General features: G+C 44.3%; 50 protein-coding genes, 1 tRNA gene and 1 pseudogene (1 of these 52 running past the window's edge). 25 read left to right on the top strand and 27 right to left on the bottom strand.

Translation table 11 applies throughout. The features are described from left to right. Both AB5Z01_RS08260 and AB5Z01_RS08255 read right to left on the bottom strand, forming a co-directional pair. Positions 1-705, bottom strand: the 5' portion of a protein-coding gene (locus AB5Z01_RS08260; RefSeq protein WP_022287902.1) for a type III pantothenate kinase. 63 nt of this gene lie to the left of the window's left edge; only the first 705 of its 768 coding nucleotides appear in the window; it begins with the start codon at positions 703-705; its stop codon lies beyond the left edge, outside the window. A gap of 24 nt (positions 706-729) precedes the next feature. Then, a complete protein-coding gene (locus AB5Z01_RS08255) occupies positions 730-1,353 on the bottom strand; it encodes an ECF transporter S component (RefSeq protein WP_038672095.1) in 624 nt (207 codons plus the stop codon). Between the two features lie 467 nt (positions 1,354-1,820). Between AB5Z01_RS08255 and AB5Z01_RS08250 the strand changes: the two genes are divergently transcribed. Next, positions 1,821-3,035, top strand: coding sequence for an iron-containing alcohol dehydrogenase (locus AB5Z01_RS08250; RefSeq protein ID WP_038672093.1), 1,215 nt, complete (start codon positions 1,821-1,823; stop codon positions 3,033-3,035). A gap of 170 nt (positions 3,036-3,205) precedes the next feature. Further along, positions 3,206-3,772, top strand: a complete 567-nt coding sequence (locus tag AB5Z01_RS08245; RefSeq protein WP_302343015.1) for a GNAT family N-acetyltransferase — start codon at positions 3,206-3,208, stop codon at positions 3,770-3,772. 65 nt (positions 3,773-3,837) lie between these two features. On the opposite strand, the gene radA is transcribed toward AB5Z01_RS08245, so the two are convergent. The 6 genes from radA to AB5Z01_RS08215 all read right to left on the bottom strand — a co-directional run bounded on the left by radA (position 3,838) and on the right by AB5Z01_RS08215 (position 9,306). Further along, the gene (radA, locus tag AB5Z01_RS08240) at positions 3,838-5,211 is read right to left on the bottom strand and encodes a DNA repair protein RadA (protein WP_287215964.1); all 1,374 of its coding nucleotides are present in this window, start codon (positions 5,209-5,211) and stop codon (positions 3,838-3,840) included. Between the two features lie 132 nt (positions 5,212-5,343). Continuing rightward, positions 5,344-6,207 carry a stage 0 sporulation family protein gene (locus AB5Z01_RS08235; protein WP_117876576.1) on the bottom strand — a complete coding sequence of 288 codons (864 nt, stop codon included), beginning with the start codon at positions 6,205-6,207 and terminating at the stop codon, positions 5,344-5,346. A gap of 41 nt (positions 6,208-6,248) precedes the next feature. After that, the gene (locus AB5Z01_RS08230) at positions 6,249-7,244 is read right to left on the bottom strand and encodes a hypothetical protein (protein WP_256320734.1); all 996 of its coding nucleotides are present in this window, start codon (positions 7,242-7,244) and stop codon (positions 6,249-6,251) included. A 34-nt stretch (positions 7,245-7,278) separates the two neighbouring features. After that, positions 7,279-7,602 (bottom strand): cyclic-di-AMP receptor, encoded by a 324-nt coding sequence (locus tag AB5Z01_RS08225; RefSeq protein WP_022287895.1) that lies wholly within the window; start codon positions 7,600-7,602, stop codon positions 7,279-7,281. A 55-nt stretch (positions 7,603-7,657) separates the two neighbouring features. Continuing rightward, positions 7,658-8,989: an aminotransferase class I/II-fold pyridoxal phosphate-dependent enzyme gene (locus tag AB5Z01_RS08220; protein WP_256320735.1), complete on the bottom strand. Its 1,332-nt coding sequence runs from the start codon at positions 8,987-8,989 to the stop codon at positions 7,658-7,660. A gap of 2 nt (positions 8,990-8,991) precedes the next feature. Further along, positions 8,992-9,306, bottom strand: a complete 315-nt coding sequence (locus AB5Z01_RS08215) for a sigma factor-like helix-turn-helix DNA-binding protein (RefSeq protein ID WP_117938688.1) — start codon at positions 9,304-9,306, stop codon at positions 8,992-8,994. A gap of 366 nt (positions 9,307-9,672) precedes the next feature. On the opposite strand from AB5Z01_RS08215, the gene AB5Z01_RS08210 reads away from it, so the two are divergent. The 7 genes from AB5Z01_RS08210 to AB5Z01_RS08180 all read left to right on the top strand — a co-directional run bounded on the left by AB5Z01_RS08210 (position 9,673) and on the right by AB5Z01_RS08180 (position 17,392). Then, positions 9,673-9,900 carry a DUF896 domain-containing protein gene (locus tag AB5Z01_RS08210; protein ID WP_117864732.1) on the top strand — a complete coding sequence of 76 codons (228 nt, stop codon included), beginning with the start codon at positions 9,673-9,675 and terminating at the stop codon, positions 9,898-9,900. Then, positions 9,897-10,883, top strand: a complete 987-nt coding sequence (locus tag AB5Z01_RS08205; protein WP_022287891.1) for a YafY family protein — start codon at positions 9,897-9,899, stop codon at positions 10,881-10,883. The genes AB5Z01_RS08210 and AB5Z01_RS08205 overlap by 4 nt, the downstream gene beginning before the upstream one ends. Positions 10,884-11,165: 282 nt before the next feature. Continuing rightward, on the top strand, positions 11,166-12,752 hold the full coding sequence (locus AB5Z01_RS08200; protein ID WP_287215977.1) for a potassium/proton antiporter: 1,587 nt from the start codon (positions 11,166-11,168) through the stop codon (positions 12,750-12,752). Positions 12,753-13,328: 576 nt separating this feature from the next. Then, positions 13,329-13,610: a hypothetical protein gene (locus AB5Z01_RS08195; protein WP_287215960.1), complete on the top strand. Its 282-nt coding sequence runs from the start codon at positions 13,329-13,331 to the stop codon at positions 13,608-13,610. An 86-nt stretch (positions 13,611-13,696) separates the two neighbouring features. Next, the gene (locus AB5Z01_RS08190) at positions 13,697-15,187 is read left to right on the top strand and encodes a diguanylate cyclase (RefSeq protein ID WP_287215958.1); all 1,491 of its coding nucleotides are present in this window, start codon (positions 13,697-13,699) and stop codon (positions 15,185-15,187) included. Beyond that, the gene (locus AB5Z01_RS08185) at positions 15,184-16,452 is read left to right on the top strand and encodes an ABC transporter substrate-binding protein (protein ID WP_368365449.1); all 1,269 of its coding nucleotides are present in this window, start codon (positions 15,184-15,186) and stop codon (positions 16,450-16,452) included. The genes AB5Z01_RS08190 and AB5Z01_RS08185 overlap by 4 nt, the downstream gene beginning before the upstream one ends. Positions 16,453-16,894: 442 nt before the next feature. After that, complete coding sequence (locus AB5Z01_RS08180) at positions 16,895-17,392, top strand: type II secretion system protein (RefSeq protein WP_242988985.1); 498 nt, start codon at positions 16,895-16,897, stop codon at positions 17,390-17,392. A 186-nt stretch (positions 17,393-17,578) separates the two neighbouring features. Here the strand turns inward: AB5Z01_RS08180 and AB5Z01_RS08175 are convergent, their stop codons facing one another. After that, a complete protein-coding gene (locus tag AB5Z01_RS08175) occupies positions 17,579-17,983 on the bottom strand; it encodes an ImmA/IrrE family metallo-endopeptidase (RefSeq protein ID WP_117858754.1) in 405 nt (134 codons plus the stop codon). Between the two features lie 3 nt (positions 17,984-17,986). Beyond that, the gene (locus AB5Z01_RS08170; RefSeq protein ID WP_022287876.1) at positions 17,987-18,334 is read right to left on the bottom strand and encodes a helix-turn-helix domain-containing protein; all 348 of its coding nucleotides are present in this window, start codon (positions 18,332-18,334) and stop codon (positions 17,987-17,989) included. Between the two features lie 317 nt (positions 18,335-18,651). Between AB5Z01_RS08170 and AB5Z01_RS08165 the strand changes: the two genes are divergently transcribed. Continuing rightward, positions 18,652-19,128: a hypothetical protein gene (locus tag AB5Z01_RS08165; RefSeq protein ID WP_368365448.1), complete on the top strand. Its 477-nt coding sequence runs from the start codon at positions 18,652-18,654 to the stop codon at positions 19,126-19,128. 60 nt (positions 19,129-19,188) lie between these two features. On the opposite strand, the pseudogene AB5Z01_RS08160 reads toward AB5Z01_RS08165, so the two are convergent. From AB5Z01_RS08160 to metG, 3 genes and pseudogenes are all read right to left on the bottom strand, one after another. Continuing rightward, positions 19,189-19,806, bottom strand: a pseudogene (locus AB5Z01_RS08160) (flavodoxin family protein). 652 nt (positions 19,807-20,458) lie between these two features. After that, positions 20,459-20,535: transfer RNA gene (locus AB5Z01_RS08155), tRNA-Arg, on the bottom strand. 42 nt (positions 20,536-20,577) lie between these two features. Then, on the bottom strand, positions 20,578-22,530 hold the full coding sequence (metG, locus tag AB5Z01_RS08150) for a methionine--tRNA ligase (RefSeq protein ID WP_117923936.1): 1,953 nt from the start codon (positions 22,528-22,530) through the stop codon (positions 20,578-20,580). 651 nt (positions 22,531-23,181) lie between these two features. On the opposite strand from metG, the gene AB5Z01_RS08145 reads away from it, so the two are divergent. The 4 genes from AB5Z01_RS08145 (at position 23,182) to AB5Z01_RS08130 (ending at position 29,185) form a co-directional block, all read left to right on the top strand. Further along, entirely contained in the window at positions 23,182-24,540 is a 1,359-nt protein-coding gene (locus tag AB5Z01_RS08145) for an MATE family efflux transporter (protein ID WP_287216100.1), read from the top strand. Between the two features lie 15 nt (positions 24,541-24,555). After that, the gene (locus tag AB5Z01_RS08140) at positions 24,556-25,263 is read left to right on the top strand and encodes a histidine phosphatase family protein (protein WP_287216098.1); all 708 of its coding nucleotides are present in this window, start codon (positions 24,556-24,558) and stop codon (positions 25,261-25,263) included. 382 nt (positions 25,264-25,645) lie between these two features. Further along, positions 25,646-27,409 carry an ABC transporter ATP-binding protein gene (locus AB5Z01_RS08135; protein ID WP_287216096.1) on the top strand — a complete coding sequence of 588 codons (1,764 nt, stop codon included), beginning with the start codon at positions 25,646-25,648 and terminating at the stop codon, positions 27,407-27,409. Beyond that, complete coding sequence (locus AB5Z01_RS08130) at positions 27,410-29,185, top strand: ABC transporter ATP-binding protein (RefSeq protein ID WP_195221008.1); 1,776 nt, start codon at positions 27,410-27,412, stop codon at positions 29,183-29,185. A 118-nt stretch (positions 29,186-29,303) separates the two neighbouring features. Here AB5Z01_RS08130 and AB5Z01_RS08125 read toward each other — a convergent pair whose 3' ends face one another. Then, positions 29,304-30,014: an NAD-dependent protein deacylase gene (locus AB5Z01_RS08125; RefSeq protein WP_278460646.1), complete on the bottom strand. Its 711-nt coding sequence runs from the start codon at positions 30,012-30,014 to the stop codon at positions 29,304-29,306. A 65-nt stretch (positions 30,015-30,079) separates the two neighbouring features. Further along, on the bottom strand, positions 30,080-31,150 hold the full coding sequence (locus AB5Z01_RS08120) for a branched-chain amino acid aminotransferase (RefSeq protein WP_022287915.1): 1,071 nt from the start codon (positions 31,148-31,150) through the stop codon (positions 30,080-30,082). Positions 31,151-31,463: 313 nt separating this feature from the next. On the opposite strand from AB5Z01_RS08120, the gene AB5Z01_RS08115 reads away from it, so the two are divergent. The 3 genes from AB5Z01_RS08115 (at position 31,464) to AB5Z01_RS08105 (ending at position 36,461) form a co-directional block, all read left to right on the top strand. Beyond that, positions 31,464-33,260 (top strand): L,D-transpeptidase family protein, encoded by a 1,797-nt coding sequence (locus tag AB5Z01_RS08115; protein ID WP_287216093.1) that lies wholly within the window; start codon positions 31,464-31,466, stop codon positions 33,258-33,260. Positions 33,261-33,327: 67 nt separating this feature from the next. After that, positions 33,328-35,169: an excinuclease ABC subunit UvrC gene (gene uvrC, locus AB5Z01_RS08110; protein WP_287216090.1), complete on the top strand. Its 1,842-nt coding sequence runs from the start codon at positions 33,328-33,330 to the stop codon at positions 35,167-35,169. An 8-nt stretch (positions 35,170-35,177) separates the two neighbouring features. Next, complete coding sequence (locus tag AB5Z01_RS08105; RefSeq protein ID WP_287216089.1) at positions 35,178-36,461, top strand: folylpolyglutamate synthase/dihydrofolate synthase family protein; 1,284 nt, start codon at positions 35,178-35,180, stop codon at positions 36,459-36,461. Positions 36,462-36,504: 43 nt separating this feature from the next. On the opposite strand, the gene glpK is transcribed toward AB5Z01_RS08105, so the two are convergent. Continuing rightward, positions 36,505-37,986: a glycerol kinase GlpK gene (gene glpK, locus AB5Z01_RS08100; protein WP_287216087.1), complete on the bottom strand. Its 1,482-nt coding sequence runs from the start codon at positions 37,984-37,986 to the stop codon at positions 36,505-36,507. Between the two features lie 201 nt (positions 37,987-38,187). Next, on the bottom strand, positions 38,188-40,059 hold the full coding sequence (locus tag AB5Z01_RS08095; protein ID WP_287216085.1) for a hypothetical protein: 1,872 nt from the start codon (positions 40,057-40,059) through the stop codon (positions 38,188-38,190). 399 nt (positions 40,060-40,458) lie between these two features. On the opposite strand from AB5Z01_RS08095, the gene AB5Z01_RS08090 reads away from it, so the two are divergent. The 4 genes from AB5Z01_RS08090 (at position 40,459) to AB5Z01_RS08075 (ending at position 43,526) form a co-directional block, all read left to right on the top strand. Continuing rightward, the gene (locus tag AB5Z01_RS08090; RefSeq protein WP_022287921.1) at positions 40,459-41,163 is read left to right on the top strand and encodes a hypothetical protein; all 705 of its coding nucleotides are present in this window, start codon (positions 40,459-40,461) and stop codon (positions 41,161-41,163) included. Between the two features lie 59 nt (positions 41,164-41,222). Continuing rightward, positions 41,223-41,732 (top strand): hypothetical protein, encoded by a 510-nt coding sequence (locus AB5Z01_RS08085; RefSeq protein WP_287216083.1) that lies wholly within the window; start codon positions 41,223-41,225, stop codon positions 41,730-41,732. 35 nt (positions 41,733-41,767) lie between these two features. Next, positions 41,768-42,244: a peptidylprolyl isomerase gene (locus AB5Z01_RS08080; RefSeq protein ID WP_117858725.1), complete on the top strand. Its 477-nt coding sequence runs from the start codon at positions 41,768-41,770 to the stop codon at positions 42,242-42,244. 79 nt (positions 42,245-42,323) lie between these two features. Beyond that, a complete protein-coding gene (locus AB5Z01_RS08075) occupies positions 42,324-43,526 on the top strand; it encodes a hypothetical protein (RefSeq protein WP_287216081.1) in 1,203 nt (400 codons plus the stop codon). Between the two features lie 51 nt (positions 43,527-43,577). Here the strand turns inward: AB5Z01_RS08075 and AB5Z01_RS08070 are convergent, their stop codons facing one another. The 7 genes from AB5Z01_RS08070 to AB5Z01_RS08040 form a co-directional block, all read right to left on the bottom strand. Continuing rightward, on the bottom strand, positions 43,578-44,414 hold the full coding sequence (locus tag AB5Z01_RS08070; protein ID WP_195221000.1) for a prephenate dehydrogenase: 837 nt from the start codon (positions 44,412-44,414) through the stop codon (positions 43,578-43,580). A 96-nt stretch (positions 44,415-44,510) separates the two neighbouring features. Next, entirely contained in the window at positions 44,511-45,800 is a 1,290-nt protein-coding gene (locus tag AB5Z01_RS08065) for a Sapep family Mn(2+)-dependent dipeptidase (protein WP_287216079.1), read from the bottom strand. A gap of 2 nt (positions 45,801-45,802) precedes the next feature. After that, entirely contained in the window at positions 45,803-46,660 is an 858-nt protein-coding gene (locus AB5Z01_RS08060; RefSeq protein WP_287216076.1) for a metallophosphoesterase, read from the bottom strand. Positions 46,661-46,675: 15 nt separating this feature from the next. Further along, entirely contained in the window at positions 46,676-47,524 is an 849-nt protein-coding gene (locus AB5Z01_RS08055; protein ID WP_270764434.1) for a patatin family protein, read from the bottom strand. 115 nt (positions 47,525-47,639) lie between these two features. Continuing rightward, complete coding sequence (locus AB5Z01_RS08050; RefSeq protein ID WP_287216073.1) at positions 47,640-48,158, bottom strand: hypothetical protein; 519 nt, start codon at positions 48,156-48,158, stop codon at positions 47,640-47,642. Positions 48,159-48,172: 14 nt separating this feature from the next. Further along, positions 48,173-48,769: a hypothetical protein gene (locus tag AB5Z01_RS08045; RefSeq protein ID WP_287216070.1), complete on the bottom strand. Its 597-nt coding sequence runs from the start codon at positions 48,767-48,769 to the stop codon at positions 48,173-48,175. Then, a complete protein-coding gene (locus AB5Z01_RS08040) occupies positions 48,766-49,284 on the bottom strand; it encodes a MotA/TolQ/ExbB proton channel family protein (protein WP_287216068.1) in 519 nt (172 codons plus the stop codon). The genes AB5Z01_RS08045 and AB5Z01_RS08040 overlap by 4 nt, the downstream gene beginning before the upstream one ends. A gap of 1,197 nt (positions 49,285-50,481) precedes the next feature. On the opposite strand from AB5Z01_RS08040, the gene sleB reads away from it, so the two are divergent. Next, positions 50,482-51,153: a spore cortex-lytic enzyme gene (gene sleB, locus AB5Z01_RS08035; RefSeq protein ID WP_117891938.1), complete on the top strand. Its 672-nt coding sequence runs from the start codon at positions 50,482-50,484 to the stop codon at positions 51,151-51,153. Between the two features lie 37 nt (positions 51,154-51,190). On the opposite strand, the gene AB5Z01_RS08030 is transcribed toward sleB, so the two are convergent. The 3 genes from AB5Z01_RS08030 to AB5Z01_RS08020 form a co-directional block, all read right to left on the bottom strand. Continuing rightward, a complete protein-coding gene (locus AB5Z01_RS08030) occupies positions 51,191-52,621 on the bottom strand; it encodes a PASTA domain-containing protein (protein WP_332008818.1) in 1,431 nt (476 codons plus the stop codon). Further along, positions 52,572-53,138 carry an RNA polymerase sigma factor gene (locus AB5Z01_RS08025; protein WP_368365447.1) on the bottom strand — a complete coding sequence of 189 codons (567 nt, stop codon included), beginning with the start codon at positions 53,136-53,138 and terminating at the stop codon, positions 52,572-52,574. The genes AB5Z01_RS08030 and AB5Z01_RS08025 overlap by 50 nt, the downstream gene beginning before the upstream one ends. A 229-nt stretch (positions 53,139-53,367) precedes the next feature. Then, entirely contained in the window at positions 53,368-53,490 is a 123-nt protein-coding gene (locus tag AB5Z01_RS08020) for a hypothetical protein (protein ID WP_022287987.1), read from the bottom strand. A 193-nt stretch (positions 53,491-53,683) separates the two neighbouring features. On the opposite strand from AB5Z01_RS08020, the gene AB5Z01_RS08015 reads away from it, so the two are divergent. The 3 genes from AB5Z01_RS08015 to AB5Z01_RS08005 all read left to right on the top strand — a co-directional run bounded on the left by AB5Z01_RS08015 (position 53,684) and on the right by AB5Z01_RS08005 (position 57,378). Further along, the gene (locus AB5Z01_RS08015) at positions 53,684-55,582 is read left to right on the top strand and encodes a lipopolysaccharide biosynthesis protein (protein ID WP_368365446.1); all 1,899 of its coding nucleotides are present in this window, start codon (positions 53,684-53,686) and stop codon (positions 55,580-55,582) included. Positions 55,583-55,644: 62 nt separating this feature from the next. After that, positions 55,645-55,896, top strand: coding sequence for a YdbC family protein (locus AB5Z01_RS08010; protein ID WP_022287989.1), 252 nt, complete (start codon positions 55,645-55,647; stop codon positions 55,894-55,896). A 237-nt stretch (positions 55,897-56,133) separates the two neighbouring features. Then, positions 56,134-57,378, top strand: coding sequence for an ROK family transcriptional regulator (locus tag AB5Z01_RS08005; protein ID WP_117898154.1), 1,245 nt, complete (start codon positions 56,134-56,136; stop codon positions 57,376-57,378). The last annotated feature ends 293 nt before the right edge of the window (positions 57,379-57,671 follow it).

Genomic DNA, 57,671 nt, shown 5'->3' with positions numbered 1-57,671 from the left:
GATGTCACGCTTGCAGTAAGGAACTATTATCTTTGCCACACCGCCTGTGGAAACCACAGTGCATTTTTCACCAAGCTCGTTTTCTATCCTCTCTATAACGCCGTCAATGCTTGCGGCGTTGCTATGGATTATACCGCTCTTCATACAGTCGATAGTATTAGTGCCTATGACCTTTTTAGGCGGCACAAGGCTGATGAAAGGAAGCTGTGAAGCCTTGCCCGAAAGCGAGTCGAGGGAAGTTCTGAGTCCCGGTATTATCATTCCGCCTATGAAATTCTTTTCCTTGTCTATTACTGATATGGTAGTAGCAGTGCCCATATCTATCATTATGATAGGCACAGGGTAGAGGTTTATCGCCGCAACTGCGTCTGCAACTCTGTCGCTTCCAAGCTGTGCGGGATTGTCGAGATTTATCTTAAGACCCGTCTTTATTCCAGGCCCTACCACCATGATACGCTTTTTGATAAGCCTCTCCATTGCCTCTTTCATCGTGAGGGTAACAGACGGCACGACTGATGAGATTATGCCGCCCCTGAAATCTGACATATCTATAGAATGTATCTCAAGAATGTTCTTGAGCATTATGGCATATTCAAGTGCCGTGGACTGCTGATTTGTAGAAAGTCTTTCAACAAAAAGTATCCTGTCGCTTTCAAAACAGCCCATTACTATGTTAGTGTTTCCTATATCGACCGCTAAAACCATTTGTATGTTATCCTTTCGGTGAATTTATGCCTGCGCTTTGTTTTTGCTGGGTATGAACCTTGCCTTATAAAGTGCAGCACCCACTGTACCTGTAACAAATGTACATACAGCCATTTCGACCAGAGCGTTTATGCCTACAAAGGTGCAGATGAATACTATGATATTCTTTCCGCCCATAAGCTCTTTTACATAATCAGTGTTGCCGAAAAGCAAAACAAGCGCACTCATAAAGAACGCAGTGTTCAAAAACGCAGTAAAAAAGCCCGTAACAGCATATGAAACATAATTGTTTGTTACCTTGCTCATGCCTTTTGCAATAAATCCTACGATAATGCCGTCAAGAAGTCTTGGTACAAATCGCTGAACGAAAGCCAGGACCGGATCGATCGCAACAAGTGCTGCACCCATTCCGCTTGGCACGCCTATTCCGAAGCACTGCAAAAAGCTGAGCAGTCCGAAAACTCCTCCAATGACTGCACTTCCCACAGGGCCTACCGTTACAGCCGCTATGGCAATAGGAATTACGTTGAGAGTAATTACCAGCGGTCCGATAGGTATAGAACCGATAGGAGTGAACGAGAAGATCATTGTGAGAGCTGTCATCAATCCCAGTATCACCAATGATTTTGTGTTGACCTTTGTTTTCATATTAAATTTCCTCCTTGTTATTATTCCTCCATCATGGGAGGATACAATACAATACCAATATATTATAGCACATTTTTTCGCATATTTCCATAGCTTAAGCAAATTTTTTATGAATTTTTTTATCTTCATAAACAGGAATATCTCCGCACTTACAAATGTATAATTTATTAACAAAAGAAAACGAAATAAGCACTGCAAAATTCCATATAGTGCAAACAAAATCGTGATTTTTCATGTAATTGTGATATTTTTTTCACCTGTTTTACACATTCATATGTACATTTAGCTGTATGCACATACTTATATATGCTATGTAAAAGTTAATAATTAATAGAGTATTCATAGATTATGTTAGAATAGTTCATTGACATTTTGTATAATTAAAGGCAAGCAAAGAGAGAATTTGTGTGAGATTTACACAAACCTCTTTGAACACATTATTACATTACATATAGGAGGAATTAGAAATGAGATTTACATTACCAAGAGACCTTTATCACGGCAAGGGAGCATTGGAGAACCTTAAAACACTGAAAGGTAAGAAAGCTATCATCGTAGTCGGCGGCGGCTCAATGAAGAGAAACGGTTTTCTCCAGAAAGCAGAAGCTTATCTGAAAGAGGCCGGTATGGAAGTTAAGCTTCTTGAGGGCGTAGAGCCAGACCCTTCTGTAACAACAGTTATGAACGGTGCAAAGGTCATGCTCGAATTTGAGCCTGATTGGATCGTAGCAATGGGCGGCGGCTCACCTATCGATGCTGCAAAGGCTATGTGGATCAAGTATGAGTATCCTGACTGCACATTTGAAGATATGTGTAAGGTATTCGGTATCCCTGAGCTGAGAAAGAAAGCACACTTCTGTGCAATTTCTTCAACATCAGGCACAGCTACTGAGGTAACAGCATTCTCTATCATCACAGATTATGACAAGGGTATCAAGTATCCTATCGCTGACTTTGAGATCACACCAGATGTAGCTATTGTTGACCCTGACCTTGCTGAAACAATGCCACAGAAGCTGACAGCTCATACAGGTATGGACGCTTTGACACACGCTATCGAAGCTTATGTTTCAACAGCAAACTGTGCATATACAGATCCGCTTGCTATCCACGCTATCGAAATGATCCAGAAGGATCTCATTGATTCTTACAACGGCAATATGGGCGCAAGAGATAGAATGCACGACGCTCAGTGTCTTGCAGGTATGGCATTCTCAAACGCTCTGCTTGGTATCGTTCACTCAATGGCTCATAAGACAGGCGCAGCTTTCGCTGACTATGGCGCACACATTATCCACGGTGCAGCTAATGCAATGTATCTGCCAAAGGTAATCGCATTCAATGCTAAGGACGAAACAGCTAAGAAGAGATATGGCGTTATCGCTGATTATATGCACCTGGGTGGTTCAAACGATGACGAGAAGGTAAAGCTCCTCATCGAGTATGTAAGAGGCATGAATGACAAGCTCAACATTCCTCACTGCATCAAGAACTATGGTACAGACAGCTATCCATGTGAGCAGGGATTCGTTCCAGAGAACGTATTCCTTGAAAGACTCCCTGAGATCGCTAAGAACGCTATCGCAGACGCTTGCACAGGTTCTAACCCACGTCAGCCTTCACAGGAAGAAATGGAAAAGCTCCTCAAGTGCTGCTACTACGATACAGAAGTTGATTTCTAATTCTCCAGATTATAGAACAGAGAGCGTCCCGAACTTGTTTCGGGGCGTTTTCTGCTTTTTTGTGTATTTCGCTTAAAAACACTTGATTTTTGCTAGGTTTTATGTTATAATTTTAGTAGACTTGGGAATTTTTATTATATAAGCAGGGGAGAGTGTTTATTTTGCAGGATATGGACTATTATTTTTCTCATTTTCCTGTGCTGGAAACAGAAAGACTCATACTCAGGGCGAAGACCGCTGCTGACGCAGAGGATATGAAAACCTATATGGCTGACGAGAACCTTTACAAATATTGGGGCAGAAACATGACAAGGCAGGAAAGAGAGCCGTCGCTTTTTTTCGGACGCACTCTTAACAACGGCAAAAAGGATCATATAAGCTGGGGGATAGAGCTAAAGAAAAATCATAGGTTGGCAGGGGAGGTAAATCTCTTCAATATCGAGAATGACAGACAGGCAATGATAGGCTATCGTATCTCGGCGGCGTATCAGAACATGGGCTTTGTCACCGAGGCTCTCAGGCGTGTGATCAGATTTTGCTTTGAGGAAACAGGCGTTCAAAGGCTTGAAGCTGAGGTCATGACGGTGAACGTGGCGTCAAACAGAGTAATGGAAAAATGCGGCTTTACCTGTGAGGGAACAAAGCGTCAGGCAAAGTTTGTGAACATCTACACAGACTTCAATATCTATGGGCTTCTCAGAAGCGATATTATGGGAGAGCGTGCGGCTTCTACATAAGACAGAAAAATAACGGGCGGAAGATTTGGTCTTCCGTCCGTTTTGTGTTGTTCTGTATCAGCTTATCAGCCTATAGCTTTGAACGCCTCTCTTATTGAGCGCACACCGATTATTTTCATTGAAAACTTGCTTGTGTCAACGCTTTTCAGCGAATGTGCAGGAACGATGCAAGTTTCAAAGCCCATTCGTTCGCACTCCGCAAGGCGCTGTTCACAGTGGGAAATGCTCCTAAGCTCTCCGCCTAAGCCTATCTCACCAAGGGCGATAAGCTTGTCGCTTATTACCTTGTCCGTCAGCCCCGAATAAAGCGCCAACGCCACCGATAGGTCAGCCGCAGTGTCATCAAGCTTTAATCCGCCTACAATGTTGATATAAACGTCCAGCCCACCGAAAAAATAGCCAAGCCGCTTTTCAAGCACAGCTATTATTATCGCCATTCTGTAGTAGTCAAAGCCCGTGGCAGTACGTCTTGGGGAGGCAAGCACGCTCTTGCACACAAGTGCCTGGACTTCCGCCATAACAGGTCTTGTGCCCTCCATTATGCAGGCAACGCAAGTTCCCGAAGCGTCTGTCGGTCTGCCCTCCAAAAACATCATAGAGGGATTTTCAACTTCCAGCAAACCGCTGTCAGCCATTTCAAACATACCTATCTCATTCGTTGAGCCAAAACGGTTTTTTATGGCTCGCAGTATCCTGTATGTAAGATTTCGCTGACCCTCAAAATACAGCACGCAGTCAACAATGTGTTCCATGACCTTTGGTCCTGCAATAGCGCCGTCCTTGTTGACGTGACCAACTATGAACATTGGTATCTCTTCCGACTTTGCTGTGCGCATGAACATATTTGTACATTCTCTTACCTGCGTCACAGACCCCTGCGCTGAGGATATCCCGCTTATGTTCATGGTCTGGATAGAGTCGATTATGACTATCTCAGGCTTTTCTTTTACTATCACAGAGCATATCTGCTCGCAGTCATTGTCTGCAAGAAGATACAGATTTTCAGAATCAACATGAAGCCTGTTTGCACGAAGCTTTATCTGCCGTACAGACTCCTCTCCAGATACATAAAGTATGGTGTGGTCTTGTCCTAAATACTGACATATCTGCAAAAGCATTGTGGATTTTCCTATGCCCGGTTCACCGCCCAGAAGCACCAGAGAGCCTTTCACAAGCCCTCCTCCAAGCACTCTATCTAGCTCTTTCAGCCCCGTTGCATAACGTGTCTCGTTGTAGCTTGCGTCAACGTCGTCTATGCCAACTATCTTGTCGGAAATATCCCTGACAGTCGTGGGCTTAGACTTTGCACCGCCCGTCCTGACCGCAAGCTCGACCTCCTCAAAGGTGTTCCATTCACCGCAGTTAGGGCATTTGCCGTTCCATTTTGAAGTTTCATATCCGCATTGACTGCACACATACGAAGTTTTCACCTTTGCCATATGGTCGTTCCTTTCTGCATATTTATCTGATGATTTGCTGATATATAAAAATGCTGCGCCGATTTTGTGTAGGGGCTGGCGCTCACGACAGCCCGTTTATGCTGCGGTGATCGCTCGTGCAAAGCGCTGAAATTACTTGCCCTCAAGCCCCTTGAGAGCCTTTATCTCGTCACGGTCGAGCCTTATAACAGAATCCTTTATTACCTCAATATCGTCTTTCTTCACCACAACAACATTGTCGTTTTTATCCATTTTAACTCTCAGCTTGCCTGTGAGCAGATTTACTTCCTCAACAACGCCCTTTCCGTCAGCCGTTCTTACGATAGCGCCCACCTTTGGTGTGTGCTTGAGAAGATCCTCATAGCTGTCCTGCTCGTATTTCAGACAGCACATAAGTCTTCCGCAAGTGCCTGAGATCTTTGTAGGGTTAAGTGACAAGCCCTGCTCCTTAGCCATTTTAATAGAAACAGGCTGGAACTCTCCCAAAAATCTTGAACAGCAGAAAGGCTGTCCGCAGATGCCAAGACCACCAAGCATTTTTGCCTCGTCACGAACGCCTATCTGACGAAGCTCTATCCTCGTTCTGAATACCGCCGCAAGGTCTTTTACAAGCTCACGGAAGTCAACTCTGCTCTCGGCGGTAAAATAGAAAAGAAGCTTGTTGTTGTCAAAAGTACATTCAACGTCGATAAGATTCATTTTCAGCTTGTGAGCGGCTATCTTCTGCTCGCATATCTTGAAAGCGTCCTTTTCCTTTTGTCTGTTTTTTTCGATAGTTTTCATATCGTTAGGGGTGGCAAGCCTTATAATACCTTTTACGGGGTTTGTGAATCTTGTTTCGTCTATTTCCCTGTCCACAAGCGCAACTTCACCACATTCAACGCCCCTTGCGGTCTCAACGATAACTTTGTCGCCCATTTTCACGTCATAGTCTTTTGGGTCGAAGTAGTATATCTTGCCAACGCTTTTAAAGCGTACTCCGATTATTTTTAACATCTCTTTTTCCTTTCAAATATATATCACGGCTTTGCCGTCAGCTACTTTCTTGTGACAGAATATATCTGTCCTGCCAGACTGTTTATAGTCAGGCTTATGTTGCAGTTTGCGTCTATCCTGCCTATGTAGTCAGAAACTATATCGTAAAGCCTGACCGCCTGATCTGAGGAAAGGCTTCTGCTGAGCGTCTTTGCACCCTCTTTCGCACAGCTCACAGACTTTTCACTTTCTCCCCCGAGCCTGAATGCCGCACTGTCACGGAGTATCTCCTGAAAAAGGCTCAGCCCCTCTCTCAGCAACGTTTTTTTGCCGTCTGCCGCAAATAGCGTTTTCAAAACGTCATATTCGTTTCCGCCGCACATTGCGTCGCACAGACCTCTTGCAAGCTTCACGCTGTCAAAAAACTGGGAGTGTTCAAGATACTCGACACATCTGCCGATATTTCCACGCCCTGCTGAAACAGCTTCGCTTATGAGCGCAGGGGCAACGGCAGGATATTTCTCCTGCAAACACGCCATGCTCTCCGCCTCCGTGACAGAGGTCATGCCAAGGGAAAGCACTCGTGAGATTATGGTAGGCAGAAAAATTTCCTTGCTCCTTGCCGTAAGTATTATAGCGGTATGCTCAGGCGGCTCTTCAATGACTTTAAGCAGAATGTTCTGCACCTGAATAACAGTGTTCACCGACAAGTCAAGGTCAGGAATTATGTATACTTTCATTCTCGCCTCGTTCGGTGCAACTGGAGCTTCCGCAACTATAGGTCTGATAGAATCGTCAACGATGTAGTTGCCGTTGCTGTTTGCCTTTGCCACCATAACGTCAGGGTGAGCTCCGTCGGCTATCATTCTGCAAGTTCTGCAAATGCCGCAAGGCTCGCCTGTCTGACGTTCGCACAAGAGTGCCGCCGCTATCCAGCGTGCAAGGGTCTTTTTACCAAGCCCCTTTTCTCCGTGTATCATTATGGAGTGCGGCTCTCGTTTCTTTTTTATCATCTCAGATACGAGCCTGCGAGGCTCGCTGTTTCCGTATATTATCAAGCCCTCAGACCCCTTTCTGAAAATTTTCTATCCCTTAGACTTTCTCGAAACGCTCGATATCAGTAACGAAAATAGTTGCGCCGCCGATAGCCACCTCGACAGGATATGAAGCCGCACCGTCAGGCTCCATGATAGTTGATGACGGAACGAACTGCTTTCTTTTCTTTGAATACTTTTTGCAGACCTCTATAACAAGGTCTACCTGCTCATCAGGGCAGCAGATAAGAAAGGTGGTGTTTCCTGACATAAGAAAACCGCCTGTTGAAGAAAGCTTTGTGGCTCTTATGCCGGCTTTCAGAAGTCCTTTATTTACAGCGTAGGTATCATCGCTGTTTACGATAGCATAGACAAGTTTCATGATTTTGCCTCCTGTTATTTTGATGTAATAATAGCTTTTTTAGCTACACCTTATATTATAGCACATTTATGCGTTCAATTCCATAGTTTTTCAAAATTTTTATTACCTGCGGTGTTATCTCCTCACCACTCACTGCCACAGGCACAGAGGGCTGACAGCTTGTGACGGTCATTCCACATATAAGACCGCAGGCGTCCTCCACGTTTACGGTGTGCTGAGCCGAAAAAGCCGCCTGTCTTATACCCATGCGTTTTATCCCTTTGGGTATAGCGGGTAAGTCACCGAAAAGCCTTATCCTAGGCTGTTTTATCTCTGAAAACGCCTTTTCAAGTTTCAAAAAGTCCTCCTCGCTGTTGAAAGGCGACGGCATAAGCACAACATATTGTGTGTCGCTGTATTCAGGCTCGATGCCATATTCCCTCAGCCTGTCTGCAAGGTCGTCACCTGTGATACCGCTTTTGTATGCGGCAATGGTTATCTTCATAGGCTCTTCGCCTATGGTATGCCAGCCGAAAGCTGTTATCCTATCTTTGCAGACTTTTACCCTTTCCACAGTGCGTTCAAGGTCACGAGGAAAATCACCATTCACATAGTCAGCGCAAAGGTCAAGGCTCTCCATTATAAGATAAGAGGGGCTTGTTGAGCCGAACATTGACATTATCTCTTTGGCGCAATCATCATAATTCGCAGGGGCGTGATTTGAAATATGAAGCATTGCTCCCCCTGTGTAGCATGGAAGCGTTTTGTGAGCAGAGTCACAGCACATATCAGCCCCCAAGTCCATTGGGTGCAGGCTCTCAGGGAGAAACTTCAGATAAGCTCCGTGAGCGTTGTCGCAAAGAAGAGGTACACCGTATTTTCTGCAAACCTCGCTCATGCCCTTTATGTCACTGAGATCGCCAAGATAGTCAGGTGAGGTCACATAAACGCAATCTGCCTTTGTCCTTGACAGCACCTTCTCAACGTCCTCGGGAGTGACACTTCCTGCGCATATAGACGTAAACTCGCCCTTTGGATATATCCACTCCACGTCAATGTCAAGGAGTATGCAGGCATTTATAAATGCCTTGTGGACGTTTCTTGGTGCGGCAACAGTTATCTTTTTTCCTTGCCCACTGCGACATACTATGCCAAGCATTGCCTTTATGCAAAGGCTCGACCCCTCTGCAGAGTAAAAAGTCCGCCTGCTGCCATAGGCTTCTGCCATTTTGGCTTCGCTCTGTGCGATGATCCCCTCGGCTTCAAAAAGATAGTCCGCACCCTTTATTTCAGTGATGTCAAGAGCCTCAAGACCGTGAAATTTCTGCCCTTTGTGACCAGGCATATGAAACCTCGCTATGCCTGACTTTGCATATTCTCTAACGAATTTATTCACAGGTGCGTTCAATGCTATCTCCCTTTCAGTGCGCTTTTGAGCATGGCAGGCTTCATGCCGCAGGATATCCGCTTTCTTGCAAGCCCTATAGTCCTGGATACTGTGGATTTTGAAACACCCTCTGCGTCGGCTATCTCCTGCATTGTCATGCCCTTTGTATAATACATTATTATATAACATTTCTGCCGTTTCGTCAAATTTTCCCGCACTATCTCACGCATGAGCCTGTTTTCCACCGCCATGGCAGGGTCAACAGGCTCTTTTTCTTTTGCTTGAGGGCTTGGGATATAATTCTGTGTAAGCTCGTATGATACCTTTGTGTGCTGCATAAAAATCCTTTCTTTATCTTTTTTCGATGTTTTCTGACCATTTTTTTACCCACTATATATTGTGGGCAAATTTTTGGACAAACACAATTTTCAAAATTCTTGTTTAATTTGTGGGAAATTAAACGGACTGTTTGTGCATTTTACCATTGCAATTTAAAGAAATATGTGTTATAATGTATCTGCAAATTTGTTTGAGGGTGTTTTGTTGGACTTATAAATATAAATAAAGAAAAAAGCCGATATGAACATCTTTTGAATGAAAAGGGCGGTATTGTGTAAGCTGCCCGTTCTATTTTGAGCCGAATACTGCGGATAAAAATAAAAACACGGGGCAGTGTGAGGCTTTAAGGAGAAGTGTAAAAATTTATGGAGAAAGTAAAGCTTAACAGATTGTCTGAGCTTACTGCTATTGCGAGAAAAAGAGAGCTTACCGCAGAGGAGAAGTCTGAGCGTGAGGCTTTGAGAAATGAGTATCGCAGAAGCGTTATAGCTAACCTGACAGGTCAGCTTGAAGCCACGACGATCATTGAGCCGGACGGCTCAAGAATTAAGGTTTCGGATATGAAACGCAGCGGGGAGGATAAAATAAAGTGACAGGAGTTTCCAGACAGAAACAGAAGCTTTTGACCATGAAAAAGCTTTTTGAGACCAAGACAGACGAAAAGCACACCATTACAGGAAACAGGCTTATCGAGATCCTGGGCGACTACGGCATAAAAGCTGAGCGTAAGACTATCTATGACGATATCAAGACCCTCTGCGACAGCGGAATGGATATTGAGATAACTAAGGACGGTCACTCCAACGCTTATTATCTTGCTCAAAGGCTGTTTCAGGACGAGGAGCTGTATGTTCTTGCAGATGCAGTTGCTTCAAGCAGGTTTCTTACACAGAAGAAATCGAAGGAGCTGTTAAAGAAGATACAATCACTTACATCTGAACACAAGGCAAAGGATCTGCGCCGAATGGTCTATGTGTCAAACAGGACAAAGACCTTCAATGAGCAGATATACTATGCTATAAACAGCATACAAGAGGGCATTTTCAGCGGTTTGGAGATACACTTCAAGTATTACGAATACACCGTTGAAAAACGCAAACAGCTTCGCCACGGCGGCGAGGTGTATACGGTTTCACCGTATTCTCTGGTTTGGGAAAACGACAACTATTACCTTGTGTGCTATTGCGAAAAGCATGAAAAGATATGCCGCTACAGAGTTGACAGAATGACTCAGGTCACTGTTACAGATATCCCCAGGAGGGAGCTTTCCGAGGAGGAGAAGACAGAGGTCACAAATCGTCAGACTATCTACGGAATGTACGGCGGCGAGCTTATGACGTTGCAATTACAGTTTGACAATAAGCTCATAGATGTTGTAATGGATCGTTTTGGTGAGAAAACCATATGTCACAAAAATTCCGACAATACCTTCTATATAAATGAGGAGGTACAGGTCGCACCAACATTCTGGGGCTGGCTTTTCCAGTTCGGCTCACAGGCAAAGGTGCTTGGACCTGAAAGGGCAGTGGAAATGGCAAAGGACGCTATTTCAGATATTGCCGATTGCTACAAATAAAAATTTGGACAAGGATAAAAGAGCCGAGATATAAATAGGCGAACGTCTGCTGTAAAAGGCAGGCGTTTTTTTATTTGGATATACTACATCACTATTGATTATAGCACATATGTTCGATATTGTCAAGGGGTAATGTAAAATTTCTGTAAGATGTGGGCAAAAAGTTGACAGCACAGGGGCGAATATGTTATAATATTTACACAAGCAAAGGCGCTTTGAGTAGAAGATACCCAAAGCGCTATTTTTATAATAAGGTAAAAAGGGGTGATAAGCTTGACCACAATGCTCATTTTATCTTCTGTGATAGTGCTGTGCTGTGTGTTTTTCAATAAAATATCGGACAAGTTTGGGCTTCCTGCATTGCTGGCGTTCATTCTCCTTGGAATGTTGTTCGGCTCTGACGGGCTCTTTAAAATAGAGTTCGATAACTATAAATTTGCCGAGGAGATATGCTCGGTGGGACTTGTTTTCATAATCTTCTACGGAGGCTTTGGCACGAAATGGAGCGAAGCCAAAAAGGTGGCAGGCAAGTCACTTATACTCGCTTCCGCAGGAGTTTTGCTCACAGCCTTTGCAACTGGAGCATTCTGCAAGCTTGTGCTGGGCTTTGAGTGGCTGGAAAGTCTGCTTATTGGCGCTGTTATAAGCTCCACAGACGCCGCTTCGGTGTTCTCTGTACTTAGAAGCAAAAAGCTGAACCTGCGATACGGTACGGCTTCAATACTGGAGCTTGAAAGCGGAAGCAACGACCCTTGGGCTTATATGCTCACGGTTATAATACTTTCAGTAATGAAAGGCGGTGCGACCGCAGGAGGCTTTGTTGTGAGCTTGCTTGCACAGGTGTTCTTCGGTGTGTTCTTCGGTGCGCTTATATCTTTGGGCGCAGTGTATCTCATAAAACGTGTGCGATTTGACGCAGCAGGCTTTGACGCTATCTTTGTTACTGCCATAGCTATTCTTTCCTATGCTCTGCCCTCGGCGGTGGGCGGAAACGGCTATCTTAGCTGTTACATTGTGGGAATAGTCCTGGGCAACACAAAAATATCAGGCAAAACAGCCCTTGTGCATTTCTTTGACGGAATAACGGGCTTCACACAGATATTGCTGTTTTTCCTCCTTGGACTTTTGGCATTCCCGTCACAAATGCCGTCAATAATACTTCCTGCGGCGGCGATAGCATTGTTCCTTACATTCGTTGCAAGACCTGCGGCTGTTACTGTTATCATGAAGCCTTTCGGTGCAAAGTGGAAGCAGATAGCCCTTATCTCATGGGCAGGACTAAGAGGAGCGACCTCCATTGTTTTCGCTATCATGGCGACAGTTGATGACGCATATATGAAAAATGACGTTTTCCATATCGTTTTCTGTATCGTGCTTATGTCTATCGGTATTCAGGGTACGCTTCTGCCGCTGTTTGCTAAAAAGCTCGATATGATAGACGATGAGGAGAACGTAATGAAAACATTCAATGACTACAGCGACGAAACGGAAGTGCAGTTTATAAAGCTTTCCGTTCAGCCGGACAGCAATTGGGCAGGGCGGAAGATGAAGGATATACCATTTCCAAGAGGTCTGCTTGTGGTGATGATACTCCGTGACAAAGAGAAGATAATACCAACAGGCAAAACACAGATACTTGCAGGGGACGTTGTGGTGCTGAGTGCGGCAGGCTTTTATGACGACAGCCATTTTGTCCTAAGCGAAATGAACCTTGATAAGCATCACGAGTGGTGCGGTCTGAAAGTGTCAGAGATAACAATGTCAGAGGACAGCCTGATAGTAATGATAAAACGTCAGGGGCGTATACTTATCCCAAACGGCAGGTTGCGGCTCAAAGAGGGAGATGTGCTTGTAGTCACATCAGGATAGAGAATATGCAGGCGGCGGATTGACTTGCATTTTGTGTGAGCCGTTTATATGAAAACCACTTTGCTTTTCTTATCAGCTTATTTTCAGTGTCTTTTCATAAAACTATCATATTGAACAGGTATTATATATACAAGGTCAGAGGAACACCGAGAAAGACCTCAGGCAAAAGCTTTGAGAGCTTGATGAAAGTTCCGTCAACCAATTACTCATAATGAGTTTTCATATAATGAGTTTTCATATATAATTTTCCTTCATTCTTCTTTTCATTTCATCTCGCTGTGCTCTGATTTTTCAGAGTGCGGCAAAAGTGAAATGGCATGGAAAAATACATAACTTTAGCATTCCCCATTCATAATTTTTTCTTCATATTATACTTCTTACTTCTCTGAAAGACCCTGTGGCTTTTGCCGCGGGGTCTTTTGGATTTGTAGAATTTATATCAAAACAAACGTCCTTATCTGTGCATATCGACAAAAAACTTGCTGTCCAAAAAATTACCCCTCAAATTCATCAAGTTGTGTTATCATACATACAGCCCCGAAATAGAAAAAGAAAAATATGAGGATGTGTGTAAAAATGATATGGATAATCATGATGAATGTTTTTATCGTTGCGGCAGGTGCAGGCGGCGACAGGTGGCTTATGAAAACTATAATGAGAATGGTGCTGTTTTTCCTGTTTGTTGCGGTGGCAGAGAGGAACATGGGAGCAGTGTTTGCCGCAGGCATCGTGTTCACAGCGGCATGGGCGGCACTGTCGCTTTTTGAAGCGGAAACCAAAAAGAAACGCCATGCAAATAAGGTCAGACGGTGCCGTGTCAGAGAAAATATAAACCGTACAATACAAATTGAGCAATAATTAACAAAAAAATCACTTATTTTATGGGCATATGTGTTATAATTAATGATGATTGTAATAATTTAGCCTGAGAGGTGATATAGCTTTTGAAAAATTCTGCTGATTTTGAACTGTATGATAAAATAAAAAAATATAGAAGATCTATTTTGAAAACAAGCGTGTTAGTGCTGTTCGTTGCTTGTCTGCTTGTGTATGCGTGTGCCTGCTATTACAGCGGTGTGAACGCATTTCAGAAAGAGGCTCAGCTTTGCTCTGCCATAAATGCGGAAGCAGACCAGAATGTGGCTGCCTTTATGAAGAAAATGGAGGACACTGCCAAGCTTATAATGGGCAATGAGGACTATGCGAAATATGATCCTACTGATACGTCAAAGAGCGAATTTGCCGTGCTTAATGAGGAGAATGTTCTCACTGAGAGGCTTATAGAGCTTAGTACATTGGGCAACTATACTGATTTTGGCATTGTAAGCAGTAATGAACATAATGTAGGAAAGATAACCGATGGTACAAAGGATATCTTTGACGATGAGATATACAAGAGAGTTTCCGACCTTATGGGTGACAGCAAGATAAAATGGTTCACGGGACAGGACGATAACTACAGACGAGTGTATTTCGCAGGCAGGATAAATGACGATCTTATTTTTATCTCCTCTGTGTTTTCAACGGAGTTTGATCTTGTTTTTCTGCCCTCTGACAATTACAGCGAGATAAATACCATGCTGTGTGATGACGATGGCAGGATAATCTATGCTAACGACGGAAAAAGTGTTGTCGGCGAAAAGCTCGATGAAAAGCTCTCTAAATTCCTTGATGGAGGCACTGGCGTCACCGTTTCGGATATGACTACTATCTGTGCTATTGATGATTGCAGTGACGATTGGGTGGTCATTACTACCGTAGATATGTCAGACACTTTGCGTCACTATGTGAAAACAGGGCTTAAATGCCTTGGTATCTTTATTTGCTGCGCAGTCATATTTATTATGATATCTGCGGCAGCGGCGGCGGATAACGACCCGCAGAACGGACCGAAGTTTGGAAAATATCCAAAGGTGGACGAAAATACAGGGCTTTTTACTGCGGAATATACCGAAAACAGCATTATGGATAAAATGGAAACTTGTATCTCAGGCTCGACTATCGCATTTATTATCGTGAAAATAACAAATCTGGAGCTTATAAGGCTCAACTATGGCGAGGAGATAGTGGCGGAAGCTGAGCGAAAGGTCGCCGAAATACTGGTGGAGAACCGCAAGGAGGGCGATATCTGCGGAATTTTCAGGGAGGGCGAGTTTGCTCTGTTTGCAGACCACACGAACTTTGACCTTATGAGAGCCTATGGTAATGTGAGGGCTTATGTTAAAGAGCTTAACGATAAGCTGAAGGAATGTTGCCTTGACGATGACAGGGGCTACATAAAATGTGCAGTTGGTGCGTCGGTCTACCCTGAAACAAGCGATGATTATGATGAACTTTACGAAATGGCAGAAAAAGCCTGCGAGAAAGCAGAACACAGTGAGGACGCAAGAGCGGTGATATATGATAAAAAAGAGGAAGAGGTGAGCCGCAGTTGAGAACACGCATTGTAAGGTGTGCGGCTTTGACCGCTTCAGCGATCTGCACAGCGACTGTCATGACGGGCTGTGCATTGTTTGAAAGAAGAATGGAGCATAATGTAAAGACCGAGGTGTCCTTCTCGTGGTGGGGCAAGGACGCGCGTAACGAGTATACTCTCGACGGGCTTAAAGCCTATCAGAACAGCAATAAGAACGTTGTGGTAAGACCTGAGTATGCAGACTTTGACGGCTTTAAAACACGAATGGACGTGGAATTTTTCTCTGACACCACCGCAGATATCATGCAGTTAAACTACAGTTGGCTCTATGAATATTCTCCCGACGGCGAGGACTTTTATGATCTTAATGAGCTGTCGGAATACATAAATCTTTCAGCATTTGATGATGACAGCCTTTCATACGGCACAATAAACGGCAAACTTAACGCCTTGCCTACCGGTACGAACTGTATAACCTTCTACTATAATAAGACGATGTATGACAGCTATGGTCTGAGCCTGCCTGAAAATTGGTCTGACCTTATAAATGCGGCAGAGGTCATGAAATCAGACGAGGTGTATCCTGTTGAAATGACGAAAAAGGCGGCTTATCTCAGCTCTGTGGCGTATGTGGAGCAGGTAACGGGAAGAAAAATGTTATCTGACAGCGGCGAGTTTCAGTATACCTTGGAGGACGTAAGGCTCATGCTCGCCTTTTATCAGGAAATGCTTAATAAAAAGGTCACAAAGCCTGCGTGGGATTTCGATAGGAACGATCTTGAAAAGTGCCTGACGGCAGGCGTGGCTTCCTGGATATCAGACGCAGAGTATTACTGCGAGCCTGCTCAGAAGTTTGGCTTTGACATCGTTATAGGCGACTATCCAAAGCATAAGCAGGCTGTGAGCAGCGGTTGGTATAAAAAGCCCACTAGCGTTTATGCCATAAAGAAAAATACCAAGTCCCCTGAGGAAGCCGCAAAGCTTCTTGACTATCTTGTGAACGGTGAGGAAATGGCTCTCCTGCAGGGCATGGGAAAGGGCGTGCCTGCATCAAAGGCGGCATTGGAAGCCCTTGAAGCGAGGGATATGCTTGACGGGATAGAGTATAAAGCCAACGAGAAAATGGCAAACTCAGAGGAGCTTGAAATAATGTCCCCGAAGCTTGAAGATCAGGGGGTACTTGACCTTTTTATAAGCACCTCGGAGTCGCTTTATTATGGCAGGGCGGAGATAGAAAACGCTTCTGAAAATCTGTATAATAAGATGAAGGAATTATACAAATAGTTAAATACGCGAAACAAATAGTGCAAATTGTATTCAAAAAATGAATGAGAAGTGTACAGAGTACACAAAAATAACGAAACTGTTAAATAAGTCTTGACAATTTATTTGTTTTAAGATATAATTAAGAACGATGTAAGGTAATACATCATAAAACGGTGTGTGACAAAGTGTGTGACAGAATTTCTTGTGAGAATGTCAACATAGTGTTACCAATCGTCAAAATGACCGATTGAAAATTAGTTTTTCGTCAAGTTGAACAAAGTTGAGAAAAAAACAGAAAAACTATTGACATTTTGGACAAGATGATGTATACTTTAATCATGGTGATAAGGAGAACGCAAAGAACTCCGAAAGCCGCTTAATTATTGGAAAGTAGCTGCTTAAATCGGCTTGCGGCACTTTTATAAACAAATTTATTTAATTTATTATGGAGGGATTTTCTATGAAGAAATCTAACAGAAAAGGTTTCACCCTTGTAGAGCTCGTAGTTGTTATCGCTATCATCGGTATCCTTGCAGCTATCCTCGTTCCTACAATGATGAACTATGTAAAGAAGTCAAAGCTCAAGACAGCTAACTCAAACGCTAAGCTCGTTTTCACAACTGTAAACAACGAGGCTGCTGATTTGCTCGTAAACGGTGAAACAGTTGGTTCTGGCGACGGTCAGACAGCTGCTGTAAATATCAAGACAACTCTTGGTGCTCTTACTGGTACAACCACAGCGGATAAGCTTGGTAAGGCTGTATACGAGGCTCTTAAGGACAATGGCGACGGTGCTGGTTGGTGCGTATATTCTATCGGTACTTCAGGTAACGTTGAGTATGCTCAGTGGTCTGACGTTCAGACACCAACTAGTGGTGTTCTTGGTCAGTATCCTGATCCTTGCAAGGATCCAGATAAGGCTAATCATGATTTTGGTTCAAAGGTTACAAGCTGGTAATCGTGATTTGAATTTTCAGAACCGCTCATTTGAGCGGTTCTTTTTTTGTCTGAAAATATATAAAATAGCCAATCAGAATAGCCTGCCTTTGTGCAAATGGTAAAAATCTATGGAATAGCTTGTCTTTTATTAAGATAACAAAAAAGGCATACCGCCGAGAGCGTTAACTCCCTCGGCGGTATTTTTCTACCCAAAATAAACCCCATAATACCTGCAAGCCTTTATCATAAAATCCTCGCTCACATCAAAATGCTGCGCAAGCAGATAAATACTGTCCAGATTTTTCTTTATGGCTTTGATAAGCTCGCTTTTAGGTATCAGATTTTCTATCGCCCATTTGTCTGCTCGGTATTCATGCTGTGAGATGTTGTCTGCCGTGGCGTATCTGTTGTAAAACGCACCCTTTACGCAGTGACCTATCTCGTGAGCAGTGCGCTCCTTCAAAAGCCTTGCAGGCGTCTGGTTGTCTATGCCGATCGCACAGCCACCTGCGCCAAAAAGCGATATCGCCCCGCACTTTGGACAATCAATAAAATCTATAGTTATGTTCTCTCTACTGCAAATATCATACAATTCCTGTATGTTCGTCATCTCTCACTTTTCACCAGCCTTTCTGCGCTTTGCTTCCTCTCTGAGCATGACCATTTCTGCATACTGCTTGACCTCGTCAAACATTTCGTCCGTCACTCCAAGCGTGCCGTTGAATAATGCATATTTCAGCTTCGTGTCAAAATCTTCTTCCCTGCCAGATATAAGATATTGTACGCTCACTCCAAATCTGTTCGCTATCTTTGTAGAATTCTCTGCGGAAAGTCGTTCCGTCCTGCCTTTGCTCAGCTCAGATAAACAGCTCCTCGTTATAGACAGCTCCTTGCACATCTGCGATACCGTCATATTGTTCTCCTCACATAGCTCTTTTATCCTTTTGTACATTTCAGTCATATTTTCTTCCTCCAATTGTGATCATTTCACAAAAGATACAGAAGTCTGTATCAAATTCGCTAATACCTATTGACTTTTGCAGAAGCCTGTAGTATACTGTATGTATCGTTAGTACAGATATCTGTATAAAATCTGGCTTTGATATAATTATAATACATTTTTCTGTAAAAGTCAAGAGGATAAACCGCCCCCTTTTTGACATCTCCGCCCCGAGAGATATACAGAAAACGGTTATCTGAAATGTCATTGCTTTATTTTATTTACAGTATATCATACTAACTGTCCAAATGTCTGTACAAAAAGGCGAAAGGAGAAAAATGTACGATAATATAGATTATTCCGTAGAGGTAAATTCCATAAAAAGGCTTGCGCCCTCAGCGAGCCGATATAATTTCAGAAGCGGTGGAAGCAGAGTTAATACAGCCGCACTGCGAAAGCTTTCACAGTATCGCAAACTAAGGTGGCAGGAGTGGAAGCTTAAAGAAGATATCTGCGAAATGTCCTCACAGCTTGCCGCAGTGGGGGAGCATTGCGGCAGGGTAGCCCACAGAGGGAAAAAACTTACTGACTTGTGGCTTGACCTTGCAAAGGTGCAGCTTCGCTTGAGAGAATGTGAGGAGCTTGCGGCAAAAATGCCAAAACGCTATCGTGGCGTGGTGAAAAGCCGCTTTTTTGACGGCTCAAAGAAGCACCCACCTGAGTGGGGAAGCTCCGCCGCAGAGTTCGGCTTTCCCTTTGGAGGAGAAGAACTGCGCAGGCGAGTGACAAAGTGCCTGAATGAAATATATAACTAAAAAATATCCGTTCTGTTTTTTGCAGAACGGATATTTTTCATGTTTTCTTTATGTATAGAGTTATCTGATAAAATGAGTCCAAGCGTGTTCCTCGACCTCAGGTAAGCCGTATTTTTCTTTACCAAGTGCAATGCTTTTCATAAGGAAAGTCATGTTTCTTGCAAGTACACGCATTGTCTGTTTACCCTCATCGTCCATTTCAGCCTCGCCTACTTCACGTCCGTGAATACTGTTCCAATACTGACTTGAGGCAATAGGCATATTGCAAATAGTGAAATACTTGTTAAGCTCATCAAATGTAGCCGAACAGCCGCCTCGTCATGCACAAACTACACTTGCTCCTACTTTCATTGATTTGTCAAAATGTGTGCTGTAGAACAAACGGTCAAGACAGGCGATAAGAGTTGCATTTGCAGAAGCGTAATATACAGGGCTTGCAACAACAAGTCCGTCAGCCTTCTCAAACTTTGGTGCGATTTCATTTACCATGTCATTGAATACGCATTTGCCCGTTTTTGAACATGACCTGCAGGCAATACAGCCGCGAATATCCTTGTTCCCAATTTGAACAGTTTCTACTTCAACATCACTCTCTTTAAAAACCTTTTCCATTTCTCGAATGGCAATAGAAGTATTTCCGTTTATCCTCGGACTTCCGTTTAAAATAAGAACGTTCATGTTAAATCCTCCTATGTATTTATTTTAATAATTATATCACTTGGAGTACACTATAAGTCAAGTGAATTTTTATATGCTTTATTCTGAAATAATTGTTAATATGAGCATTTCCTGAAAAATCCGCCGACAAAAAGTACGGCGGATATGATACAGCTATATATATTGCAAAGCGTAAAATGCCCGCCACGGCGAACATATAGCTCTCTCAGCATATCACGCCTATGGGCGGAAATAAAAAAAATCCGCTACCATAAATGATAGCGGATTTGGTGCAGGTGCAAGCACCTACAAAGTAAAAATAACAATTAACTACAACTAGCGGCGTAGTCGTAAGATTTAAAAGAAAGTTGATCGTAAAATGCCCGCCACGGCGAACGTATAGCTTTCCCAGCATATCACACCAATGGGCGGAAATAAAAAATTCCGCTACCATAAATGATAGCGGATTTGGTGCAGGTGCAAGCACCTACAAAGTAAAAATAACAACTCAACTACACCTAGCGGCGTAATAGTAAGATTTAAAAGAAAGTTGGGCGTAAATAGCCCGCCACGGCGAACATATAGCTTTCCCAGCATATCACGCCTATGGGCGGAAATAAAAAAATCCGTTACCATAAATGATAGCGGATATGGTACAGGGGCTCGCCCCTGTTGGTGCGCCTGACAGGAATCGAACCTGCGACCTCAAGAGTCGGAGTCTTGCGCTCTATCCAACTGAGCTACAGACGCATATAAGGAGCGGAAATCCGCTCCTTGTTTTTTATAAATTTTTTATCTAAGCTTAGCTCCGCATGGCAAGTCCTGATCCGGGAAAATAACGCTTGCCGCACCGTCAGGTGTGTCAGCCGCACATATCATGCCGTTTGACTCAACTCCGCAAAGCTTCACAGGCTTCAGATTGGCTACAATAACTACCTTCTTGCCAATAAGATCTTCAGGCTTGTACCATGCCGCAATGCCCGATACTACCTGCCTGCCGCCAAAACCATCGTCAAGCTGTAAGCAAAGAAGCTTCTTGGATTTCTTTACCTTCTCGCAGTCCTTAACAAGAGCAACTCTCAGATCTACCTTTGCAAAATCATCTATGGTTATCTCGTCAGCTATAGGCGCAGGCTCAAATCCATCGTCAGCCTTTTCCTCAGGCTCTGCATTGCTGCCTATTATCTTGTTAAGCTCCTCTATCTCCTTGTCAACGTCAATTCTTGGGAAGATGATCTCACCCCTGTGAACTGTAACGTCAGCAGGAAGTACACCAAACTTGCCAGCGTTCTCGTATGTGATGTCGCTCTCAGCCGCACCTATCTGCTCCCATACCTTTGGCATTGTTGTAGGCATAAAGTTGCTGAGAAGCGTTGATACTATCCTGATAGTTTCAAGCAGATTGTAAAGAACTGTCGCAAGTCTTGCCTTTTTGCTCTCGTCCTTGCCAAGTACCCATGGAGCTGTCTCGTCAATGTACTTGTTAGCCCTGGATACTACCTTGAATATCTCAGCCAAAGCATTGTTTATCTGAGTCTTGTCCATGAACTCGTCGACTTTTGCTCTAAGCTCCTCAGCCTCAGCAATAAGCTCAGCGTCAAAATCGCCAGCCTCTCTGTCAGCAGGAAGCGTGCCGCCAAAATATTTGTCAGCCATAGCTACAGTTCTTGAAACAAGATTGCCAAGACCATTTGCAAGGTCAGAGTTTATTCTGTTTATCATTATCTCGTTTGAGAATGAGCTGTCTGCACCTAAAGCCATTTCACGAAGAATGTGGTATCTGATAGCGTCAGCACCATATCTCTCACCAAGAATAAACGGGTCAACAACGTTGCCCAAAGACTTGGACATCTTCTGTCCGTTGAATGTTATCCAGCCGTGTACAGCAAGATGCTTAGGCAGTGGAAGATCAAGTGCCATAAGCATTGCAGGCCAAACGATAGCGTGGAATCTCATGATATCCTTTGCTACCATGTGAACGTCAGCAGGCCAGAACTTGTCAAAATCATTGTACTGCTCGTTCCAGAAACCAAGTGCAGAAATATAGTTAGAAAGTGCGTCTATCCAAACGTAAACAACGTGCTTGTCATCAAATGTAACAGGAATACCCCACTTGAAAGTAGTTCTCGATACACAAAGATCCTCAAGACCGGGCTTGATAAAGTTGTTTACAAGTTCAGTGGCTCTTGTCTTTGGCTGGAGATAATCTGTCTCAGTGAGAAGCTTCTCTATCCTCTCAGCAAATGGTGACATCTTGAAGAAGTAAGCCTCCTCCTTAGCCTCTGTTACCTCTCTGTGACACTCAGGACAACAGCCGTTCTCGTCAAGCTGTGACTCAGTCCAGAAGCTCTCACAAGGCGTGCAGTATTTGCCCTTGTATTCGCCCTTGTAAATGTAGCCCTTGTCATAAAGAGCCTTGAAGATCTTTTGAACAGTTTCAATGTGATAATCGTCAGTAGTTCTGATGTATCTGTCATAGCTGATGTTCATGTAGCTCCAAAGCTTTTTGAAAGTCTTGACTACCTCATCAACATATTCCTTAGGTGTAACACCCTTTTCAGCAGCCTTCTGTTCGATTTTCAGACCATGCTCGTCAGTGCCTGTGAGGAACATGACATCATAGCCCTGCATACGTCTGTATCTGGCGATAGAATCGCAGGCAACAGTGGTGTAGCAGTGACCGATATGAGGATTACCGGAAGGGTAATATATCGGGGTAGTGATATAAAACGGTTTTTTCTCCATATAAAGGACCTCCGTAAAAGAATTTGCATAAGCAGCATTTCTTATATTATACTACTTTACAGTGGTTTCGTCAAGCGGTAAAGCGATTTAAGTGAGGAGTGAGGAATGAGGAGTGAGGAGTGAGGAATGAGGAGTGAGGAATGAGGAATGAGCATAGCAGACCAAAGTAAATTGCAAGCATAAAGTAAAATAAAGCACCGAGCGTAGCGATTTTGCGGCATAACAAACCATAGCAATCAAATGTAGGGGCTGGCGCCCTCGACAGCCCACCCCCCTTTGACATTTCGCATTATTGTTTATCTCACAACCCTTGATAATCCCACAAACATCGGTAGGGGCGAACAGCGTTCGCCCGTGCTCAGGACTTGCCGTAATTTCAGAATTGTACGGGCTGGCGCCCTCGACAGCCCACCCCCTTGACATTTCGCATTATTGTTTATCTCACAACCCTTGATAACCCCACAAACATCGGTAGGGGCGAACATCGTTCGCCCGTGCTCAGAACTTGCATAAATTCTGAATCATAGAGGACACCACCCGATTTGTGCTGATTTAACAAATAATTCATACAACTTTCGTATAAAAATGCTATAATAAAAAGGTTAAAGTATATATTCTAAGAAAAAGTAACTCTAAGGTGGGAATCGTAAAATGGAAGAAGTAAGAGAAAATAAAATGGGAACGCAGCCCATAGGCGAGCTGCTGTTCAAAATGTCCCTGCCGATCATGATATCCATGCTCGTGCAGGCTCTCTATAATATCGTCGACAGCATATTCGTTGCCAAAATAAGCGAGGACGCACTCACTGCCGTGTCACTGGCTTTCCCTGTGCAAAATCTTATGATAGCCCTCGGTGCAGGCACTGGTGTCGGTATCAACGCACTGCTTTCAAAATCACTTGGTGAAAAGAACTTCAAGCAGGCTAACAGCGCCGCCAATAACGGCATTTTCCTCTGCCTTGTGAACTTCGTTATCTTCGTGGTTTTCGGTGCATTTTTCACCGAGATCTTCTATCGTTCACAAACCTCAAACAAAATAATTATCGAATATGGCGACCAGTACCTAACCATCATCACCCTGCTAAGTATCGGTCTTTTCTGTCAGATGACTATGGAAAAACTATTGCAGGCAACAGGTAAAACTATCTATTCAATGTATACTCAGGGAATAGGCGCAGTGATAAATATTATCCTCGACCCTTGCTTTATCTTTGGCGTGGGCTTCTTCCCTAAGTGGGGCGTAACAGGTGCGGCTGTGGCTACCTGTATCGGTCAGTTCACCGCTGCAGCCTTCGGACTTTTCTTCAATATGAAGTTCAACAAAGAGATAACCATAAACCTTGTGAAGTATAGACCGCAGGCAAAAATAATCAAGAAGATCTACGCTGTCGGTCTGCCGTCCATCATAATGCAGTCTATTTCTTCTATCATGACATACGGCATGAATAAAATACTTATCGGCTTCTCAAACACCGCCGCCGCAGTTTTCGGTGTGTATTTCAAGCTTCAGAGCTTCGTTTTCATGCCTGTTTTCGGACTTAATAATGGTCTTATCCCTATCGTTGCCTATAACTATGGTGCAAGAAAGAAAAAGCGTATCACAGGTGCAATAAAATACGCCATGATATATTCTGTGTCTATCATGATAGTTGGCACTATCATAATGCAGATTTTCCCTGCACAGCTTCTGAAACTCTTTGATGCAAGCGATAATATGCTAAGCATAGGCGTAACAGCCCTGCGTATAATCAGCACACACTTCTTCTTCGCAGGCTTTGATATAATCATAATCTCATCATTGCAGGCTCTCGGCAGGGGACTTTCCTCTATGCTCGTTTCATTTACAAGACAGCTTGTTGTGCTTCTTCCTGTGGCGTATCTTCTTTCCCTTACAGGCAAGCTTGACGCTATTTGGTGGGCTTTCCCTATCGCCGAGGTATTCTCCATATTGGCGTCACTTTTCTTCCTGAGAAGAGCATATAACGCTGAAATAAAACCAATGGCAGATTAAATAGGAGGTATTTTTATGCGGCTTATTTTTATCAGACACGGCGACCCCGATTACGTTCATGATACCCTTACAGAAAAGGGCAAGCGTGAAGCAGAGCTTCTTGCACAGCGTGTAAAGAATTGGGACGTTTCAAAGTTCTATGTTTCTCCCCTTGGCAGAGCGCAGCTCACAGCGGAATATTCCCTGAAGCTTCGTGGGGATACAGCGGAAACTCTCCCATGGCTGAGAGAATTTAACGGCATAATACCCACCTCTGATGGAGGACATCGTATCCCATGGGATATGTACCCCACCGAGTGGGCGGATAAAGAGATATACTATGACCGCAATAAGTGGTTCAAGTCCGATTATATGCAAACAGGCAATGTCGAAGAACAGCTTAAATGGGTGCATGAGGGTATTGATAAGCTTCTTGCCGACCATGGTTATATCCACGAGAACGGTATGTTCCGCATTGAAAAGCACAGCGATGAAACCCTTGTGTTCTTCTGTCACTTCGCCGTATCAATGGTGATGATAGGACATATCCTTGGCATTTCCACCATGAATATGTGGCACGGCTTCAATATGCAGCCTACCTCTGTGACGGTCCTCGGCTGTGAGGAGCGTGAGGGCGACTATGGCTTTTTCAGATGCCACGTCATGGGCTGTACAAAGCACCTTGCAGGCGGCAATGAACCTATCTCCAACGCAGGCTACTTCACCGACGTTTTTCAGGATTAAATAAACCCGTAAGAGTGACTTTTTCGCTCGCATATTATTGCATACAAAAATATTCTCTATCCGCTCTGTTATCTCAGGGCGAATATTTTGTTATACGAAAACTTAGTTTAATATAATATAACAGTCAAAGAAAACGTTTTATTCTAAATATGACTATCATTAGATAACAACATATTCATAATTTGTGAAAAAGCACAACAAAAGCTTCGCGTTTTCGTTGATTTTTTAGCTTGCTTTATGTAAACTAAATGCTTTTACCCCCTTGACTTTATTTTGAAAAGGGCTTATAATATCCCATAGCTTAAAAGAGTATGGGTTTCATATTTTTATATGTGCCTATGAGAGCATGAAGTTTAGAAGAATAAAAGGAGAGTGAAAGAATATGTTCCAGCTTCAATGGATATGGCACAACCTGAAAGGCTACCGAAAATTCTATGTAACAGCCCTTGTGCTGACTATCGTATGCAACGCCTTGTATCTTACCACACCTTATTTCAGCAAAGAGCTTGTGGATAAGTTTCTTTCAAGCAAGGACGCACTTTTTAATCTTGAGCATGAAAGAAAGCTGTTCTGGTTGCTGCTTGCAGGCATGGTGGGATTCACCTTGATTAGAACTATCTGTCAGTACACCTGCAACATGACCTATGAATTATCATCTCAGGGCATGATATACAGAATAAGGGCACACCTTTTCAGACGTATCGAAAATCAGGATATGGAGTTTTATGACCGCAACCGAACAGGCGACCTTATGACAAGGCTCACAGGCGACCTTGATATGGTGCGTCATGCAGTGGCATTCGTTTTTAAAGGTATGCTTGAATCATGTTCGCTGTTTATAGCCTCATCAGTTTATTTCTTTATGGTAAGCTGGAAAATGGCACTTCTTCTGCTGGCTGTTACACCGTTCATATTCGGCGTGGTGGTGCTTCTTGATAAAAAGGCAAAGCCGGTCTACGTTGACCTCCGTGAGAAGCTGTCCCAAATGAATACAGACGCTCAGGAGAACATCTCAGGCAACAGAGTTGTAAAAGCCTTCGCCCGTGAGGACTATGAAATAGAAAAGTTCCAAAAAGCCAATAAAGAGTATTCTGATGCCAACAAAAAAGCGTCACTGCTGTGGCTTAAATTCTTCCCTTATATGGAAGCTTTCGCAAACGCCTTGTCAGTTGTAATGCTCCTTGGCGGTGGATTTTTCCTTATAAAAGGGGAAATAACAATGGGCGAGTATGTTGCTATTTCAGGACTTATCTGGGGCATCGCAAACCCTGTTAGAAACCTTGGTATCTATGTGAACGATATGCAAAGGTTCATGGCTTCCGCAATGAAGGTCATCGAGATATACTATGCAAGACCTATCATCACCGACCGTGAAGACGCAGTTGACCAGACAGAAAGACTTCACGGAGATGTCGAGTTCAAGGACGTTACCTTTAAGTTTGGCAAGCATATAGTCCTTGACAACGTGAACTTTAAGATAAAAGCAGGCCAGACAGTTGCCATAATGGGCGAAACAGGTTCAGGCAAGACCTCGCTTATAAACCTAATACCAAGATTTTATGATACCAACTCAGGAGAAGTCCTCGTTGACGGTGTGAATGTAAGAAAGCGTAAGCTCTCACAGCTCCGCTCACAAATAGGTATGGCAACGCAGGACGTCCTGCTTTTCTCTGATACCATAGACGGCAATATCGCATACGGCGACTCTGATATGTCCGAAGAGGACGTTAAGCACTATGCAAAGCTTGCGGCGGCAAACGAATTCGTTGAGAAAATGCCTGACGGCTATGAAACTATCGTGGGCGAGCGTGGCGTAGGTCTTTCAGGCGGACAGAAGCAAAGACTTTCCCTTGCAAGAGCCTTAGCCATAAAGCCTGCCATTCTTATCCTTGACGATACCACCTCCGCCGTGGATATGGAAACAGAAAAGTATATTCAGGACAGCCTTAGAAACCTCGATTTCCCATGCACAAAGATAATAATAGCCCAGCGTATCTCCTCCACAAAGGACGCCGACGTGATAATAATCCTCGATGACGGCAAGATAACCGAAATGGGTACTCATGATGAGCTTATCGCCAAAAAGGGATACTATTACGAGGTGTTCAAGCTGCAGAACGATGGCTTCGGAAAGGAGGCGGTCTAAATGGCAAGAAACCGTTATGACGTTGACGAAGTCCTTGAAACCCCATTCGACTTCGCCCACCTGAAACGCTCCTTTGTGTATATCAAAAAATATAAGGGCAAAATGATAACCGCCCTTATGCTCAGCGTGTTCGCCGCAATATCAGGACTTCTCGGACCGCTCATCACCCAGTATGCACTTGATAATACCATACCGCAGAAAAATATGGGACAGCTCGTCCTGCTAACCCTCGCATTTGTCGGCACTATAGCCGTGTCAATAACATTCTCCACTATCCGTTCAAGGATAATGACAGTTGTTGGTCAGGATATAATCTTCGATATCCGTACCGACCTTTTCAAGCATTTGCAGGAGCTTCCATTTGAGTATTACGATAACCGCCCACACGGCAAGATCCTCATCAGAGTTGTAAACTATGTAAACTCCGTGTCGGATATGCTCTCAAACGGTATCATCAATGTTATACTCGAGTGCCTTAATATGCTTTTCATCATGATTTTCATGTTCTTTGTGAATGTGAAGCTGTCATTGGTGGTGCTTTCGGGTCTGCCGATATTTGCAGTCATAATGATGATGATAAAGAAAAGACAGCGTAAAGCATGGCAGGACGTTTCAAACAAATCCTCAAACCTTAACGCCTATTTGCAGGAAAACATCACAGGCGCAAGAGTGACCCAGATATTCACCCGTGAGGAAGAAAACGCCCAGATATTCGACAGACTTTCCGAGAAATATCGTAAAAGCTGGATAAACGCCGTGAAATATTCTAACCTTGTTTGGCCTGCTACCGACAACGTTTCTACCCTTGTGAGAGCCGCAATATTCGTGGTGGGTCTGCTGGTTCTGACCCCTGCGGCAGTGAGCCTTGGAACTATCGTTGCCATGACAAGCTATGCTTCAAGCTTCTGGCAGCCTATCATGAACCTGTCAAACATCTTCAATAACTTCATCAACAATATCGCCTACCTTGAGCGTATCTTTGAGACCCTTGACGAGCCTGCCACTATCGCAGACAAGCCGAACGCTCAGGATATCGGTGATATCACAGGCGAGGTAAAATTTGATGACGTTACATTCAGCTATGAGCAGGGCAAAACAGTTTTGGAGCATATCTCCTTTGACGTTAAGCCGGGCGAAAGCGTTGCCCTCGTTGGACCAACAGGCGCAGGAAAATCTACAGTAGTTTCTCTCCTGTCAAGATTTTATGACCTTGACAGCGGTAAAATAACCATAGACGGCAAGGATATAAGTCAGGCGACTTTGCATTCCCTCCGCTCACAAATGGGCATAATGCTTCAGGACAGCTTTATTTTCAGCGGCACTATTTACGATAATATCCGCTACGGCAGACTTGACGCAACGGAAGAAGAAATAAGAGAAGCCGCAAAGATAGTCTGCGCAGACGAGTTCATAAGCGAAATGAAAGACGGCTATATGACCGAGGTCAACGAGCGTGGCTCAAAGCTTTCAGGCGGACAGAAACAGCTTATCTCCTTTGCAAGAACGCTCCTCTCCGACCCGAAAATACTTGTCCTTGACGAAGCAACTTCATCAATAGACGCACGAACAGAAAAGCTCCTTCAGCAGGGACTTCAAAGACTTCTTGTTGGCAGAACTTCATTTATTATCGCACATAGACTTTCCACTATCAAAAACTGCGATAAGATAATGTATATCGATAACAAAGGCATTGCCGAGTGCGGCACTCATGACCAGCTTATCGCAAAGAAAGGCGAATATTATAAGCTTTATACCGCACAGCATATGGACGAATAAAATAGCATAAAAAAAACACGGGTGAACACTGCACCCTGCAAATGTGGCTATCCACATCTGTAGGGGCGAACAGCGTTCGCCCGTTTGTTATTTCACCCTGTTATCACGTTGTTTATCTTTACTTTATCACTATCTTATCCAACGTTTCCCCTACCTTGTCATGGATAACAAGGTCGCAGGAGCCGTCCATGGAAGTCTTGTCCCGATTTATCAGCACAAGATTATCCCCCTGAAAATATCTCACCATTCCTGCCGCAGGATAAACTGTCAGAGAAGTGCCTGCAATAATAAGCGTGTCGCACTGAGATATCTCTCTCACCGCCTCCGTAACAGTTTTATCATCAAGCCCCTCCTCATAAAGCACAACATCAGGCTTGATCGTTCCGCCGCAGGTGCATTTCGGAATTCCTGTGCTGTTTAAAATATCCTCCGCAGTGTAGAATTTTCCGCAGTCCATGCAGTAGTTGCGGTGTACGCTTCCGTGAAGCTCCAGCACCTTTTTGCTGCCTGCCGCCGTGTGAAGTCCGTCAATATTCTGCGTGATAACTGAAGAAAGTATGCCTGCCCTCTCCATTTCCGCCAGCTTGTAATGAGCCTTGTTAGGCTTTGCCGTCAGACAAAGCATTTTGTCACGGTAAAAATCATAAAACGCCTTTGTGTGCCGCATAAAAAACGTGTGGCTGAGTATCTGCTCAGGGGGATAATCATATTTCTGATTGTAAAGTCCGTCCACCGACCGAAAATCAGGTATGCCGCTCTCTGTTGATACCCCTGCTCCTCCGAAAAATACTATCCTGTGTGACTTGTCTATTATCTGCTGCAGCTCCATTTTTATCACTCCTATGAAAAATGCGGTCTATACCGAAGCACAGACCGCATTGATTATTCACGATATTAGTCGATCTTAACGATCCAGCCAAACTCGTCTGGTATCTTGCCCCACTGAATGCCTGTCATTGTATCATAAAGCATCTGTGAAACAGGGCCGATCTTGTTGTTGTTTATCTCCATTACCTTGTCGCCCCACTTAAGATGACCAACAGGTGAGATAACAGCAGCAGTACCTGTGCCGAATACCTCGTCAAGCTTGCCGTTGTCGTAAGCCTCAGCGATCTCCTCAATAGAGATCTTTCTCTCGCTTACCTTGTAGCCCTTCTTCTTGCATATCTCGATAGCAGACTTTCTTGTGATGCCAGGGAGAACAGAGCCAAGAAGCTGTGGTGTAACAACTTCGCCGTCAATAACGAAGAAGATGTTCATTGAGCCAACTTCCTCAACATACTTTCTCTCAACACCATCAAGCCAAAGTACCTGCTCGTAATCCTGCTCGTGAGCTTCTTCCTGACCCGCAAGCGAGATAGCGTAGTTAGCGGCTGTCTTAGCAAAGCCTGTACCGCCTCTTACGGCTCTTACATACTTGTTCTCAACATAGATCTTAACAGGGTTAAGACCGGTTGAATAGTAAGCGCCTGAAGGTGAAAGAATAATGATGAACAGATAGTGGTCAGCAGGCTTAACACCTACATATGGGTCAACTGCGATGATAAATGGTCTGATGTAAAGGGAAGCGCCCTCAGTGTGAGGTACCCAGTCCTGCTCCATTTTAACAAGAGTTTTCAGAGCGTAGAGCATATCCTCTTCGTTTATCTTAGGAATTACCATTCTCTCAGCAGAGTTGTTCATTCTCTTGAAGTTCTCCTGCGGTCTGAAAAGCTGAACAGAGCCGTCAGCAGTACGATAAGCCTTAAGGCCTTCAAATATCTCCTGACCGTAGTGCAGGCACATAGCAGCAGGGGAGAGTGAAAGGTCGCCGTAAGGCACGATCCTAGCGTCATGCCAACCCTGACCTGCGTCATAATTCATAACAAACATATGGTCAGTAAAAATGTGACCGAAACCAAGCTTTGTTTCGTCAGCTGGTTTTTCCTTTGGAGTAGTGGTACGTTCGATCTTGATATCTAACATACAGATCCTTCTTTCTTAAATTAATGATCGGCTCGGCAAGCGAACCTTTACCACATATATTATAATACTTATTGTGATCTTTTTCAAGAGGTTTTGCAAAAAAAATTCCTTGCCGCAGAAAAAATATGCAGGATAACATTTTGAAAACTGCATTTTTATACAACTGTATGAAAACTGTTGAGAAATCGTCATAAAATTGTCTTTATATTGTAGGAAATACTCCTTGAAAAAAAGGTGATAGTGTTGTATAATAGGGTAAAATAAATGTAAAACGAGTATATTATAATAAGGTTATATAAGGAAAGGTAATATTATGAACGATAGAGAAAGAAAGGATAATGAGCTTGGTATAGATCTTGATATGAAAGGTCTTACCCTCGACAGCGATGAAGCCGCAAAGCCGCAGGCGCAGAACCGCCCTATGAGCCATGAGGATATGGCAAGAATGATCGCTAAAAATATGGCAATGCAGGACGGCGGCTTTGACGAGCCTATCACTCCCGTAAGAGGAGTTTCAGACTTTGGCGAGGAAACTATCAAGCCTAAAAAGCCCAAAACAACTGAAACACGCAGTAAAAATGCAAAGCCTGCATCAAAGCAAACTTCAAAGAGCGGCTCAAAGAATGGAAAAAAGAAGAAAAAGAAGTCCTCGTCAGGAAAGACTGTCGCAATAGCAATATGCTCAGTTGTTGGTGTTATGATAGTCGCAGCAGGCGGCTTCTATCTGTGGGGCATGAATTCGTATAAGGATAGATTTCTTGGAAATACATATATAAACGGCATCGAGGTCAGCGGAAAGACCAAGGCGGAAGCCTATAAGCTAGTAAGCGAGCAGGCTGTTATCCCAAAAGCCATCACCGTTACAAAGAAAGACGGCACAACATTTTCCATAAAGCTGTCTGAAATAGGCTATAACGATAATACTCAAAACCTTATCACACAGTATTATACTCAGCAAAACCACTATTCATGGTTCTCTTCTGCCATGAAGCGTACGGATTTCAGCTTTGATTCTAAGTTCAAGTACGATAAGGCTAAGCTTGAAAAGGTGCTGAAAAGAAAGGTGCTTGACTCCCAAAGCACAAAAGATCCTGAGGACGCATATATCAAAAAAGGCGACGATAACAGCTATGTTGTGGTAAAAGAAACCACGGGCGACGCTGTGGAGGAGGATAAGATAGACGAGCTTTATTCCTATGTGGAAAATCAGATTGACGACGGTAGCTTTGACGTTGATATCTCAAAGGCAGATTGCTATAAAAAGCCTGCCATAACAGCGGATATGCTTGAAGAGACCTGCAAGAAGCTCAATAACCTTAACGATATCGAAATAACATTTGATTTTATCTACACCACGGAAACTCTCACGGGTGATACTATCATGGATTGGATAACCTTTGACGAGGATAACGCCGAAGCCGGCTATACAGTTGATGAAGATAAGGCAATGGCATATGTTGAAGACCTTGCAGATAAGTATGATACCTATGGCAAGGACAGAGAGTTCAAGACCACAAAGCGTGGAACTATCACTATTCCCGAGGGCCAGGGCTGTTACGGCTGGTGGATAGACCAGCAAAAGACCTGCGATCTTATCGTAGACCTTGTTGAAAAGGGCGAGTCTGCCGAAACTGAGCCTGTCTACTATGTAAACCCTGACTCAGCCTATGAGTATACCTGCAATAAGGATTGGCGTACAGCCGATAAGGATTACGGCAACACTTATATCGAGGTAGACCTTACCGCACAGCATTTGTGGTATTATAAAGACGGCAAGCTCACAATGGAGTCTGATATAGTTTCGGGCTATCCAAGCAAGTCAAGAAATACCCCTGGCGGTGTTTATAAGCTTTGGTATAAGGAAAAGGGCAAGACCCTCAGAGGCTCAGCAGACGGACAGTCTTATGCCTCATATGTTGACTATTGGAACAACGTTTCCACCATAGGCATAGGACTTCACGACGCATCATGGCAGAACGGCAACTTTGGCGGTGAGCGTTATAAGTCAAGCACATGGGGCTCACACGGCTGTATAAATATGCCTTTAGATAAAGCAAAATACGTTTATGAAAAAATAGATATGGGTACTCCTGTATTTATGTATTGGTAAGAGATAATAGCAAGGCAATACGGACAACTCGTATTGCCTTTGCTTTTAGTTTCAGTTAGGAGAATTTATGTACATTACAGATGAAGACAACCCACGCCTGCCATTTCTGCGTGATAAAACTTCAAAGCTCACCACCTCGCCGGGCTGTTATATAATGAAAGACAAAATGAAGAAAATAATATATATCGGCAAGGCGAAAAATCTCCGCAACCGTGTGACATCTTATTTCAGAAAGTGTCAGGATCACCTGCCAAAGGTGTGGAAAATGGTGTCCCACGTCTATGACTATGACTTTATCGTCACCGACTCTGAGTTTGAAGCCCTGGTGCTGGAGTGTTCTCTTATAAAGCAGTATACCCCGAAGTATAATATCCTGCTGAAAGACGATAAGGGCTATAGCTATATCAGGGTCACAAATGAGGACTACCCACGTTTGCAAGCCGTATTGCAAAAATACGATGACGGAGCAGAGTATATAGGACCCTATACAAGCTCGTTCGCAGTAAAACAAGCCGTTATCGAAGCCAATAAAGTCTTTATGCTCCCTACCTGCACCCGAAAATTCCCGCAGGATTTCAGAAAACAGCGTCCCTGCCTTAATATGCACATAAAGCAGTGCATGGGCGTTTGCACAGGAAAATTCTCAAAAGAGGAGTATAATTCTATAGTCCGTCAGGCGGTGGACTATATCCGAAACGGCTCGTCAGATTCAGTTGAAAGACTCACCGATGAAATGAATAAAGCCGCTGAGGAGCTTGACTTTGAGCTTGCCGCAAAGCTTCGTGACCGTATCCAAGCCATACAGAAAGCCGCTGAAAGTCAGAAGATAATTAATGACGATATTCGTGACACTGATATAATCGCCATTGCTCAAAATGGCGAAATGGCTTGTGCCAGCGTTATAATGTATCGTGGGGGCAGACTTTTTGATAAGGCTTCCTATTTTCTTGGCGAAAAAGACGACAGCATAAAAATGCGTGAAGATTTTCTCATGCAGTATTATTCCTCCAAAGACAGCATACCGAAAGATATCCTTATTGACGAGGATATCACAAACGGCGAGATAATAGAGAAATTTCTCCGTCAGAAGTATGACCATGCCGTGAATATCTCCACTCCGAAAAGAGGACAGTTTCTCCGCCTTACCACCCTTGCCAAAAGCAACGCCACCGAGTATCTCTCCATAAAAGTCGGCAGAACGAGCCGTGAGATAACCGCCCTTGAGGAGCTTGCCAAAGCATTGGGGCTTCCCAAGACTCCGAAATATATCGAGTGCTACGATATATCAAACCTCGCCTCTACAAATATGGTGGCAGGCATGGTGGTCTTTGAAAACGGCAGACCATGCAAGAAGTATTATAAAAAGTTTTCTATCAAAACAGTTGCAGAGCAAAATGACTATGCCTGTATGCAGGAGGTCATAGAACGTCGCTTTAGAAACTACTTTGAGAAAACAGACGAGGGCTTTTCCATTATGCCCGACCTTATCTTGCTGGACGGTGGAAACGGCCACGTCAATGCCGTTGAGCCTGTCTTAGAGCGAATGGGTGTGACCTGCCCATTGTTCGGACTTGTGAAAGACTCCAAGCACCGCACACGAGCAGTCGCCACAGGGGGCGGAGAAATAAGCCTTGCAAAGTGCAGAGCGGCGTTCAATCTTGTTACCGCCATTCAGGACGAAGTCCATAGGGTAGCCATAACCTATCAGGCACAGAAACATAAAAAGAATGCTCACCGACTTGAAATAACCAAGGTCAAAGGCATAGGCGATAAAAAAGCCGCAAAACTCATCACCGAGTATAAGACCAAAGAAGCTCTCAAAAAAGCCACAGTAGAGGAGCTTGCAAAGACCGCAGGTGTGAATATAGACACCGCAAGAGAGCTTAAAGAAATAATAGATGAAATGTAGGGATAGAATTGATAGAAAACACCAAAGACATAGACGAGCTTGAATTTATAAACAGCTTTTCCCATTCAGGCAAGCCCGTTAAAGACCTGTCCAGAATAAAAGCCTTGCTTTCCGACCTTGGCGACCCGCAGGACAGCCTTAAATTCGTTCATATCGCAGGCACGAACGGCAAAGGTTCAATGGCGCAGATGTTCAGCGAGGTCTTTCAGTGCGCAGGGCTGAAAACAGGTCTTTTCACCTCGCCTTATATAATAAGCTATACCGACAGGATAAAAATAAACGGCATTGATATCCCCAAGCCTGCCCTTGCGAAAATGGCAAAGCGTGTGAAAGCCGTCACCGATATGCACTGCGACCGTGAGAATTTCTCTCAGTTTGAAATAACCACCGCCATAGCTTTCCTCTATTTTGCCGAGGAAAACTGTGATATAGTCGTCCTCGAAACAGGTCTTGGGGGACTTTTGGACAGCACCAACGTTATAAAAACCCCTGTCCTAACAGTTATAGGCTCAGTTGATTTCGACCACACCGCCATTTTAGGTGACACCTTGGAGAAGATAGCCTATCAGAAAGCAGGCATTATAAAACCCCACTGTCCATGCGTTTTGAGCGCAGGCAACGATATGAAAGTTATCCGCACCGTCAGAGAGCAGGCAGTAAAAAGTCTTTCTCAGCTCGTTATCCCCGACATCAATCAGCTCAAACTTATAAGCTGTGACGTTTTCGGCTCAAAGTTTGAGTTCAAGGGACAGCCCTATGAAGTCACAATGGGCGGAGCACATCAGGTACTGAACGCCATGAGCGTCATAAGCGGAATTCGCCTTGTCAACGATACCCTGAAAATTCCCCAGGATAAAATTTTTGAGGGCATCAAAAAAGCCCAGCTCCAAGGCAGAGTGCAGATACTCAGCCGTGAGCCGCTTTTGATACTGGACGGAGCACACAATCCCGACGGTCTGTCAGCCTTGGCAGGCGTATTGGAGCATTGCCCAAAACGCCCATGCTACGCTGTTATGGGAATGTGCAGGGATAAAAACATCACCGAGGCGGTAAAGAAACTCATACCGTATGTAGACAAATTCTACACAGTTGACGGTTTCAGCGACAGAGCCGAAACTGCCTCTGACCTTGCCAACATCATAACCAACGCAGGCGGCAGGGCAGAGCAAAGTCCAAAGCCTGCCCTTGAAATGGCACGTCAGCTAATAAACGAGAATCCTCACGGAGTGAATCTTATATGCGGTTCGCTTTTCCTATGTGCCCAGGTGCTTAATGAAATGAAAGATATATAACAGAAAGGGCGACCCACCCAAGGTCGCCCGATTTTTTTTATCTTTATTCCCTAATAGCCGCTTCGACCGCTTTTTTCCAGCCTACTATCAACTCGTTGCGTTTACTCTCGCTCATAGACGGAATAAACTCCCTGAACTTATCCGAAACGCCAACAAGCTCTTCCATGCTGCCCCAAAGCCCACAGCCAAGCCCTGCAAGATATGCCGCACCTGTTGCGGTGGATTCCACGTTATAAGGCCTTATGACCGAATGACCCAATATATCAGCCTGAAATTCCATAAGGAAATCGTTGCTCGCCGCACCACCGTCAGCTTTTATGCTTCCGATAGCCCCAGCGTCCTCCTCCATCGCCCTGAGAACGTCATAGGTCTGATAGCACATAGCTTCCAATGTTGCCCTGACTATGTGGCATCTGTTTGTTCCTCTTGTAAGCCCTGTTATCATGCCCCTGGCTTCGGGTTTCCAGTATGGTGCGCCAAGTCCCACGAATGCAGGCACAAAGTAAACTCCCCCTGCGTCCTCAACGCTTCTTGCAAGCTCCTCGGTTTCTGCCGCTGTGCGTATTATGCAAAGCTCGTCACGAAGCCATTTTACCGCCGCACCCGATACGAATACCGACCCCTCCAGAGCATAATTCACCTTTCCTCCTATGCCCCAGGCAATAGTCGTGAGCAGCCCATGACGGCTTTCCACAGGCTTTTCACCCGTGTTCATAAGCAGAAAACCGCCCGTGCCATAGGTGTTTTTCACATCTCCCTCACGGAAACAGCATTGCCCAAAAAGTGCCGCCTGCTGATCTCCTGCACAGCCTGCGATCTTTATCCTGCTTCCGAAAATGTTCTCCTCAGTTTCGCCCAAGTCACCCGAACATTCTTTGACCTCAGGGAGCATACAGCTGGGTATGCCCAAAAGCCCCAGTATCTCCCTGTCCCATTCAAGGCTGTGAATGTTGAAAAGCATAGTCCTGGAAGCATTGGAGTAGTCCGTAACGTGTACCCTTCCCCCTGTCAGATTCCATATGAGCCAGCAATCCACAGTGCCGAAAAGTATCTCCCCATTTTCCGCACGCTCCCTTACGCCTTCAACATTTTCAAGTATCCACTTTATCTTTGTGGCAGAGAAATAAGGGTCGATAAGAAGTCCTGTCTTGTCCTTGAAAAACTTTTGCAAGCCCTGACTTTCCATTCGTGCGCAGTCCTCGGAAGTCCTCCTGCATTGCCAAACGATAGCGTTATAAACAGGCTTGCCGGTGTTCTTGTCCCAAAGTATCGTCGTTTCACGCTGGTTGGCGATGCCGATAGCCGCCACGTCCTCCGCTGTTATCCCAGCCTTTGCAATGACCTCACGAGCAGAACTGAGCTGACTTTCCAGTATGTCCATAGGGTCATGCTCCACCCAGCCGTTGCCGGGAAATATCTGCGGATATTCTTTCTGTACGCTCGCAACCTTTTCACCCTTTGCGTTAAAAAGCACCGCTCTGGAGGAAGTCGTTCCCTGATCTAAAGAGAGTATGTATTCTTTCATAAAATTTCTCCTTATTGCAAAAAAGGGGCGGAAATCCCACCCCTGATTATTCTGTAAAAGTAACGTATATACGTCATATGTAGGAGAACGATGCAATTTCTGCTTTGCAGAAATGCGACGTCCCGCTTGCCCGACGTTTTGTTTACTTATTCTTTTTCGTTACACCACGTTGCGGATATTCTGCCACACTTTATATCGTTATCAAATAAGCCCCGTGTAAAGCAGTATAAGATAAATGATCAACAAAAGCGACAGAACGCCAAGAAGCTTCCAAATACCCTTTATGGCGGACTTTTCCTGCTTTTTAGCTTTAACAAATTCCTCGATAGCGTCCGGAGTATATTCTTTGTGCATCTGGCTTCCTACTGTTGGATTGAGCATATCATTGATGTTGATGTTGCGGTATTTTTCCTCACGAAGCTTCTTAGGGTCGGTCTCCTTGGTGCTGATGTTATCATATGAAGAATTGAGCAGGCTCTTGTCCATTTTCTTCATGTTGATAGCGTCCATAGAAAGCTCTGCTTCCTCAGGTCTGCCAAGGCTGTCGCCGTTGTCGTAAATATGCTTTGTGTCAACGCTCTTCATAAGCTGATTGTTTGAGCGGTTCGCCCTCAGCATCTTGATAAGAGTGTCAGTGTAGAGGTTTTCCTCTTCCTCAGCCTCGTCAGTAAGGATTATGTCCGAGGTGTCGTTTATCGCCTCGTCAACTGTATCGATAAGGGAAGTAAGTCCCTTGTTCGCCTTCTTGTATGGTTTTTTAGCCGCAGGCTTCGGAGCTTCCGCCGCAGGCTGTGGAGCAGGCTGGCTGTACACAGGTGCTGAAACTGTCTGCTGTGCAGGCTGTGCTGTCTGAACAGGCGTTGGCGCAGGCGCAGGCTGTGAAACTGGCGGAACATGAGCAGAAACAGGCTGGCTTGCAGGTGCAGAGCCTGAAATGCCCTCGTGTCCCGGAATAAAGATCTTTCTCTTTCTTATAGGTGCGTTTATCTCGCCGGGAATACCTCTCTGAGCCATCGGCTTTGTGTTGAATACAGGAGCAGACTGGATGTCCTCTGCAGGCGTCGGTGCAGGAGCAGGCTGTGGCTCTGGTATAGGCTCTGGCTCTGGTGCAGGCTGTACTGCTACAGGCTCAGGCTGAACGGGAGCTGGAGGCGGAACTACCTTAAGCTCAGGATTTTCCTCAGGCTCGTCAGGTATAGGCTCGCTGTCAGGACCGTCCTCGCCAACGATAGCGTCAGCAGAAATGGAGCTTGCAGCCGCAGAGAAATCGTTGCTCTCGATAGCCGAATCCTCGTCGCCCTCAAAGTTTACCATTTTGCCTGTTGTAACATCATAGTATTCCTCGCCGTCCTTGACAGCGATCTTGAGCTTCGGCGCAGGCTCGCCCCTCTTAGGCAGGTTAGCCTGTGGAATGTCAATGTCAGGGAATACCTCGTCAACGTCCACCTTTGCGATCTTAAGTATCTCCATTGCGGATCTGCACTTCATAGAGCCTCTTACCATTTCCTTGATAGGAAGCAGAATTATATCGCAGAATGTGGCATAGAAAGACCTCAGCGCAGACATTGAGCCGTCAAGCATATCCTGCGGAAAACGATGGTCAAAATACTTATCCCATTGCTCAGGGCTTGACATGATCATCTTGTCTATGTACTGACAAAGTGGTATCCAAAGCTCAGGCTCTTCAAAATCTCTGTCATTGGTGATGAGCCACATATAACATCTGAGGAAACAGTCATAGCATGAGATATCTCTGAGGTTGAGCATAACGTCATCAATGTTCAGGGAAGCCGAAAATATAGGATCAGAGAATGCGAAGCATCTGTATCCGTTGCTGGCGATCTTTGCATAAGCCGTTTTCAGATCCTTTTCAGAACGGGAGAAAGGCGGCAGAAAATCAAAATCATAAGGCGTTTCATAATCAGCCGTGTCACCTTTAGCCGCCATATCAAGCAACTTTTTGTATGTGAGCGTGACATCAGCAGTAGGAGTGTCAACGGCTATGCCGAGCACCCTGAAAGGATTGCAGGCAAAAAGTTCCATTGCCGTTATCCCAAGTGACGGTCTTGTCATAAATAGATCCTCCTCCATGAATTTACTTCATATATACTTAAGCTTTTACCCTTCTTATTCGTGTTATCTTCTTCACGATCGGGTATTTTTGTGTATCTTTATGCCAAAAATAGTTTTCTCAAACTAATTTGTTTTTTGTTTTTAATTAACAAAATAAATAACTTAACAAATATAGTATAGCAAATATTAGTATAGATTACATTAACTAAGCGTGAATTTTATATTTGTATTATATTAATACGAAACAAAATGCACAAAAAGAGTTTAAAAAATCGTACAAAAAGTAACTGTCAAAAGGTTTGCAATTTTGGTGAAAATATTGTATAATAAATAAGTATAAGATGTCAGGCATAAAAAGCCGATATCAGATCATCATGCCAATAAAAAGGGGGAGATCTTATGGGTCTGTTCAGCAGAAAAAGCTCCGAGCCCAAAACATCGACACAGCCTAAAAAGCAGCAGATAAATGCTGATGATATATGGAACACGCCTGTGAAGAGAGCAGGCGGAGATACGGCTTTTGTGAAGGAGTCCAGCAGCGATAAGGTACACGCCGAGAAGATAACCGATACCATAGAGCCGGAAACTATCCGCAGCAAGATGGAGCAGCTTGAAAAAGAGCTGGCTGAAAAGAAAAACGATCCCGTAAAGACCTATGCCGACTACGACGTGAACCCGGTAGGACAGGCTGAGATAACTGATGCCCAGAGCGAGTATGAAAAGCTTTATGAGGAGGAACACGCAAGATTTGTAGCTTCTCATAAGGAGGATATAAGCGTGGCGTCCGTTGAGGGTATCGACTCAAAGCTTGAGGAGATATATAGGATACATGACGAGAAAGTGGCTCAGGAGAAGCGTGATACAGGCAATATCGAAGCCATAAGTGCAGAAACCACAGCCGCAAAGGTGGCTGAGCTTCCTTATGCAAAAAAGCCTGAGGACTATGCAGAGTATAAGGATATAAAGGGAATATCCGTCGATGAGGCTCTTGTGGAGGGTCTTGGCTCTGTTGACCACAGCGAGGACGACGACGCTATCGGCTCAGTATCGGAAGAGTTTTTGGCGCAGAAGGTGAAAGAATTTAACGAAAAATATGGCAGATGATCGGGGTAAAGGCAGTAATTAGGGGTATTGCCAGAATAAATTGAATTGGAGAGATAAAATTGAAGATCAATACCGATAACCCTATCATAAAATTTTCAGGCAAAGGCAAGCCGTTTCAGTATGATAAGTTGCTTTATGCTACATTAAATGAGTATATACTTGATTATAAGAATGCAAGACTTGATAAGCTTACCGATCAGGACGCTTCTATATGCCTTGCGAGAATAATAAGAAAAATGGAAGTCAATGACGTTCCTGTCCGGCAGTTCTTCCATGAAGAGCTTGAAAAGTGGAGCGAGCATACCAACTATGAGAAGATACTCAGACTTTGCGAGCTTATGGCAAAGGATATCTTCGGCTGTTTTGATAAGAACAGAGATGACGGCAACGGCGGCTTCTATAAAACAGACAGGCTCTATTGCGTAAATAATGACGGTGAAAGAGATTATATCGTTTGTGACGAGGTTGAGAAAAAGGGGCTTTTCAAGAAAGTTCCAACTCCTGTCACATTGTATTTCAATGATCTTATGGAGAAAAATAAACGTGGCGAGCTGCCAAAATCCAAGTAAATTTTGTATTAACAGATAATAAGGAGAGTATTAACATGGTAAATATAGAAATGGCAAACGGAAAGAATATCAAGATCGAGCTTTATCCTGACGTTGCACCTATCACAGTTGCAAATTTTGAGAAGCTTGTTAAAGAGGGCTTTTATGACGGACTGATATTCCATAGAGTTATCTCAGGCTTTATGATACAGGGCGGCGACCCAATGGGAACAGGCATGGGCGGTGCAAAAGAGAAGATAAAGGGCGAGTTCCTTGCCAATGGTGTTCGTAACGACCTCAAGCATACAAGAGGCGTTATCTCAATGGCACGTTCAGCAATGCCAAATTCAGCAAGCTCACAATTCTTTATCATGCACCAGGACGCTCCTCATCTTGACGGACAGTATGCAGCATTCGGCAAGGTAGTCGAGGGCATGGACGTTGTTGACGAGATCGCAGCAGTTGACGTAAATTTCAACGATAAGCCGCTTGTAGATCAGGTCATGAAGAAAGTAACTCTTATTGAGGACTAATAAAAAGGGAAATCATGGGCTGCGGTCTTTATGGCGGCAGCCCTTGTTTACGTCAAAAACAATATCAGGAGAGTAAATAATGGATTTCAAGAAAGTAACAGTGGGATTTTTTGCAGCGGTCATGGCAATGACCTCAGTGTGTTTCGCTGATCCCGAAACGCCTGTGACAACCGATGTGCCAGCCACAGATCCTGTACCGGAAACAACCACTACCGCTCAGCCTCAGCAGGAGGACACTGAAACGACTACAACTACCACAGCTCAGACATGGGAAACCACCACATGGGGAACTACCACATCTTATTCCTATGTTCCGGACACTCCGACTTCTACGCCGACAGTTGTAAAGCTTGTGGTCAGCGAGGTAAAGGATAAAAAGTTTACAGCGAAAATAAATATCCAGTGCGACCACCTTATCTCAAATGCCTCTATCTCCGTGGGCTATGACGATAGCCTTGTAGAGTTTGAAAAGTGCGAAACCAATGATAAAGCAGGGGGCATGGCAGTTGACAATGCCTTTGCAGGTAAGTTTGTATATAACTATGTGAACGCAGACGGCACAGACTTTGACGGTGATTATGCGACCCTCCATTTCAAAGTCGCAGACGAAAAGCTCACCTCAACAGTGCTTTATCTCACAGTAAATTCCCTTGATGACGAAAACCTCAATGCCATATCAAATCAGGTAGAGAACGGTATCGTCAAGTATCAGGACGCTGCAGACGTTAAGCAGGACGACAGCGATTATATCGAAATAGACGTTGACTATTCCAAGTACCCTATCGCTCCCGAGGATATAGGACTTACAGATGTCGACAGCGTAACAGTAGCCAACGGCGAAGTGCTTATATTCGAGGACGGCAAGTTCCAGACCCTCAGCACAGGCGAAACAAAGATAGATATTGTTTATAAGGACGGCTCAGTAGGGCATTTTAAAATAGTGATAAAAGAACCTGAAGCCGTGAAGCTTGAAAGCTCAGAAGCAGAAGCGACCTCAAAAGCCGCAAGTCCGGTGTCGGAAGAAAAGAGCGGTTCATCAATGGGCGTTATTATTGGCGTGGTCTGCGTTTTGTGCTTAGCTCTTATTGCCGCTGAGTATCTTATGATAGTGAAAAACAAAACGGTAGGCGACAATAAGTCAGCTAACAAGGATAATGATAAAGATATCCACGATACAGACGAAAGCGATGATACCAATTTGTCCGAGCCTGACGAACCTGACGAAAATGAAGAGCAGGAAGAAACTGATAATACAGACGACGATACAGACACAGAAGAATAAACAAAAAGCGGTGCAGAGAATTGAAACTCTGACACCGCTTTATTTTCTTATTTAGCTATTATTAGACAATTCCTTAAGCTCTCGACCCTCTTTAAGCAGGTCATGCAACCTTTGAGCGTCATTATTTGCAATAGCATCACGATACTCCGTTAATCTTGCGATTATATGCTCTATCTCGTCCACCAGTGGACCACGATTCATAAGGAAAAGCTCCGTCCACATATCTTCGTTGAGCTTTGCCACTCTCGTAAGGTCTTTGAATGATCCTGCCGAAAAGCCTGCCTGCTTCAGAAGGCTAGGGCTTTTTACATAGGAACTTGATACAACGTGAGCAAGCTGAGAAGTGAATGCAATAACGCTGTCATGCTCCTCAATGTTTGATACAACGACCTTTGCAAAACCTATGTTGTATGCAAGCCTTGATATCTCCTGCACCACCCTCATAGGCGTTCTGTCAGTAGGCGTCATTATAAAGCTTGCTTTCTCAAAAAGATTGTCCACCGAGTATGCAAAGCCCGAAAATTCACGTCCTGCCATAGGGTGACAGCCGAGAAAGTTTACACCGTTTTCAATGCAAACGCCCTCTACAGCCCTGACTATCTCGCCCTTTACTCCACAAGTGTCAAGAACGATACCGCCCTTTTTGAACTTACCTGCGTTCTCCGTGATAAATTTTATGGTAGCCTCAGGGTGAAGTCCCACAATAACAACGTCACAGCCTGCAAGGTCGTCAATGGTCATTTCACCGTCGATAGCCTCCTGCGCCAGCGCCCCTGCTATCGTTCCCCTGTCAATATCTATACCGAAACAGCTCTCATGAGTGTTCTTTTTTATTGCCTTGGCAAGCGAACCGCCTATAAGTCCAAGTCCAACTATACAAATCTTCATTGTCCGTCATGCTCCCTTTGCTTTTACGCTTTTAAGCTTTTATGCAATAAAGTATACCACTAAAATCACACTTTGTCAAGAGCCATGCACACCCAATTATTCACCGCAAAGCTCTGCAATAGCATTAGCGTACATATTCAGATTTATTTTGAAAGTTTCCATGGAAATATGCTCGTCAGCTCCGTGCATATTGTTGTTTTCCTCAGGAAATTCCGCACCGAACGCAACACCGCCCTTTGTGTTGTGAACGTAGGTTATTCCGCCCTCTGCGATACATTTTCCCTTTTCGCCCTTGACCTTTTCGTATACCCTTAACAAGGTCTGAACGAACTCACTGTTTTCGTCCACATAATGCGGCTCCATGCCGTCAAGCTCGTCCACCTTGAAGCCCTTGCTTTCAAGTGCGGAAGTTATGATACCGCTTATCTCAGCAAGCGTCTTGTCAATAGGGAAGCGTATGTCTATACCGCCATGAAGCCTGCCACCCTCAGTTTTAAGGATAGTCAGCGCACAGGTCATCTCGCCTGATACATCGTCTGAAAAACCAAGACCGCATGACTTTCCGTTGCATTCTCCGTGTGGGAAAAGCTCAGCCAACCCACCAAGGAGAGCATTTTCATTTTTGTATTCTGCCACAAATTTTGTCACCGCATTGTCGCCGTTTTCAGGTCTTGACCCGTGTGACGATTTTCCTCTGATGACCTTCTCACTGTCGTCGGCAAACTTCACAATGCACTTGTCCGGGATAGCATTTATAACGCTTCCACCATTTATCTCAGCTATCTTATCGTCTGAAAATTCAGCAGAGAATGTAAGATGCACCATGCCCTTTTCACAGTTGAGCACAGGAAAAGAGCCGTCGGGTGTGAACACCATTTCAGGGAAAGGCTGTTTGCTTTCATAATATTCCATGTCCTCACAGCCGCCCTCTTCATTGCCACCGAAAATAACACGGAAGTTCTTTTTTATAGGAATGTTAAGCTTTTTGATAGCCTTTACAGCCCACAGCACCGCAACGCTCGGACCTTTATCGTCGATAGTTCCTCTGCCAAAAAGCTTTCCGTCAGCTTTAGTCAGCTTGAAAGGCGGATAGCTCCAGCCCTCGCCTGCGGGAACAGTGTCAAGATGTGAAAGCACAGCAAGCTTACATTCACCCTCTGGGTAAAAATCACCGTGAACAGCATAGCCGTCAAAGTCCTTTGTTGTCATGCCAAGCTTTTCAAGATAAGCCTTTCCCCAGTCAAGAGCCTTGCGAGAACCCTCGCCAAATGGCTTAACAGGGGCATTTATGTCGCCTACGCTCTCAATAGAGATAATCTCGTCAAGGTCACGAAGTATCTCCTCCATGTGCTTGTCAAAATATTCTGCAAATTGTTTCTGATACATATTTATTCCTGCCTTTCAAGTGTGCAAATCATTATTTCCGAGGGATTATTCAGCCTGAATTTACCAAGTCCTGCCGTAACAGCAAGCTTTGCCAATCCCTGTTCAGCGTCAAGTTCGTAAATGCCCTTTGTGTATCGTGGAAAGAATTTCCGCTCAGGAGAAAGTATTCCGCCAATAAAAGGCAATCTTATAACTCCCCCGTGGCAGTGACCCGAAAACGTCACATCTGCTCCCCAATCCGCATAAGCACGGAACGCCAGCGGTGTGTGGGAAAGCAAAAAGTTACACTCGTTCCTGTCAGGCTCGCCTAAAAGTTTTGTAAGCTCGTCCTTTGTAATCTGCGGCAGGTCGTGATGTGAAAAATCTTCGTTGCGGTAAAATCTTTGGGGGAGCTGAGTGCCGTATATATTGATGTGATCCTCGCCTATTTTTATCTGCTCCATGTTGTTTCTCAGAATGTGTACTCCACATTCGGTGAGTTTTAAAGCAAGGGCTTCGGCATTATCCATGTTGTCAGTTTCATGGTTACCGAAAATATAATAGGTTGGTGCGATATGTTTTAGCCTTTTCATAAGGGCAAGCTTCGGTATCATGTCCGTTTCATCACGGCTGTAAAGATCACCTGCAAAGAAAATAAAGTCAGGCTCGGCGGCAATACAGGAATTTACTAGATTGTTGAAATTGTCCCCGTAACGCTTCTTGTGAAGATCTGCAAGAAGAAGTATCTTTTTACCAACAAAATTCTCAGGAAGCTTTGATACTTTCAGCTCATATTCGTTCACCCTTAGCTGTCTGTTTGAAATAAGCATATAACCGCCCAGAAATGCGGCGGCAACAAAAAGCGGCAGCTTGTATGACATTTTATTACCTCATTCCTACTTGCAAAGATATTTTTTCAGATCGTCCATTGCCCATTTTGCGTGGTTGTAGCCGTAATCGTAGAGCCTTCTCAGCTTTACAGGGTCGCCCTCTGTTCTTCCCACACCGAAGGTGGTTTTTGGTGTGAAAACAAAGACTTTCCCCTCCGCTTTAAGCTCCATAAGCTCTGCGATACATTTGTTGTATCTCTCGGCTCTTGTGGCAAGGGCTTCGGCAAATTCAGGGTACTTGTGATAATATTTCATGGCAAGCTTTGTGGCAGGCTCCTGGGTCTTAACATAGCCCTTTGGTCGGGTCAGCACAACGATATTTTTGTCACAGCCTGCTTTTATTGCCTGCATATATGGTATTGAATCTGATATACCGCCGTCCATATATTTTTCTCCGTTTATCTCTATCTCAGGGAAAAGCAGAGGAAGCGCACAGGTTGCTCTAAGCAAATTCCAGTGGGTGTCATCTTTTGGCACGTCCATGTACTCAGCCTTGCCGTTTTTTACGTTTGTAACAACTGCACAAAATCTGCCCTTGAAGTTTCTGTAGGCTTCATAATCAAAGGGAAGCTCAACATTAGGCACAACATTGTAGGCATAATCAAGGTTATAGTAGCATCGGTTTTTCGGGTCGATAAGATGTCTTGCGCCCATGTATTTCTTTGTTCCCATAAACTCAGTTGCAAGGCGGAGATTTCTGCCTATCTGCCCTGAGCAGTAAGAAACGCCGAAAGCTGCTCCAGCCGAAACGCCTATAACATAATCGGCTATTATTTTATCCTCCAGCAGAGCGTCCATTATTCCGCAGGAATAGACCGTTCTGCTGGCTCCGCCCTCTAAAGTAAGTCCAAGCATGATATTACCTCTGTTTCTGAAAAGAGGACGGCTTGACCGTCCCCAATTTTATTTTATATCTGTATCCTTTAAAATTATGCAGAAAACGGGCGAAGGATGTTCGCCCCTGCAGTTTTTATCTTACGGCTTCAGATGTTGTATCTGCCACGCTGTTATCCAAAGCTGAATTGTCAAGAACTGTTTCTGTGAACTCTCTGCCGTCGTCGGTAAGAGCCTTTTTCAAGTCATCCATAGCGTTCTTTGTTGCGTTGTCGTCTGTTATCCTTACGATAACATTGTCGCTCATAAGCTTCACTGTGGAAACAAGACTTTTAAGATCTACCACACGCTCATCGATTATATAAGTGCTTCCTGAAACCTTGATGTCATAAAATTCCTTTGGCACTGCTGTTGTTGTGGTAGTAACGGAAGCTTCATTGGAGGAAGCACTTACGTCCTTGCCGTCCCCTGAGCCTTCGCCTTTTCCACCGCCTAGTCCAAGTCCAAGATACTGCATTATAAGAATAAGCGCCGCAATGATAATGACGATCAGCATGATACCAAGAAGCTTTTTCTTCTTTTTCTTTTTTTGCTTTTGTCTTTGTTTTTCAAGGTCACTGCGGTAGAGCTTTTCAACATCGTTCTGAATACTCATTTTTATTGTCCTTTCTATTTGGAAGTGTTTATGTATGTAAAGTAAACATTTTCGTATTTGTCTGACACAGCCTGCACAGCGTTTTCCACTATTCTCATGTTACGATAAAGCACAGCGTCACCGTCATAGACCACTGCCGCAAGCATTACTTCACCGTCTGCCGCACCGAGTCCTTCAAAAAGAGATATGAGCCTGCCTGAGATATCTTCATCAGGGGTCACGGTCATAATATCCTCATCATTTCGGGAAATATACAGCTTGTCAGAGCCGTTTTCATTTCGCATATCAAGTGAGATAAGCATACCATGAGTGTAGCCGTAAAGCGCCTGCTGATTTTTTGCGGCATTGCTGTTAATGCTCTCAGCCTTTTTATAGGCTTCATCTATCTGCTTTTGCATATCCTTACGGAGCTTTTCAAGCTCGTCAGCGGACTTTTGCTTCTGCTCCTCAAGCTGTTGAGTGACAGCCTGCACCTGAGCTTTTGCGTCCTCTTTCTGACTGTCGGCAGATGCGGAAACATCGGTCATGACCCAGAAAAGCATTATCATGATAACATCGAGCAGGGAAGTCAGCTCAAGGACTATGCCCTTATTTTTCCTGAAACCATTCATGGCTGTTCACCGCTTTGGGAATGTTCAGCGTTGTTTCTTTCAAGATAGAGCTGAACATTTTTCTCGTTATCCTCTATTTTTGCAGAGATTATGCCGTCAAGAAATTTGAAGATTATAGCAAAAACAAGTCCCCAAAAAGTGGAGGTCAAAGCACCATAGAAATTATCCTGAACGTTTGTCATATTGCCCACCATACCGAGGAGGGCGATAACAGTGCCGAGGATACCCAAGAGAGGGAAGATCCCTGTGAGGTTTACGAACAGAGAATAAAGGCTTCCTGTGCGGTTGCGCATAGAAACGATATCTGTTTCACGAATGCCCGAAATATCGCTGTCAGCCTGACGGCGGGAAGCACCTGAGTCGGGAACGAAGATGTTAAGATGAAGCTTGTTGTAGAGAACATCAGCCGATTTTTTAGTGAAATAAAAGACGAGGGCGGTCGCGACTGCAACCAAGAAAATTATCATGTCGAAGCCGAAAAAGTTCATAAAAATTACGGAAAAGAGTTTTTTCATGGATAAGACCCCCTATAGAGATAATGATAGCACATTTTGAGGTAAATTGCAAGATGTGGGGGCGGATTTTTAGTGAGGAGGGGAGGAATGTGAAATGAGGAATGAGGAATGAGGAGTGAGGAATGAGGAATGAGGAGTGAGGAGTGAGGAATGAGGAATGAGGAATGGGCATAGCAGACCAAAAGTAAAAATAAAGCACCGAGCGAAGCGAGAGATAAAGCGCACGCTCAAGCCCGGCGCTAGAGGGCTTGTGGGGTCTAGGGGCAAAGCCCCTAGCGGAGTATGAGGCAGAGCCTCATTCGGCGCAAGCCGACTAGGTGCAGATTTAATGAAAAATAGCATATAGAAGTCAGATATTAGATGAAAGTGATATCGGAGAATTAAATCTGCACCGCTTTACTATCCTCCTGCACAACGTAAAGTCCGCAAAGAGCGGAGCGATTTTGCGGCGGTAGGACTTGCCCAAATATTTGTAGGGGCGAACAGCGTTCGCCCGTGTTTAGAATTTGCCATAATTTCAGAATTGTAGGGGAGCGGCGCAATTTCTGCTTTGCAGAAATCCGACGTCCCGCCCCCCTCGCACGTCTTTGTACATCTGCATGACTTTATGGTAAATTCAAACCTCGTCACTTCGAGCGGGCTGTCGCATTTCTGTGAGCTTGCGAACAGAAATTTCGCCAAGCCCCTACAAGCATGATAGGATAGTTTTTTGTTCTGTCCTACAATGGTTGTAATCGTGGACTTGTTTCTTCGACGGGCGAACGCTGTTCGCCCCTACAGATTTGTTGCCATAGGTTTCGTGTTTTAGCTGTATTTATATTCAATTTTCAAGTTACATTCGAGGTGCGACATTGGGTATTATGCCCTAGGTTGCGTATACACAAAATATCAAACGCACACCCACGCTTTGACACAAGTACTCTACAGCCTGTTCCAGAATCTCTCATCGTATTCACTAAGTCGCAGGGCTTGTACGTGCCCGCAAGTATCAAAACGCTTTCTACTTATACACGAAAAGTACCCTTTTTGTTGCATAAAAAATGCAACAATTGCAGAAATGTTGCCAAATTAAAATATAAATCATTTGTTTGCATAAATTTGTGCCGCTGAATTTGTACACATTGACATGGCGTGAATAAATCTGTAAATGCTGTAAAAAATAAATGCAGATTTTCAGGAGGTGATCTTATGAGAACAATGAGAAATCTGCTTGCGAAAAAAGCTGTGGTGACGGTGCTGGCGGTGGGAGTTTCGCTGGCGGCGGTGAATGCCTTTTGGGGCGGTTCGGACAGTGCGCTCTCTCAGCTTGGGTCTAGCGGCAGTGAGGTGCGGGCTATTCAGGAACGCCTTAAAGAACGTGGTTTGTTCAATGATTCTGTGACGGGATACTACGGTGAAAAGACCAAAGCCGCTGTGATAAAATTTCAGAAACAGCAGGGGATAAGTCAGACGGGGACGGCAGGTCCGCAGACGCTGCGTGCGTTGGGCATTTCTATTGGCTCTGTGCCGTCGGCTACGGAGCAGAACATCAATCTTTTGGCGAGGATAATCTCTGCCGAGGCCAGGGGCGAGCCTTATGTGGGTCAGGTGGCTGTGGGTGCGGTGATACTCAACCGTATCGAGCACCCTTCTTTCCCTGACACGCTTTCGGGGGTAATTTACCAAAACGGCGCTTTTACTGCGGTGGTGGACGGACAGTTCAACGAGCCTGTTGCCGCTTCCGCTTACAATGCTGCCCGTGACGCTTTGAACGGCTGGGACCCCACAAACGGCTGTGTTTACTACTACAATCCTGCCAAGACTTCAAACGCTTATATGCACGCTAAGCCTACGGTGACGGTTATTGGAAGCCATAGGTTTTGTATGTAAAAAAAAGCCGCCCTGCGCAGTGCAGAGCGGTTTTGTGCTATTTATGTACGAAAAAGTAATCGCTGCCGTTTAGGGATATTGGTATGGAATAGAGGATATCGTCGGAAAAATAGCTGGTGATGTAGCCTGCTATATCGGCGAGCTTTTCGGTATCTGAGATGTCTATAGCATAGGCGTCAACATACGAGGTCTTGCCTGTTATGGCTATTCTTACATCATTTATATGGAAAACGTCTTTTACTTCTTCGAGTATCTCTCTGGGGCTTCTGTAGCCTGGGGTGACTTCTGCTTTGCCACCGAGGTTTATTGTGACTATTGACATATTAACTATCTCTCTGGGGCTTCTGTAGCCTGGGGTGACTTCTGCTTTGCCGCCGAGGGTTATTGTGACTATTGACATATCAACGTTACAGCTTTGCAGAAGCTCTTCCATTTCCTTGATGTTGTGTTCGTAAAGCACTGTTACCTCACATCTGTTGCCTTGGTCATAAATGCCGCAGGAGGTGAAAGTTGGACGGTAACCCATTTCTTCCAGGTCGCACAAAAGATTTGATACTTTATACGGATTTGTTATAGGCGTATCGCTGATGGGGAGATCGCCTGTCGGCTCTGGGTAGGCGGTGTGGACGTCCACAAGGTCTATATTTACGCCGTATGCTTGGAGGTAGGCTTTTGTGCAGGTGACGTCATTTTCGGTGTTCACTGTTACATCAAGGTAGGTTTCATGGTTTTCGGCGGAGATTATGCCGAAGTCTGAGGTTCTTGAATTTAGTGCGGAAAGTATTATGTCAAGATCGTCTGTGTTTTCAAGGTCGGTGAGGCGTTCGGTAAAGGTCGGTATCTCTATATCTGCCGCTTCATATGTGCCAAGCTCGTCTTCGGTGAGCTGTTTATCGGTCTGTTCGTCAGAGTCGGTCTGTGAACTGTCATTGTGGATATAAGTTCTTTGCTCAGGAACTGGACCTTTGCTCACAAACAGGTTGACTTCTTGCCCTGCTTGTATTTCTTCCCCTGCGGCAGGCTCGGTATTCATGACAGTTTCGGCGGCGACAGTATCGCTATATCTATCACGTCTTACGGGCGTGCCGCCTGCCTGTGCGATAAGCTTTTCGGCTTCGGCATAGGTCTTGTTGATAACTTTCGGCACTGTGATATGCTGTGGGGTCTGGGGCGGCTGTGTTGTGGTATCGGTGGAGGCTGTTGAGGGGGCAGGGGTGGTGGCGTCGATATCGGGCTTTAAAAGTCCGCTGAATGCGAATGCTCCCACTGCTATGGCGGCGCAGGCTGCGGCGGCGGCTATGCCGACGGATTTTCTTCTAAGCTTTATAGGCTGGGGTTTTGTTTCTGTGTGTGCGCTGTCGGCTGAGTTGGTGATAAAGGCTTTATTGTCTATTTTTTGCAGGATAGCGTCAAGATTTTCAGACTTGCTTTCGCTGTGGGACTTTTTCATTATATCTGTCATTTTCATTGCTTTGTTCCTCCTTTTCACAGTATGTTTTTTTCAGCTTGTCAAGGGTGCGGTATAGTCTTGATTTTACGGTGGACTGGGACAAGCCTAGGCATGATGCGGTTTTCTTGATAGTATATCCGTACTGATAATGCAGTACGAAAATGCGGTAGGTGGTATCGTCGGAGCTTTTGAGATAGCTCATCACCTGCTCATAGTCGAAAAAGTCGGCGTTTTCAAGGGTAGCAAGGGCTTTTTCGTCGGGGATATTCAGGTCGGTGATATCCTCGAATGTGGCTTTGGGCTGTTGTCTGTAATGGTCTGCAACATAATGCTTGGCTATACGCAGGACGTAATGCCTGACGTTTTTTATTTTCCCCTCAGTGGTGATAAGGGAGCGGTAAAAATCAAGATACACGCTTTGGAGTGCGTCTTCTATAAGCTCTCTGGTGGGAAGCTTTGAGGTAAGATAGCGGTTTACATAATCGTATGTATCATTATAAGCCTGCACGAATGTATCTTTTAGTTCTGTTCCCATGGTTTTTCCTCCTTTCTTTTTTTGCTCTGTGAGCTTTCACCCTAATAGTCGGAAAAAATGCTAAAAAAGTTTCACTTGCAGTGAAAAAACTGCGTAAAGAAAAAGGACGGCAGAAGCCGTCCTGAGAGTGCGTGCTGGGAATAGCCCCGACTAAGCGGGACGTCGCATTTCTGTGAAACGGAAATTGAGCCGTTCCCCTACAATAAACGTTTTTGTACTATGCTAAATTTTAGTCTACAGAATAATATTTCTGAAGTCTTGTTTTGAATATCTCACAGATGATATTTGCAGCCACTCCTGCTGTGAATACAGATACGAAAAGTATCAGAAATACTTTTGTTGCTTTGCTCATGTTATCTTCCTCCTGTAATTCTGTGACGCTGTTTTTACAGCCCTTTTCTTTAGGTCTATTATACTATAATCTTGCTCTGATTGCAAGCGGTTTGTGAAAAAATACGGCTTTTTATAAAAATATTTGCAAAAATCAAAGCATTGTGTTATAATATCTCTATGTGTTATATTTTTATGTAATGAGGAAATTTTAAATGGCAGAAACAGGCAAACAAAGCAGCTATAAAAAGCTGTTTTCAAATACTCTGGTGTTCGCTATAGGTTCTTTCAGCTCAAAAGTCCTTGTGCTGTTGCTTGTGCCTATATACACCAATTATCTTACTACGGCTGAGCTGGGCGTTACGGACGTTCTCACTCAGATAGCTAACTGGATAATACCTCTTGTGACCATGACTATCACGGAGGCTATAATCAGATTTGGTCTTGACAAGGCTTATGACAAGGTAAAGGTCTTTACTCTTGGCAATCTTATATGCTTCTTTGGTCTGGCGGTGTTCGGCATTTTGCTGCCTATTGTGTCGGTGACTGGCATTGCTGACAAGTATATTGGCGGATACAGCTTGATACTATATATATATGTATTCACATCAAGCATGAAGTCGCTGTATTCAACTTTCGTGCGTGCAATGGAGCAGGTAAAGCTGTTTGCTTTTAACGGCATACTGACCACGTTCTTTACGCTGTTTTGGACGGCAATGTTTTACATGGTGCTTCCTGAGGGATTTCTCGGTCACGGCACGGGCATTGAAAAGTATTTGCTCGCTACCATTCTTTCCGACCTTATATCGGTGGTATTTCTCACGTTCAAGTCAAAGCTTTGGAGGTATATAAACTTCAAGGATATTGACAGGGAGCTTTTGCAGGTAATGCTACAGTATTCTGTGCCTCTTATCCCTGCTCAGCTTTTGTGGCTCATAACAAACAGCTCGGATTCATTTATGACTACCCACTATCTTGGCTCGGACTACAACGGTGTGCTGTCGGCGGCTTACAAGATACCTAACCTTGTGTCAACGGTATATCTTATGTTCGGTCAGGCTTGGAATATGTCGGCTATCACAGAGGACGATTCTGATGACAGAGATTCCTTCTATGAGAATGTTTTTGACTTCAATCAGAGCCTTTTGTATATTCTTGTGGCAGGCTGTCTGCTTATCGTTCAGCCTGTGACTAACTTCTGGATAGGCGCAGATTTCCGTGACTGCGTAAAATACTCGCCTATCATCATATATGCGACCATTTATTCATGCTTCACCACTTTTATGGGGTCTATTTATCTTGCTTCAAAGCAGACGAAGAGGTCACTTTTTACGAGCCTTGTTTCAGGCGTTATAAACGTGGGGCTGAATGTTATACTCATACCGAGGATAGGACTTTACGGTCCGCCTATATCCACGGTGGCAGCTTATATGACTGTGTTCATCATAAGAGCCATAGACTCGAGAAAGCTAGTGCCGTTCAGGATAGATATGAAAAAGATGATAGTGAACAACATCGTTATCCTTGTGATGATGTTCATTTGTCTTTTTGAAACTGACCTTATGCACCACCTGCCTTTGTATGCTATCGTGACACTGCTTTTCTTTGCGGTCTTTATACTCAACCGAAAGGCTGTAGAGAGCATATTCTACAAGGTGCTTCCTGCAAGGATAGCTTCACATTTTGTGAGCCTTAGCACTGCAAAGCTTTGCGCAGTTATTGGCGGCTTGGCTGTATTTGTACTCATAGACTTGCTCACAAGGGGCATTATTGTGTATGCTTTGCTTCTGGCAGGCTTTGTCTTTGCAATATACAAAAACAAGAACAGGCTTATGTATATCTTTATGGTGCTTATGCCGCTGAGTCTGGTTTTCAGGCACGGCATGGTATGGGCAGCGGTGGCATTTCTGATACTGGCGGTGGCTGTTATTATCAAAAACCGCAGGGCAGCAGATGTTTTCATTGGCATTGCGGCACTTGATATACTGCTTGGTGCGGCTGCAGGACTTTGGTTCGGCGTGCTTGCGGCGGCGGTGCAGACACTTGTATGCGGCTTTATATTCCGCAGACAGATATGGGATAAGCTTATTGAATGGGCATATAAAAAGCGGTAGAGATACTGCGTTTTATAGATAAAGGGGCTATGCTCCTATTACACCAATGGAGGTTTTTTATCATGGCAGAATTGAAATTTGAGATCACAGAGCGTATAGGCGTACTTTCTGAAAACGCTAAGGGCTGGACAAAGGAGCTTAACAAGGTTTCCTGGAACGAGAGAGAGCCTAAATATGACCTGAGAGAATGGAATCCAGACCACAGCAGAATGGGCAAGGGTATCACTCTTACTGACGAAGAAGTGGAAACTCTCAAGGCTATTCTCAACGGTGAGGAAATAGAGGACGATATTAACGAGGCTGATATTCTTTAAAAAATTGTAAATGTTCGGTAAACAGTTAAATGATAATCAATTGTTAATCATGAGTTTAAAAATGTTTGCTATAATTTTCGAGAAGAACAATTAAACGGCGGAGTTGTGCGTTATTTCATGCATGGCTGCCGCCGGAAGCTTGCACATAAAAGGCGTTTCGTATCAGTATTTAAAGGACACGGAACGCTTTGAACGTACAGGGCAGGTAATAATATATTCGGAGGGAATTATAGTTATATGGAACAGCATGGCATTAGCAAGCTTGATCTCAAGAGGCGCAACCGTATGCAGGTCCTCAAGATACTCAAGCAGAGAGGCCCTACTTCCCGTATCGACATTGCGGGAACTTTAGAGCTTACAAGAGCCGCTGTCACGATCATAACAAATGAAATGATCGAGCAGGGGATAATACAGGAAATAGGCGAATACAAGCACGTTACAGAAAAAGCTCCGAGAGGCAGAAAAAAGATACTTATCGACATAAATCACCACTACAAGTTCGTTATAGGCGTAACGGTAGAGGAGGATATCGTAAGCGTTGGTCTGTCAACTCTGGCAGGTGCAGTTCTCGATAAGAGAAACCTGGCTATCAACGAAAAGACGGACTACAGCACTATTTTTGATTTCACTGAGAAGTCTATAAACGAGGTACTGGGCGACAACTGCCTTGACAAGAACTCAATTCTCGGCATAGGCTTCGGCATATTCCCGACTATGTATTCAAGACTTGGTATCAGTGTTGAAGATGGCGAGCCTGACTATTCTAAGCTAAAGGCTGCAATAAGAGAGAAAACTGAGCTTCCGCTGGTTTTTGACAACTCTGTAAAGGGTACGGCTATGGCAAATATCGACTTCCTTAAAACAAAGGATATAAACAGACACAACATAGCCTTTTTGCAGTATGGCAACACTATGCACTTTGTTGTGACGAATCTTAACGATCCGATCGTTTCATATGATAACAGAACTAACTTCGTGGATAAGATGATAATCAACCCTTATTCTGACAGGACTTGTCCTTGCGGAAGAAGGGGCTGTGTTGAGAGTGAACTCACTCCATCGGCTACTATGTCAAAGCTTAGGGAAGTATTTTCTGCTGAAAAGACGCCTTTTCTCTATGAGGCGGCAAGGGGAAGCTTTGAGAATGTCAATCAGGATATGATAACGATGGCATACGAGAAAGACGACAAGGCTGTAAAAGAGATACTTAACGGTGAGCTTACGCTGTTAGCGGTGCTTCTTAACAACTTGTATTTTTCTACCAATCCGCAGAAGATAGTGCTTCATCAGTTCAAATTCCAGAATGAAAAGGCGTTCCAGAAATTAAAGGACGCTGTGACAGAGATAGGCGGAGCACTTGTTTCAAGCAAGATCGAGCTTTCTATTATTGAGGACAAACACAGATTCCTGTCAGGCTGTGCGCTCGCAATAAGAGAATTGTTCTTTAACAGGGGCGGATTTGATACATCTTCTAATAATTAAGAGCATCAGAGCAGGGCATTGCCCTGCTTTTTCTTTTATATTATAGTATAAAATGAACAACATAGTGAAAAATATCTAAATTATCGGGTAGAAAATGTATAAAATAGAGAAACAATGAAAAAGCTATTGACAAATGTCGCTGTAGATGATAAAATATATAAGTCGCTTGACGAGAGCGATGAATGTGAATAAGGTGATGACGATGAACGCTTTTTGAAAGAGTTCAAACGAATTCATAAAGAATTCACAAAGAAAAGTCTTGACAAAGCTTAGCTAATATGATATAATAGATA

Origin of the sequence: Ruminococcus sp. RTP21359st1_H3_RTP21359_211015, assembly GCF_040909065.1 — a bacterium.
Classification (GTDB): Bacteria; Bacillota; Clostridia; order Oscillospirales; family Ruminococcaceae; genus Hominimerdicola; species Hominimerdicola aceti.
This window is presented reverse-complemented; position numbering and strand designations above follow the sequence as displayed.

Excerpts from the sequence above, each read along its gene's own strand:
- AB5Z01_RS08245 (WP_302343015.1), top strand. The coding sequence starts at position 3,206 with ATGGACTATTATTTTTCTCATTTTCCTGTGCTGGAAACAGAAAGACTC.
- AB5Z01_RS08210 (WP_117864732.1), top strand. The coding sequence starts at position 9,673 with ATGGAGAAAGTAAAGCTTAACAGATTGTCTGAGCTTACTGCTATTGCG.
- metG (WP_117923936.1), bottom strand. The coding sequence starts at position 22,530 with ATGGAGAAAAAACCGTTTTATATCACTACCCCGATATATTACCCTTCC.
- AB5Z01_RS08235 (WP_117876576.1), bottom strand. The coding sequence starts at position 6,207 with ATGTTAAAAATAATCGGAGTACGCTTTAAAAGCGTTGGCAAGATATAC.
- AB5Z01_RS08080 (WP_117858725.1), top strand. The coding sequence starts at position 41,768 with ATGGTAAATATAGAAATGGCAAACGGAAAGAATATCAAGATCGAGCTT.
- AB5Z01_RS08065 (WP_287216079.1), bottom strand. The coding sequence starts at position 45,800 with ATGTATCAGAAACAATTTGCAGAATATTTTGACAAGCACATGGAGGAG.
- AB5Z01_RS08090 (WP_022287921.1), top strand. The coding sequence starts at position 40,459 with ATGGGTCTGTTCAGCAGAAAAAGCTCCGAGCCCAAAACATCGACACAG.
- AB5Z01_RS08170 (WP_022287876.1), bottom strand. The coding sequence starts at position 18,334 with ATGACTGAAATGTACAAAAGGATAAAAGAGCTATGTGAGGAGAACAAT.
- AB5Z01_RS08040 (WP_287216068.1), bottom strand. The coding sequence starts at position 49,284 with ATGAAAAAACTCTTTTCCGTAATTTTTATGAACTTTTTCGGCTTCGAC.
- AB5Z01_RS08015 (WP_368365446.1), top strand. The coding sequence starts at position 53,684 with ATGGCAGAAACAGGCAAACAAAGCAGCTATAAAAAGCTGTTTTCAAAT.
- AB5Z01_RS08115 (WP_287216093.1), top strand. The coding sequence starts at position 31,464 with ATGAACGATAGAGAAAGAAAGGATAATGAGCTTGGTATAGATCTTGAT.
- AB5Z01_RS08095 (WP_287216085.1), bottom strand. The coding sequence starts at position 40,059 with ATGACAAGACCGTCACTTGGGATAACGGCAATGGAACTTTTTGCCTGC.
- AB5Z01_RS08225 (WP_022287895.1), bottom strand. The coding sequence starts at position 7,602 with ATGAAACTTGTCTATGCTATCGTAAACAGCGATGATACCTACGCTGTA.
- glpK (WP_287216087.1), bottom strand. The coding sequence starts at position 37,986 with ATGAAAGAATACATACTCTCTTTAGATCAGGGAACGACTTCCTCCAGA.
- AB5Z01_RS08060 (WP_287216076.1), bottom strand. The coding sequence starts at position 46,660 with ATGTCATACAAGCTGCCGCTTTTTGTTGCCGCCGCATTTCTGGGCGGT.
- AB5Z01_RS08020 (WP_022287987.1), bottom strand. The coding sequence starts at position 53,490 with ATGAGCAAAGCAACAAAAGTATTTCTGATACTTTTCGTATCTGTATTC.
- AB5Z01_RS08130 (WP_195221008.1), top strand. The coding sequence starts at position 27,410 with ATGGCAAGAAACCGTTATGACGTTGACGAAGTCCTTGAAACCCCATTC.
- AB5Z01_RS08175 (WP_117858754.1), bottom strand. The coding sequence starts at position 17,983 with ATGACGAACATACAGGAATTGTATGATATTTGCAGTAGAGAGAACATA.
- AB5Z01_RS08005 (WP_117898154.1), top strand. The coding sequence starts at position 56,134 with ATGGAACAGCATGGCATTAGCAAGCTTGATCTCAAGAGGCGCAACCGT.
- AB5Z01_RS08165 (WP_368365448.1), top strand. The coding sequence starts at position 18,652 with ATGTACGATAATATAGATTATTCCGTAGAGGTAAATTCCATAAAAAGG.
- AB5Z01_RS08140 (WP_287216098.1), top strand. The coding sequence starts at position 24,556 with ATGCGGCTTATTTTTATCAGACACGGCGACCCCGATTACGTTCATGAT.
- AB5Z01_RS08215 (WP_117938688.1), bottom strand. The coding sequence starts at position 9,306 with ATGCAGCACACAAAGGTATCATACGAGCTTACACAGAATTATATCCCA.
- AB5Z01_RS08050 (WP_287216073.1), bottom strand. The coding sequence starts at position 48,158 with ATGAGTATTCAGAACGATGTTGAAAAGCTCTACCGCAGTGACCTTGAA.
- AB5Z01_RS08075 (WP_287216081.1), top strand. The coding sequence starts at position 42,324 with ATGGATTTCAAGAAAGTAACAGTGGGATTTTTTGCAGCGGTCATGGCA.
- AB5Z01_RS08070 (WP_195221000.1), bottom strand. The coding sequence starts at position 44,414 with ATGAAGATTTGTATAGTTGGACTTGGACTTATAGGCGGTTCGCTTGCC.
- AB5Z01_RS08010 (WP_022287989.1), top strand. The coding sequence starts at position 55,645 with ATGGCAGAATTGAAATTTGAGATCACAGAGCGTATAGGCGTACTTTCT.
- AB5Z01_RS08250 (WP_038672093.1), top strand. The coding sequence starts at position 1,821 with ATGAGATTTACATTACCAAGAGACCTTTATCACGGCAAGGGAGCATTG.
- AB5Z01_RS08055 (WP_270764434.1), bottom strand. The coding sequence starts at position 47,524 with ATGCTTGGACTTACTTTAGAGGGCGGAGCCAGCAGAACGGTCTATTCC.
- sleB (WP_117891938.1), top strand. The coding sequence starts at position 50,482 with ATGAGAAATCTGCTTGCGAAAAAAGCTGTGGTGACGGTGCTGGCGGTG.
- uvrC (WP_287216090.1), top strand. The coding sequence starts at position 33,328 with ATGTACATTACAGATGAAGACAACCCACGCCTGCCATTTCTGCGTGAT.
- AB5Z01_RS08125 (WP_278460646.1), bottom strand. The coding sequence starts at position 30,014 with ATGGAGCTGCAGCAGATAATAGACAAGTCACACAGGATAGTATTTTTC.
- radA (WP_287215964.1), bottom strand. The coding sequence starts at position 5,211 with ATGGCAAAGGTGAAAACTTCGTATGTGTGCAGTCAATGCGGATATGAA.
- AB5Z01_RS08200 (WP_287215977.1), top strand. The coding sequence starts at position 11,166 with ATGCTCATTTTATCTTCTGTGATAGTGCTGTGCTGTGTGTTTTTCAAT.
- AB5Z01_RS08195 (WP_287215960.1), top strand. The coding sequence starts at position 13,329 with ATGATATGGATAATCATGATGAATGTTTTTATCGTTGCGGCAGGTGCA.
- AB5Z01_RS08180 (WP_242988985.1), top strand. The coding sequence starts at position 16,895 with ATGAAGAAATCTAACAGAAAAGGTTTCACCCTTGTAGAGCTCGTAGTT.
- AB5Z01_RS08135 (WP_287216096.1), top strand. The coding sequence starts at position 25,646 with ATGTTCCAGCTTCAATGGATATGGCACAACCTGAAAGGCTACCGAAAA.
- AB5Z01_RS08120 (WP_022287915.1), bottom strand. The coding sequence starts at position 31,150 with ATGTTAGATATCAAGATCGAACGTACCACTACTCCAAAGGAAAAACCA.
- AB5Z01_RS08045 (WP_287216070.1), bottom strand. The coding sequence starts at position 48,769 with ATGAATGGTTTCAGGAAAAATAAGGGCATAGTCCTTGAGCTGACTTCC.
- AB5Z01_RS08145 (WP_287216100.1), top strand. The coding sequence starts at position 23,182 with ATGGAAGAAGTAAGAGAAAATAAAATGGGAACGCAGCCCATAGGCGAG.
- AB5Z01_RS08255 (WP_038672095.1), bottom strand. The coding sequence starts at position 1,353 with ATGAAAACAAAGGTCAACACAAAATCATTGGTGATACTGGGATTGATG.
- AB5Z01_RS08025 (WP_368365447.1), bottom strand. The coding sequence starts at position 53,138 with ATGGGAACAGAACTAAAAGATACATTCGTGCAGGCTTATAATGATACA.
- AB5Z01_RS08030 (WP_332008818.1), bottom strand. The coding sequence starts at position 52,621 with ATGAAAATGACAGATATAATGAAAAAGTCCCACAGCGAAAGCAAGTCT.